Genomic DNA, 56,236 nt, shown 5'->3' with positions numbered 1-56,236 from the left:
GCCCGCGATCAGTTCCTCGTGCTCCAGGTACGTCTCGGGGGTGGCCGGGCCCAGCAGGATCCGTACCGACTCCGGGACCTCGTGCTCCTCGCCCGGCGTGGTCACCTCCGCCGGTACGGTCTGCGACAGCCGCCGCACCTGGAGCAGGTCCGCCAGGTCCGCCGCCCGCGCCGGGGCCACCGGCAGCAGGGCCAGGCCCGCCGTCAGCGGCAGCAGGTCGGGCGCGTCGGCCACCAGCGCCTCGGCCGCGTCCACCACGACCACCTCGCCGTCGACCACCGCGCGCAGCTCGTCGGGCAGGGTGACCTGCTCGGGGTCCAGGTCGGCCAGCGCACCGTACAGCGCGTGCAGCTGACGCCCGGTCACCTCCCGCTCCGGGTCCGCGAGCCGGGCCAGCAGCTCCGCCGCGCCGCCGGGCTCGTCCAGCAGGGCGGCCACCGAGGTCCGTACGCCCAGGGCCCGCAGGACCTGCTCGTCCTCGAAGCCGGTGGCGTCGGCCGCCGTGTACAGGCCCTCCAGCAGCGGATCGCCGCCCGCCGCCCGCAGCCCGGCCGGCCGCCGGCCGTCCAGGACCGGGTGGTCCCGCAGCCACCACGCGGTGTACGGGCGCACGCTCTGCGTCGTGCCGTCCGGCAGCAGCACCCGCACCGGCTGAGTCAGCGCGTCGCGCAGCGGCGGCTGCGCGAGCAGGGCGAGGGCCTGCGGCCAGCAGTCGTCGTCGACCAGGTCCAGGTCCCGTACGGCGACCAGCTCGGTGGCGACCGGCGGCACCGGGCCCTCGGGCAGCTGGTCCAGGACGTCCTCGCACCACACGTCGACCGCGTCCAGCAGACCCGCGTCGTCCGGCTCGGCGAAGTCCCCCTCGCGCGGTTCCAGTTCGTCCGGGTCCAGGACCACGTCGGTGGCCCGCACCAGCTGGAAGCCGGCCAGCACGCCGGCGGCCGTCAGTGTCTGCTCGCTCCAGCGCGCGGCCAGTTCGCCGTCCACGAAGGCGAGCTCGTCCTCGCGGACGACCGCCGCGAACGGGCTCCCGGGCAGCAGGAGTTCACCCGCCGGGGCGAGCTCGCCGTCCTCGTCGGGCAGGGCGAGGGCGCCCAGCCACGGCTCGTCACCGGGTTCCAGGCCGGCGTCCCGGACCAGGCCGAGGACGAGCTCGGCCAGTTCCTCCGGGTCCATGGCCTCCTCGTCCCAGACCTCTCCGGCGTCCAGGGACGCCGCGACGGCGGCCCGTACCTGGGGGGTGGTCAGCACCGCCCGCGGGTTGGCCGCGACCGCGCCGAGCTTCTCCAGCAGCGGGTGCGCGGCGTCCGGGTGCGCGATCTTCAGGCCGATCCGGGTGAGCCCGGCCGGGGTGTCCGGGCCGGGCAGCAGGATGTGCCGGGGCCCGATCGCGACGCGGACCGGGCCGGCGCCGGGCTCGCCCTCGCCGGCGGGATCCGCCGCCAGCGGCACGGGCAGCCCGGTCAGCCGGTCGGGGTCCACCCCGGCCAGCGAGTCGTAGAGCCGGTACCACCACTGCGGCGCCCGGTCGATGCCCGCGATCCGCTCGATCGCGTCGCCCAGCGGCAGCCGGCCCACCCCCAGCGCGCGCAGCTCGGAGCGCCGCTCCAGGCCCGCCGGCAGCAGCGTGGGCAGGACCTCGGCGAGCACCTGCACGGTCTCCGCGCCGGCGCCCTCGACGACCTCGGCCTCGAACGGGCGCAGCGCGACCAGTTCCTCCGACGGCGCCGCCGGCGCGAGGAAGGCCGTCCGCGGCAGCCGCTGGAGGATCGCCTCGCGCAGCGCGCCGTCCAGTGCGCCCCGGCCCAGCGCGCCGGGCACCAGGTCGACCAGGGCGGTGCTGACCGGCCGCCAGGCGCCGAGCAGTTCGGCGTACGCCTCGGCGGCGCGCTCCACCAGGAAGTCGGTCAGCGGCCCCGGCGCCGGGTGCCGGCGGGCGGTGTCCAGCGGCAGGCTGGCGATCAGCAGCGCCGGGACGCCCAGCGGCTCGTCGGTCGGGGTGGGCGCGTGCACCACGGGCGCGGTCTCCGGGCGGACCGGGGCGCCCTCGGCGTCCACCGGCACCGCCCAGGAGACGGTCCAGTACGGGCGCAGTCGCTCCTCCACCGGACGGTCGGCGAGCAGCGCGGGGTCGAGGGTGCCGTGGTGGCGGACGGTGCGCCAGTGACGTACCTGGCCGGCGGCGCTGTCGTCGATGACGGTGAACGCGCCGTCGGTGCGGCGGGTCAGGGTCCGGAGGCCCTCGGGGGTCTCGACCACCAGCTCGGCCAGCCCGGGCAGGGTCAGCAGCAGGGCGTCGTCGATCCCGGTGAGCAGCCGGCGGACCAGGTCCTCGGCAGCGGCGTCGCGCAGCGGCAGCACCACCACGGTGTCGTAGCCCTCGGGCGCCGTCCCCTCGGCGGGCAGCGGCAGCCGCAGCAGCGGCACGTGCCCGTCGCGGCGGCGCAGTTCGTCACCGAGTCCGGGGCTGAACCGGGCGGTCTCGGCGGCCAGTTCGCGGGCCTCGGCCAGGGACCAGCGGACGCCGCCGTGCCGGCCGAGCACGGCGGGCTCGTCGGAGACGGCGAGGACGGCGGCGAAGCCGACGCCGAACCGGCCCACGGCCTGCGCGTCCGCGCCCGCGGCCGGCTCCCGCTTGGCGGAGGCCCGCAGGGTGCTCAAGGACTCCATGCCGGTGGCGTCCAGCGGGGCGCCGGTGTTGGCGGCGGCGAGCACGGGGTGCCCACCCTCGACCGCGTGCACGGTGAGCCGGAGCCGGCCGGGCACCCCGGCGCGGGCGGCGGCGTCGGCGGCGTTCTGCGCCAGCTCGACCACGAGCCGGTCCCGGTAGCCGCCGAGTGCCAGGTCCTCCTCGGCGTTGGCGTCCTCGCGGAACCGGGCGGGCGAGGCCGCCCACGCGTCGAGCACCCCGCGCCGCAACCTGGCCGTGCCGAAGGGGTCGACGCCGCCCGGGGCTGCCGTCACTCGCACGCTCACGTGCTGCCTCCTTGATCTGGGATCCCGAAGGTATCGCGGCCGGTGGCCGCGGGCTCAGCCGGTGGGCCGTACCGCGCCGCGCGCCGCCCGGCGGCCCGCCGGCCCACCGGCCCGCCCGGGAACGGCGCGGCCCCCGGTGGTGAGGACACCACCGGGGGCCGTGGCCGTCACGCGCGGGCCGGCCGGCGGCGGCGGGCGCCGCGGACGCGACGGTCGGCGCCGCGGCCGCGACCGCCGCACACGCGACGGTCGCGACGGTCGCGGACGACCGTCAGAGCTGCTCGATCACGTAGTCGACGCAGGCCGTCAGCGCCTGGACGTCCGCCGGGTCGATCGCCGGGAACATCGCCACGCGCAGCTGGTTGCGGCCGAGCTTGCGGTACGGCTCGGTGTCCACGATGCCGTTGGCGCGCAGCACCTTGGCGACGGCCGCCGCGTCGATGTCGTCCGAGAAGTCGATCGTGCCGATGACCGACGACCGCTTGGCGGGGTCCGCGACGAACGGGCTCGCGTACTTCGACGCCTCCGCCCACCCGTACAGGTGCGCCGCGCTGGCCGCCGTACGGCCGGTCGCGAACTCCAGGCCGCCCTGGCCGTTCAGCCACTCCAGCTGCTGGTTCAGCAGGAAGAGGGTGGCCAGCGCCGGGGTGTTGTACGTCTGGTTCTTCAGCGAGTTGTCGATCGCGGTGGGCAGCGAGAAGAACTCCGGGACGTGCCGGCCGGAGCCGTGCACGCGGGCCGCGCGCTCCAGGGCGGCCGGGGAGAACGCCGCCAGCCACAGGCCGCCGTCCGAGGCGAACGACTTCTGCGGGGCGAAGTAGTAGACGTCGGTCTCGGTGATGTCCACCGGCAGACCGCCGGCCCCCGAGGTCGCGTCCACCAGCACCAGCGCGCCCTCGTCGGCACCCGCGACCCGCTTGAGCGGCGCCGCGACACCCGTGGAGGTCTCGTTGTGCGTGAACGCGTACACGTCCACGCCCGCCTCGGCCTTCGGCTCGGGGTGGGTGCCCGGCTCGGAGGAGATGACGGTCGGCTCGTCCAGCCACGGCGCCAGCTTGGCGGCCTTGGCGAACTTGGACGAGAACTCGCCGAAGGTCAGGTGCTGCGACTTCTGCTCGATGAGCCCGTGCGTCGCGATGTCCCAGAAGGCGGTGGAGCCGCCGTTGCCCAGGATCACCTCGTACCCCTCGGGCAGGGAGAAGAGGTCCCGGATGCCCTGCCGCACCGAGCCGACCAGGTTCTTGACCGGGGCCTGGCGGTGCGAGGTTCCGAGCAGGGAGGTTCCGGTGGCGGCCAGCGCGTCCAGCGCCTCGGTCCGCACCTTGGAGGGGCCCGCGCCGAAGCGTCCGTCGGCGGGCTTGATGTCAGCGGGAATCTGGATCTCAGCCACGTGCGGAGCGTAGCGGGTCCGCACTCGCGTTCCGGCAGCGCGTCCACTCGATGAGACGAGGGGCAGGATGGGATGCGTGACCGGTCTTGAGCGGGCGCTGCGTGCCGAGGTGCGCGGCGAGGTGGATTTCGGTGCGGCGGCGCGGGCGCTGGCGACCATGGACGCGTCCAACTACCGGCGGGTGCCGGTGGGCGTGGTCGCGCCGCGCGACGCGGCGGACGTCGCCGCGACGCTGCGGGTGTGCCGGGAGGCCGGGGTTCCGGTCGTCCCGCGCGGTGGCGGGACCTCGATCGCCGGGCAGGCGACGGGTGTGGGCGTGGTGCTGGACTTCACCCGTCACATGGCGGCCGTCCTGGCGGTGGACGCCGAGGCCCGTACCGCCGTGGTCCAGCCCGGCCTGGTGCTGGACGACCTGCGGGCCGCCGTTCGCCCGTACGGGCTGACCTTCGGCCCCGACCCGTCCACGCACGCGCGCTGCACGCTCGGCGGGATGATCGGCAACAACGCCTGCGGGGCCCACTCGGTGGCCTGGGGCACCACCGCCGACAACGTCGCCGAGCTGGAGGTCCTCGCGTACGGCGGCACCTCGCACCGCCTGGCGACCGGCTGGGACGGCGCTCCGGCCGGCCTCGCGGAGCTGGTCGCGGGGAACCTGGCGACGATCCGGACGGGCATGGCCCGCGCGGGGACGAGCCGGCGCATCTCGGGCTACGCGCTGGACGCGGCCCTGCCCGAGCGCGGGGTGGAACTGGCCCGCGCGTTCTGTGGAAGCGAAGGGACACTCGGGGTGGTGACACAGGCGGTCGTGCGCCTGGTCGAAGCGCCGCGCGCGCCGGTGCTCGCGGTCCTCGGGTACGCCGACGAGTCCGCGGCGGCGGACGCGGCCGCCGGGCTGCTGCCGCACCGGCCGCTGACGGTGGAGGGCATGGCGGCGGACCTGGTGCGGGGGGATCGCGGCGGGCTGCCGCGCGGGGGCGCGTGGCTGTTCGTCGAGATGCGCGACGAGGGGGCGGCGCGGTCCCTGGTCCGGGCCGCCGACGCCCTCGACGCGGCCGTGGTCGCCGACCCGGCGGCCCGGCGCGCGCTGTGGCGGATCCGGGAGGACGCCGCCGGGACCGCGACCCTGCTGCCCGGCGGCGGTGCGGCCTGGCCGGGCTGGGAGGACTGCGCGGTGCCACCGGCGCGGCTGGGGGCGTATCTGAAGGAGTTCCGGGCCCTGCTGGCGGCGCACGGGCTGCACGGGACGCCGTACGGGCACTTCGGCGAGGGGTGCGTGCACGTCCGCATCGACTTCGACCTGGTGACGGAGGAGGGCGTGCGGCGCTTCCGCGTCTTCTCGGAGGAAATCGCGGACCTGGTCGTCGCGCACGGCGGCTCGCTGTCCGGGGAGCACGGGGACGGGCAGGCCCGGGCCGAGCTGCTGCCCCGGATGTACGGGGAGGAGGTCGTCCGGCTCTTCGGCGCGTACAAGGACCTGTGGGACCCGGCGGGCGGCATGAACCCCGGCATGCTCGCCCGGCCGGCCCGGCTGGACGAGAACCTCCGGTTCGAGGTGCTGCGGGGCGAGGGTGCCGAGCGGGCCGAGCGGGCCGGGGGCGGCGGGCTCGCGCGCGAGGTGGTGCGGTGCGTGGGGGTCGCCAAGTGCCGGACGACGGCCACCGGGCCCGGCACGGGGGTGATGTGCCCGTCGTACCGGGTGACGCGGGAGGAACGGCACTCCACCCGGGGGCGGGCGCGGCTGCTGCACGAGATGCTCGCGGGCGAGATCATCACGGACGGCTGGCGGTCGGCGGAGGTCGCCGGGGCGCTGGACCTGTGCCTGGGGTGCAAGGGGTGCCGCAGCGACTGCCCGGTTGGTGTCGACATGGCCGCCTACAAGGCGGAGTTCCTCGACCACCACTGGGCCGGCCGCCTCCGGCCGCTCGCGCACTACTCGATGGGCGGCCTGCCCGGCTGGCTGCGCGTGGTGGCGGCGTTGCGGACGGCCCGTGCGGCCCGTGTGGTCAACGGGTTGGCCCGGCTGCCGGGGGCCGGGCGACTGGCGGGGGTGGCGCGGGAACGGGAACTGCCGCGGCTGGCGGCGGAGACGTTCACGCGGGGGATGCGGGGGATGCGGGGGATGCGGGGCCGGCCCGGTGCTGCCGACGCCGGGGTGCTGCTGTGGCCGGACACCTTCACGGAGTACTTCGCCCCCGAGGCCGGGCGGGCGGCGGTACGGGTCCTCGGTGCGGCCGGGATCGAGGTCGCGCTGCCGGCGGGCCCGGTGTGCTGCGGGCTGACGTACGTCTCGACGGGACGCCTGGACCGGGCCCGCAAGGTGCTGCGGCGGACGCTGGACGTGGTGGCGGGGGAACGGGGGGTGCCGGAAGCGGTCGTCGTCCTCGAACCGAGCTGCGCGGCGGCCCTGCGGACCGACCTGCCCGCGCTGCTCCCCGGTGATCCCCGCGCGGCCCGGCTCGCGGCGGCCGTACGGACCTTCGCCGAGGTCCTGGAGGAGCGCGCACCGCGGTGGCGGCCACCGCGCCTGGACCGCCCGGTCGTCGGCCAGACCCACTGCCACCAGCACGCCGTCCTGGGCGACGCGGCCGAGCGCCGGCTGCGCGAGCGGGCCGGGCTCGTGGGCGAGCTCAGCGGCGGCTGCTGCGGACTGGCGGGGAACTTCGGCTTCGAGCCCGGGCACTACGAGGTGTCGGTCGCCTGCGCGGAGGAACAGCTGCTGCCGTCGCTGCGCGCGGCCCCGCCCGCGGCCGCCGTCCTGGCGGACGGGTTCTCCTGCCGTACCCAGATCGCCCAGCTGGCCGGCCGCCGGGCCCGGCACATGGCGGAACTGCTGGCGGAGGCGCTGGAGGGGGAGCCGGGGACGACGGAGGAGCCGAGGGCGATGTAAGGCGGAACACGGCGAATCATTCCTTACCCACCCCTTAACCTGAAGCAATGAGCACCACCCCCGCCCCCGCCACCGCCTCCTCCGTCGCCCCGCCGCTCCCGCTGCCCGAGCGCGGCCGCGGCCCCTCGCGTCTCGGGCCGGTGGGGCTGGTTCTCGCGGCGGGCGTCTCGGTGCAGTTCGGCGCCGCGCTCGCCGTCCTGATCATGCCGCGCGCGGGCGCGGCGGGCGTGGTGACGCTGCGCCTCGCGGCGGCCGCGGTCGTGCTGCTCCTGGTCTGCCGCCCGAAGGTACGGGGCTACTCGCGCGCCGACTGGGGCACGGTCGTCGCCTTCGGCGTGGCGATGGCCGGGATGAACGGCTTCATCTACCAGGCGATCGACCGCATTCCCATGGGCCCTGCCGTCACGCTGGAGGTGCTGGGTCCGCTCGCGTTGTCGGTGATCGCCTCCCGGAAGCTGGTGAACCTGCTCTGGGCGGGCCTCGCCCTGGCGGGCGTGGTCCTGCTGTCCGGTCACGGCGGGGGGTTCGGCTCCCTGGACCTGGCCGGCGCGGCCTTCGCGGTGGCCGCGGGCGCGATGTGGGCGGCGTACATCGTCTTCAGCGCGCGGACGGGCCGGCGCTTCCCGCAGGCGGACGGGCTGGCGCTGGCGATGGTGGTCGCGGCCGTGCTCAGCCTGCCGCTCGGCGTCGTGGAGGCGGGCCCGGCCCTGCTGGTCCCGAGCACGCTGGCGCTGGGCGTGGGCGTGGCGGTGCTGTCCTCGGTCCTGCCGTACACCCTGGAACTCCTGGCGCTGCGCCGCCTCCCGGCACCGACGTTCGCCATCCTGATGAGCCTCGAACCGGCCATCGCGGCCACGGCGGGCTTCGTGATCCTGCACCAGGCGATGTCACCGACGGACGCCCTGGCGATCGCGCTGGTGATCGCGGCGAGCATGGGCGCGGTGCGCTCGCAGGCGGGGCGCAGGGAGAAGCGGTAGGGGTTCGGCTCCGGCGGGCGTTGAGTCCCCTTGTCCCCTTCCCGTTGGGCGTTGTGGGGGTTCCGGGGGCGTCCCGTCAGTCCTTAACTGTCCTTCCGTGCCGGGACGGCCTGTCAAGAGCGCTCCTTCGTCGCGTCGCTACGCGATTCCGCTTCGCTCCACTCCTGACAGACCGTCCCGTCCCGGAAAGACAAGGACTGTCGGGACGCCCCCGAAAGAACGGAAGGTCGGCACTCCACCAAAGCGCAGGGGTTCCAAGGCCTGCCCAGGGGCCCGGCCAGTCCGGTTCCCGTCCACGGCAGGTGCGGAAGCCACCGGAGCCGAGGGGGCGCGCCGGATCGCTACGCGCTTCGGCCGGTATAGCGGGTGCGGCCCGCCCGTGGCCGGACAAGTCCTCATTGCCCCGCAGGTGCTCGCGCTCGATGGCATGAGGCCCACGGCGAGTTGGTCCGGCCCTTGGGGCGTGCTTCGGGTGTGTCAGCCGAGGCGGCCGACGTGGATGACCACGATGGTGACGGTGGCCTCGGTGATCTCGTACAGGACCCGGTAGCGGCCGACGTGCATCCGGCGCAGGTCCGGGGAGCCGTACGGGGTGGTGCCCTCGGGCCGGGGCTGGTCGGCGAGGAGGTCGACGGCGTCCATCAGCTGCCGCAGGCCGTCGGGGTCGTCCTTGAGGAAGTAGGCGGCCGCGTCGATGGCGGGCTCGTCCCAGACGATCGTGTAGGTCACGGACGCTCCAGGCCGAGCCGGGCGCGGACGTCGTCATGCGGGACGACCGCGGCTGCGCCGGCGGACTGGCGCTCCCGGTACAGGGCCAGGGCGAGCGAGTCCTCGAGGTCAGCCAGTTCCTGGGGGTTGATGAGCACGGCCGCGGGCTGGCCGTGGTCGGTGATGGTGATGCGTTCCCGGGCGTGGGACGCCCGGCGGACCAGCGAGCCGAACTTCGCCCGCGCTTCGGTGATCGGCAGAGTCTCGCTCATGTACAGAACTGTACACTCCACGCCTCTTGTGTGCGATACCCGGCGACACTCCCCAAGGCCGGCCTTGCGATTGATGGCGGCCTCTGTCCGGCCATAGGCGGGCCGGGGCCGCTATGCCGGCAGGAGCGCGTAGCGATCGGGCGCGCCTGCTCGCCAGGGGGCGGCTTCCGCACCTGGCGTGCGGGGGAACGGACTGGCCGGGCCACTGGGCGGGCCTTTGGAACCCCCGGGCGTGGAAAGGCTGCGACCTGCCGTTCTTTCGGGGGCGTCCCGACAGTCCTTGTCTTTCCGGGACGGGACGGCCTGTCAGGAGTGGAGCGAAGCGGAATCGCGTAGCGACGCGACGAAGGAGCGCTCTTGACGGGCCGGTCCGGCACGGAAGGACAGTGAGGACTGACGGGATGACCCCGGAATCCCTCCAACGCCCAACGGGAAGGGGACAAGTCCGGCTCCGTGTACCCCGGTTGACGCCTGGCGGAAACCCGTTGGTCCGCCGAAAAAAACCATGCAAGCACGCTTGCTTGTTTTCTTGGGCGCTGCCAGTCTCTCCTCACGCCGTCGTGTCCCGGGGTCCCCGAGGAGAGCACACCGTGTCCGAACCGTCTGCCGCAGCCGCCGTTCTCGCCGATCTCCGGGCCGAAGGCCACGAGCTCGACCTGCTGGTGCGGGACCTGCCACCCGCCGTGTGGGCCAAGGACACCCCCGCGCCCGGCTGGACCGTCGCCCACCAGATCGCGCACCTCGCGTGGACCGACCGCGCCGCCCTGCTGGCGGTCACCGATGCCGAGGGCTTCGGGGCGATGGTCGCCGAAGCGCTCGCCGCACCCGACTCGTTCGTGGACGACGGCGCCGCCGAAGGGGCGGCCCTGCCGCCGGCCGAGCTGCTGGCGCTGTGGCGGACCGGCCGGGACTCCCTCGCCGCGGCGCTCGCCGCGGCTTCGCCCGACACCCGCTTCCCCTGGTACGGCCCGCCGATGAAGGCCGCCTCCATGGCCAGCGCCCGCCTGATGGAGACCTGGGCGCACGGCCAGGACGTCGCCGACGCCCTCGGTGTGCAGCGGGTCCCGACGGCCCGCCTGCGCCATGTGGCACGGATCGGCGTACGGGCGCGCGACTACGCCTTCGCCGTACGCGGGCTGCCCGCCCCCACCGAGGAGTTCCGCGTCGAGCTCACCTTCGCCGAGGGGGACGACGTACGGCTGTGGGCGTACGGTCCCCCCGACGCGCCCCAGCGGGTCACCGGGCCGGCGCTCGACTTCTGCCTGCTCGTGACCCAGCGGGCGCACCGGGCCGACCTGGGCGTCCGGGCGGCCGGGCCCGACGCCGACCGCTGGCTGGACATCGCGCAGGCCTTCGCCGGTCCGGCGGGGCCGGGGCGGGCGCCCGGGGCGGCGTCGTGACCCGGCGGGCGCTGCGCATCGGCAACGCGTCCGGGTTCTACGGGGACCGGGCCGACGCGGTGCGCGAGATGCTGGCCGGCGGGCCGCTGGACGTCCTCACCGGGGACTACCTGGCCGAGCTGACCATGCTCATCCTGGGCCGCGACCGGCTGAAGAACCCCGGTCTCGGCTACGCCAAGACCTTCCTGGGCCAGCTGGAGGAGGGGCTCGGGCTCGCGCACGAGAAGGACGTGCGGATCGTCACGAACGCGGGCGGCCTCAACCCTGCCGGGCTCGCGGACGCGATCCGGACGCTCGCGCAGAAGCTGGGCCTGCCCACGACCGTCGCGCACGTCGAGGGCGACGACCTCATGCCGTACGCCGACGGCGCGCTGACCGCCAACGCCTACCTGGGCGGCGCCGGGATCACGGCCTGCCTGCGGGCCGGCGCGGACGTGGTCGTCACCGGCCGGGTGACGGACGCCGCGCTGGTGACCGGGCCGGCCGCCTGGTGGTTCGACTGGGCGCCGGACGACCACGACCGGCTCGCGGGGGCGGTGGTGGCCGGGCACGTCCTGGAGTGCGGGACGCAGGCCACCGGCGGCAACTACGCGTTCTTCGGGCGCCACGACGTACGCCGCCCCGGCTTCCCGCTGGCGGAGATCGCGGAGGACGGCTCCTCGGTGATCACCAAGCACCCGGGTACGGGCGGCGCGGTGACCGTCGGCACGGTCACGGCCCAGCTGCTGTACGAGACCCAGGGCGCCCGGTACCTGGGCCCGGACGTCACGGCCCGCCTCGACACGGTCCGCCTGGAAACCGCCGGACCGGACCGGGTCCGGATCCACGGGGTGCGCGGCGAGGCGCCGCCCGGCACCCTCAAGGTGGGCGTCACCCGCATCGGCGGCTACCGCAACGAGGTGACGTTCGTCCTCACCGGCCTGGACATCGAGGCCAAGGCGGACCTGGTCCGTGCGCAGCTCGCGGAGGCGCTGGAGGGGATCGCGGGGGCGCGGTGGACGCTGGCGCGGACCGACCACGCCGACGCCGACACGCAGGAGACGGCCGGCGCGCTGCTGCGGCTGGTGGTCCGGGACCCGTCCCCGGACCGGGTCGGGCGGGCCCTGACGGGCGCGGCGATCGAGCTGGCCCTGGCCAGCTACCCGGGCTTCCACGTCACGGCCCCGCCGTCCGCGGCCCAGCCGTACGGCGTCTTCACGGCCTCGACAATCCCGGCCGAGGCCGTCCCCCACGTGGCGGTCCTCCCGGACGGCACCCGCGTACCGACCCCGGCCACCCACCCGGCCCCGCCCACCGATCCAGCCCCGCCGGCGTTTGAGGCGCGGGGGTCCGGGGGCGGAGCCCCGGTATCGGGAAGGGGCGGGGTGGGGGAGAAGCCGCCCGCAGGGCCCCCGGCCGCCGACGCCCCGACCGCCACCCCCTCGGCCCCCACCACCCGCGCCCCCCTGGGCCACCTGGCCGGTGCCCGCTCCGGAGACAAGGGCGGTGACGCCAACGTCGGCGTCTGGATCGACACCGACCACGCCACCCCCACCGCCGCCTACGCCTGGCTGGAGCAGACCCTCACGGTCGAGACGTTCCAGCGCCTGCTCCCCGAGACCCACGGCCTCACCGTGACCCGCACCGCCCTCCCGAACCTCCACGCCCTGAACTTCACGGTCACCGGCCTCCTCGGCGACGGCGTCGCCTCCGGCCACCGCTTCGACCCGCAGGCCAAAGCCCTCGGCGAATGGCTCCGCGCGCGCCACGTCGACATCCCCACCCACCTCATCAGCTCCCCGCCCCAGCCGGAGGTCGGCCCATGACCCGCCTCACCACCGCCCTCGACCCCCGCGACCCCGATCACCTCGCCCACCGCGAGGCCGCCCTGGAGCGGCTCGCGGCGCTCGACACCGAGCACGCCAAGGCGCTGGCCGGCGGCGGGCCCAAGTACACCGAGCGCCACCGCACCCGCGGCAAGCTGCTGGCCCGTGAGCGCGTCGAGCTGCTGCTGGACCCCGACACGCCGTTCCTGGAGCTGTCCCCGCTCGCCGCCTGGGGCAGCGACTACCCCGTCGGCGCCTCGATGGTCACCGGCATCGGCACCGTGGCAGGGGTCGAGTGCCTGATCACCGCCAACGACCCGACCGTACGCGGCGGCGCCTCCAACCCCTGGACGCTGAAGAAGGCCCTGCGGGCCAACGAGATCGCCTACGCGAACCGGCTGCCGTGCATCAGCCTCGTCGAGTCCGGCGGTGCCGATCTCCCCTCCCAGAAGGAGATCTTCATCCCCGGGGGCGCGATCTTCCGCGACCTCACCCGGCTCTCCGCGGCCGGCATCCCCACCGTCGCCGTCGTCTTCGGCAACTCCACCGCCGGCGGCGCGTACATCCCCGGGATGTCCGACCACACCATCATGATCAAGGACCGTTCCAAGGTGTTCCTCGGCGGCCCGCCCCTGGTGAAGATGGCCACGGGCGAGGAGAGCGACGACGAGTCCCTCGGCGGCGCCGACATGCACGCCCGTACGTCCGGGCTCGCCGACTACTACGCCGTCGACGAGGAGGACGCGATCCGGCAGGCCCGCCGGGTCGTCGCCCGCCTCAACCACCGCAAGGCGCAGCCGGATCCCGGGCCCGCGCCGGAGCCCCTGTACGACCCGGAGGAGCTCCTCGGCATCGTGCCCGCCGACCTGCGCACCCCCTTCGACCCGCGCGAGGTCATCGCCCGCCTCGTCGACGCCTCCGACTTCGACGAGTTCAAGCCGCTGTACGGGACCAGCCTGGTGACGGGCTGGGCGAGCCTGCACGGCTACCCGGTCGGCATCCTCGCCAACGCCCAGGGCGTGCTGTTCAGCGCCGAGTCGCAGAAGGCGGCCCAGTTCATCCAGCTCGCCAACCAGCAGGACGTCCCGCTGCTCTTCCTCCACAACACCACCGGCTACATGGTCGGCAAGGAGTACGAGCAGGGCGGCATCATCAAGCACGGCGCGATGATGATCAACGCGGTGTCCAACTCCCGCGTCCCGCACCTGTCCGTGCTGATCGGAGCCTCCTACGGCGCCGGCCACTACGGCATGTGCGGCCGGGCCTACGACCCCCGCTTCCTGTTCGCCTGGCCCAGTGCCAAATCCGCCGTCATGGGCCCGCAGCAGCTCGCCGGCGTGCTGTCGATCGTGGCCCGGCAGTCCGCCGCCGCCAAGGGGCAGCCGTACGACGAGGAACAGGACGCCGGGATGCGCGCGTTCGTCGAGGCGCAGATCGAGTCCGAGTCGCTGCCGATGTTCCTGTCCGGGCGGCTCTACGACGACGGGGTCATCGACCCGCGTGACACGCGCACCATCCTCGGCCTGTGCCTGTCGGCCGTCCACAACGCCCCCGTCGAGGGCGCCCGTGGCGGCTTCGGCGTCTTCCGGATGTGAGCCCGCCCATGACCCAGACCCCCCTGCCCCAGAACCCCCTGACCTCCCTCCTCGTCGCCAACCGGGGCGAGATCGCCGTCCGGGTCTTCCGGACCGCCCGCGCCCTGGGCCTGGACACCGTCGCCGTCCACTCCGACCCCGACGCCGACGCCCTGCACGTGCGCGAGGCCGACGCGGCCGTCCGGCTGCCCGGGGCGGCGCCCGCCGAGACGTACCTGCGCGGTGACCTGGTCATCAAGGCGGCCCTCGCCGCCGGCGCCGACGCCGTGCACCCCGGGTACGGATTCCTCTCCGAGAACGCCGATTTCGCCCGCGAGGTGGTGGCCGCCGGGCTCACGTGGGTCGGCCCGCCGCCCGGGGCGATCGAGGCGATGGCGTCCAAGACCCGCGCCAAGGAACTGATGCGCGCCGCCGGCGTGCCGCTGCTCGACCCCGTCGACCCGGCCACCGCCACCGCCGCCGACCTGCCCCTGCTGCTCAAGGCCGCCGCGGGCGGCGGTGGCCGCGGCATGCGCGTCGTACGGGACCTGGACGCCCTCGGGGACGAGCTGGCCGCGGCCGCCGCCGAGGCCCGCTCGGCCTTCGGCGACGGCGAGGTGTTCGCGGAGCCGTACGTCGAACGCGGCCGGCACGTCGAGGTGCAGATCCTCGCCGACGCCCACGGGACCGTCTGGGCGCTGGGCACCCGCGACTGCTCCCTGCAACGGCGCCACCAGAAGGTCATCGAGGAGGCACCTGCCCCCGGCCTGTCCGAGGAACTGCGCGCCACCCTCCACGAGGCGGCCGTGGCCGCCGCCCGCGCCGTGTCCTACCGGGGTGCCGGCACCGTCGAGTTCCTCGTCACCGCCGACGGCCGTCCGTACTTCCTGGAGATGAACACCCGTCTCCAGGTGGAACACCCCGTCACCGAAGCCGTGTTCGGCCTGGACCTGGTCGCCCTCCAGCTGCGCATCGCCCAGGGCGAGCCGCTTCCCCCGGCCCCGCCCGCACCCGGCGGCCACGCCGTCGAGGCCCGCCTGTACGCCGAGGACCCCGCCCAGGACTGGCGCCCGCAGACCGGCGTCCTGCACACCCTCGACATCCCCGGAGCCGGCACCGGCACCCCCGGAGCCGGCACCGGCACGGGCAGCGGCACCGGCAGCGTCCGCGTCGACACCGGCTTCGCCGACGGTGACACCGTCGGCGTGCACTACGACCCGATGCTCGCCAAGGTCATCGCGCACGCGCCCACCCGTGCCGAGGCCGTCCGGGCCCTGGCCCGCGCCCTGTCCCGGGCCCGGATCCACGGCCTGACCACCAACCGCGAGCTCCTCGTGGCGTCCCTGCGCCACCCGGAGTTCGCCGCCGCCCGCCTCGACACCGGCTTCTACGACCGCCACCTCGCCACGCTCACCGCCACCCCCGGCGGTGACGCCGACGGCCGCTCCGGTGCGCGCCTCGCCGCCCTCGCGGCCGCCCTCGCCGACACCGTCCCGCCCCCCGGCGCCCAGCTCACCGCCCGCCTCGGCGGCTGGCGCAACGTGCCCTCCCAGCCACAGACCACGTCCTACCGGGCCGGTGGTACGACGTACGAGATCCGCTACCGCCACACCCGCGCCGGGCTGGAGCCCGAGGGGCACGACGGCGTCCGGGTCCGCACCGTCACCGCCGACCACGTGGTCCTCGAACTGGACGGGGTCCAGCGCGTGTTCCACGTGAAACGAAATTCGAACAAGCCCGAGCTGTACGTCGATTCGGCGCTCGGCTCGTACACCCTGACCCGGTTGCCGCGGTTCGCCGACCCCCAGGACCGCACCGAGCCCGGCTCGCTGCTCGCCCCCATGCCCGGCACGGTCGTCCGCATCGCCGAGGGCCTCGCCCCCGGCGCCGCCGTCACCGCCGGCCAGCCCCTGCTCTGGCTGGAGGCCATGAAGATGGAGCACCGCATCCTCGCCCCCGCCTCCGGCACGCTCACCGCGCTCCACGCCGCCCCCGGCCACCAGGTCGAGGTCGGCGCCCTGCTCGCCGTAGTCCAGGAGGAACCGCACGCATGAGCCCCGTCCTCGAAACCGAAGAGCACACCGCCCTGCGCTCCGCCGTCGCCGCCCTCGGGCAGCGCTACGGGCGCGACTACCTGGCCCGGGTCGCCCGCGAGGGCCGCCACCCCGACGAACTGTGGGCCGACGCCGCCAAGCTCGGCTACCTCGGCGTCAACCTGCCCGAGGAGTACGGCGGCGGAGGCGGTGGCATCGCCGAACTGTCCATCGTCCTCGAAGAGCTGGGCGCCGCCGGCTGCCCGCTGCTGATGCTGGTCGTCTCGCCCGCCATCTGCGGCACGGTCATCGCCCGCTTCGGCACCGAGGCGCAGAAGCGCGCCTGGCTGCCGGGTCTGGCCGACGGCAGCCGGACGATGGCCTTCGGCATCACCGAGCCCGACGCCGGATCCAACTCCCACCGCATCACCACCACCGCCCGCCGCGACGGCGAGGAGTGGGTGCTCAGCGGCCGCAAGGTCTTCATCTCCGGCGTCGACATCGCCGACGCCACGCTGATCGTGGGCCGTGCCGAAGACGCCCGCACGGGACGCCTCAAGCCCTGCCTGTTCATCGTCCCGCGCGATGCCCCCGGCTTCTCGCGCTCGGTCATCGACATGGAGCTCCAGGCCGCCGAGAAGCAGTTCGAACTGGTCCTGGACGACGTACGGCTGCCCGCCGACGCCCTGGTGGGTGGGGGTCCCTCCCACGCCGGAGGCGTAGGGGGAGAGGACGCCGGACTGCTCCAGCTGTTCGCCGGGCTCAACCCCGAGCGCATCATGACCGCCGCCTTCGCCATCGGCATGGGCCGCTACGCACTCGCCCGGGCCGTCGAGTACGCCACGTCCCGCCAGGTGTGGAAGGAGCCCATCGGCGCCCACCAGGCCATCGCCCACCCGCTCGCGCAGGCCCACATCGAGCTGGAACTGGCCCGCCTGATGATGCAGAAGGCCGCCCATCTCTACGACAGCGGCGACGACATGGGCGCGGGCGAGGCCGCGAACATGGCCAAGTACGCTGCCGGCGAGGCCTGTGTGAAGGCGGTGGACCAGGCCGTCCACACGCTGGGGGGCAACGGCCTCACCCGCGAGTACGGGCTGGGGGCCCTGATCACGGCCTCCCGCGTGGCGCGGATCGCCCCCGTCAGCCGCGAGATGATCCTCAACTTCGTCTCGCACCAGACCCTGGGCCTCCCCAAGTCCTACTGAGCACCAGCAAGAAGGGACGGCATGAACCCGATCGTCGGATCCGCGCACGCGCGCGGCATCACCACGCTCACGCTCGACTCGCCGGCCAACCGCAACGCACTCTCCGAGGCCCTCGTCGGCGAGCTGCGCGCGGCCTTGGCCGCGGCCGGCGCGGACCCGGCGGTACGGGCGCTCGTCCTGACCCACGCCGGGTCCACGTTCTGCGCGGGCGCCGACCTGAAGTCGCCGTGTGCCCCGGCGGACTTCCTGGCCCTGCTCCATGAGATCGCCGAGCTGCCCAAGCCGGTCGTCGCCCGCGTCACCGGCCACGTCCGCGCCGGCGGCCTGGGACTGCTCGGCGTCTGCGACATCGCGGCCGCCGGCCCCGCCTCCACGTACGCGTTCACCGAGACCCACCTGGGGCTGGCCCCGGCCGTCATCTCCGCCCCGCTGCTGCCCCGCCTCGACCCCCGGGCCGCCGCCCGCTACTTCCTGACCGCGGAGGCCTTCGGGGCCGCCGAGGCCGCCCGCATCGGCCTGCTCACCCTGCACGCCGAGGACGTCGACCAGGCCCTCGGCGGTGTCCTCGACGGCCTGCGCAGGGCCGCACCGCAGGCCCTGGCCGCGACCAAGCGGCTGGTCACGGCACCCGTACGGGAGGCCCTCGCCCGCGACGGCGCGGAGTTGACGGAACTGTCCGCGCGCCTGTTCGCCTCCGAGGAGGCCCGCGAGGGCATCACGGCCCGCTTCGAGCGCCGGGACCCGTCATGGGCGCGGTGACCGGACCCAAGCAGGCCCGCAGCCGCGTCACCCGCCGCCACCTGCTGGAGGCCGCCGTCTCCTGCCTGGCCGAACAGGGCTGGGCCGGCTCCACGGTCTCCGTCGTCGCCGAACGCGCCGGGGTCTCGCGCGGCGCCGCCCAGTACCACTTCCCGACCCGCGAGGACCTCTTCACCGCCGCCGTCGAGTACGTCGCCGAGGAACGCTCGGCCGCCCTGCGCGACCTCTTCCACGCCGCCCCGGCCACCGCCCGCTCGGATGCCGTCGAGGCCCTCGTCGACCTCTACACCGGCTCCCTCTTCCGAGCCGCCCTCCAGCTGTGGGTGGCCGCCTCCAACGAGGAGCAGCTACGGCCCCGGGTCACCGAACTGGAGGCTCGCGTCGGCCGCGAGACCCACCGGATCGCCGTCGAACTCCTCGGCGCCGACGAATCCGTCCCCGGCGTCCGCGAGACCGTCCAGGGCCTCCTCGACATGGCCCGCGGCCTGGGCCTGGCCAACGTCCTCACCGACGACACCGCCCGCCGCGCCCGGGTCGTCGCCCAGTGGTCCCGGATCATCGACGCCACGCTCGGCCCCTGAGGCGCCACCCCGGCCCCCGAGGCAGCACCCCGGCCCCCCGGGGCCGCACCGCGCCGGGACAGCCGAACGGGCGCCGCACCCCCGGGAAGGGGGCGCGGCGCCCGTGGTGGTGTGCCGTGGCGCGGGGCGTGCTCAGCGCGCGATGTCGGCGTAGCCCTCGATGTCCTGCGGGTTCCGCTTGCCCGGGCCGATGTAGCGGGCCGAGGGGCGCACCAGGCGACCGGTGCGCTTCTGCTCCAGGATGTGCGCCGACCAGCCGGCGGTACGGGCGCAGGTGAACATGGAGGTGAACATGTGCGCCGGGACCTCCGCGAAGTCCAGCATGATCGCCGCCCAGAACTCCACGTTCGTCGCCAGCACCCGGTCGGGACGGCGTGCGTGCAGCTCCTCCAGCGCGGCCTTCTCCAGCGCCGCCGCCACCTCGTAGCGCGGCGCGTCCAGCTCCTTGGCCGTACGGCGCAGCACCCGGGCGCGCGGGTCCTCGGCGCGGTAGACGCGGTGGCCGAAGCCCATCAGCCGCTCGCCCTTGTCCAGGGCCTTCTTCACGTACGCGACGGCGTCGCCGGTGCGCTCGATCTCCTCGATCATGCCGAGGACGCGCGAGGGCGCACCGCCGTGCAGCGGGCCCGACATGGCACCCACGGCGCCGGACAGCGCCGCCGCGACGTCCGCGCCGGTGGAGGCGATCACGCGCGCGGTGAAGGTGGAGGCGTTCATGCCGTGCTCGGCGGCCGAGGTCCAGTACGCGTCGACGGCCTTGACGTGGCGCGGGTCCGGCTCGCCCCGCCAGCGGATCATGAACCGCTCGACGACGGAGTCGGCCTTGTCGATCTCCCGCTGGGGCACCATGGGCAGACCCTGGCCGCGCGCGGACTGGGCGACGTACGACAGGGCCATGACCGCGGCCCGCGCCAGGTCGTCGCGGGCGGTCCGCTCGTCGATGTCCAGCAGCGGTTTCAGGCCCCACACCGGGGCGAGCATCGCGAGCGCCGACTGCACGTCGACGCGGATGTCACCGGAGTGCACGGGGATGGGGAAGGGTTCGGCGGCGGGCAGGCCCGGATTGAAGGCACCGTCGACCAGCAGGCCCCAGACGTTGCCGAAGGAGACGTTGCCGACGAGGTCTTCGATGTCGACCCCCCGGTAGCGGAGGGCTCCGCCCTCCTTGTCCGGTTCGGCGATCTCGGTCTCGAACGCGACGACCCCTTCGAGCCCGGGTACGAAGTCGGACATCAGGCGGCTCCTCAGATAGTGCGAACACGCGCGGCTCCCGGCGTGATTCGCGGTCCGGCGCGGTCATCCCCGTTGATGCCCGGCACGGCCGGTGGTCACCCGCACGGGGACCAGCGGACCGGCCCCAAGATTTTGTCCGTTCCGCTTGATGTGCGGAAGCGTGACATACGGCACACCCCCAGCGGCACTCCGGGGGTGGTGCTGGGGCAGGATGGCCGGGTGACCGCCCACGACCTTGATCCCGCCATCATGCGCAAGCAGTACCGTTCGGAGATCGTCACCGAGGACAGCCTCGCCGCGGACCCCATGACGCAGTTCGCCTCCTGGTTCCGGCAGGCCTCCCTCTCGCACATCTTCGAGCCGAACGCCATGGTCGTCTCGACGGCGACCCCAGACGGCCGCCCCAGCTCCCGTACCGTGCTGCTCAAGCAGTTCGACGAGCGCGGTTTCGTCTTCTACACCAACTACGCCTCGCGCAAGGGCCGGGAGATCGCGGCGAACCCGTACGTCGCCCTGCTCTTCCCCTGGCACCCCATCGCCCGCCAGGTCATCGTGACCGGCACCGCCGAGCGGGTCGGCCGGGACGAGACCGCGGCCTACTTCCGCTCCCGCCCGCACGGCTCCCAGCTGGGCGCCTGGGCCAGCGACCAGTCGCAGGTCATCGCCTCGCGCGCGGAGCTGGACCGGCGCTACGCCGAGCTCGCCGAGCGCTACCCGGAGGATGAGAAGGTCCCGGTCCCGCCGGAGTGGGGCGGGCTGCGCGTCGTACCGGAGGAGGTCGAGTTCTGGCAGGGCCACGAGAACCGGCTGCACGACCGGCTGAAGTACGTCCGCGAGGGCGGCCTGTGGCGCGTCGAGCGGCTCTGCCCCTGACGGAAGGCCCCGGGAACGCAGGCGACCCGCGGGCTCGGGTTCCTCTCCTGCAGTGAGAGGAGCCGGCCGGACGTACCGGCGAGCCCGCGGGTCGGGTGACTGCTTGGGATTGGCCGGCGAAACGGAGCCGACCGCACTGGGTGCGTGCGACAGCGAGCGCTAGCCCGCAGTCACCTCACGCGTCCGGTAGTCATACATTTCCGGAACCACCTCCCTTCTGTGTACACCCCACACTAGGAGCCGCTCACGGGACCCTCAAGCGATTTATTCTGGGGGAATCGGGGGAATGCGGTGTGGGCTGCGTCACGTTCCAGTTCAATGATCTGACGTGCCGCACACGCGAACACCTGCAGGGGGTGCCAGGTGAGTGCTTCCGGACGTAGTGAGACCACCGAGGATCTGCTGGCCGCGCTTCTGGACGGCATGGACGCGGCGCTGTGCGCGTTCGACGCCGACGGCGTGATCACGCACTGGAACCGTGAGGCGGAGCGGATCCTGGGCTGGTCGGCCGCCGAGGCCGTCGGGCGGCGCGGGTTCGCGGGCTGGGCCGCGCGGGCCGCCGACGCCCAGGACGTGGCCGACCGGCTGATGGCCGCCCAGGACGTACCGGGCCGCCAGGTCCACGAGTTCGCCCTGGTCACCAAGGACGGCGGGCGCGTCCTCGTCCGCACCCAGTCGGCCGGGGTGCCGGGGGCCGGCGGGAAGCCCGCCGGGGTCTACTGCGCCTTCAGCGAGGTGCACGCCCAGATCGACCTGGAGCGCTCCATCGCGCTCAGCGAGGCCCTCATGGACGACGCGTCCTGGGGGGTCGTCCTCGTGGACGTGGACCTGCGCCCGGCCGTGGTGAACCAGCACGCCGCACGGGCCTTCGGAGCCGGGCGCACCGCGCTGCTCGGACGGCCGCTGGGGGACCTGCTGGCCCAGGGCGCGGAGGAGCTGGAGGGCGCGCTGACGCACGTCCTGGCCGAGGGCGCGCCACCCGCGCCGATGGAGCTGTGGGTGTCGGTGCGCACCCCGGAGGGGGCGGCGCCGGAAGGGGCGGGCCCGGAGGGGGTGAGCCCGGGAGGGGCGAGCTCAGCAGGGGTGAGCCCAGCAGGGGCGGGCCCGGAGAAAGTGCGGCGGCGGTGCTGGCGGTGCGGGTTCCTGCGGCTGGCCTCGCCGCTGGCGGAGGAACCGGTGCCGCTCGGGGTGGGCTGGCTGTTCCAGGACATCACCGAGGCTCGCCAGGCCGAGCTGGACACCGCGCAGCTGCGGTTCCGGTCGAACCAGCTCTACCGGGCCGGGCGGGCGGCCGCCGAGTGCGAGGACCCGGCGGAGGCGGCGGCGGTCCGGCTGGACTTCGCGCTGGCCGGCTTCGCCGACCATGCGCTGATCGACGTGGTGGTGGGCGAGGGCCGGCTGGTGCGGTCGGCGGTGTCGCCGTCCGGGTCGGCGGGACCGGTGCCGCTGCTGCCCGGGCCGGGCGCGATCCCGGTGCGGTACGCGCCCGCGCACCCGGCGCTCCAGGCGCTGGACCGGATCGGCTCCGTACGGGCCGGCGCGCCGCGCGGCGAGGCGGCCGACGGATGGGCGAGGGCCCGCCAGTGGCCCGAGGGCGCGGTGCACGCGCTGTGCACGGTGCTGCGCAGCCGGGGCCGGACGCTGGGCGTGCTGACCTTCGTCCGCGGCCCGTCCCGCCCGGCCTTCGACCGGGCGGACGCGGCGTACGCGGAGGAGGTGGCCGCACGCGTCGCGGAGGACGTGGACCTGGCCGCCACGATGGCGGGCCGGAAGCCGCAGGACGGCCCGCCGGGCTGACCCTGACCCGGAGCCCGCCGGGCCGGCCGGATGCCGCGGGACGCCCGCCGGGCCGGCCGGAAGGCGGCCGCGCGGTCAGTGGCGGAAGAAGATCCGGTCGCCGTACTCCTTCATGACGCGGCCGTTCCACTCGTGGCCGCCGTCCACGTTGCCCGAGCGCAGCAGCGGCGGCTCCACGCCGCGCGCGACCAGCTCGCCGGCCGCCGCGGCCATCACCGCCTGCATGATCGCGCTGGTCACGACGGTGGAGGCGGGGGCGAACGGCGCGTCGATGCCGTCCAGGCTCAGCTCCGCGTCGCCGACCGCGATCTTGCTGTCCAGCACGATGTCGCAGTGGTCCTTGAGGAAGGTCCCCGACACGTGCCGGGACCTGGTCTCCGTCGCGTACGCGACGGAGGTGACGCCGATGACCTTCAGGCCCAGCGCGCGGGCGTTCATGGCCATCTCCACCGGCAGCGCGTTGCGCCCCGACAGCGAGATGACCACCAGGACGTCGCCCGCGGCGGCCGGGCTGGAGTCCAGGACCGCGCCCGCCAGACCGTCCACCCGCTCCAGCGCGCTGCCCAGGGTCGCGGGCATGACGTCGATGCCGGCGGTGCCGGGCACGGCGAGGAAGTTCATCAGCGCGAGCCCGCCGGCCCGGTAGACCACGTCCTGGGCGGGCAGCGAGGAGTGTCCGGCGCCGAAGGCGAAGAGCCGGTTCCCGGCGGCGACGGCGTCCGCGATGACCGTGCCGGCCTCGGCGATGTCCGAGGCCTCCTCGTCACGGACGCGCTGCAGCAGACCGATGGCGGCGTCGAAGAACTGACCGGCCAGCTTGCTCTCGCTCATACGCCGAGGGCCCTTCCAGTGATGGGGTGCGTCCGTGTCCGCCGCTCACCGTGCGGTCTGGACCAAGGACGTGTCAATACGGGCGTCAATCCGCGTCGCGACGGCCCGCTGACGCCAGGGACGGGACGGTTGTCGGCCCGATGCGTCAGAATTGGGGCAGGGCCAGCGCACGATATCCGAGGGGCACGAATGTCCGGACTGATCGATACCACGGAGATGTATCTCCGCACCATCCTTGAGCTGGAGGAGGAAGGTGTGGTCCCCATGCGCGCCCGGATCGCCGAACGGCTCGACCAGAGCGGTCCGACGGTGAGCCAGACGGTGGCGCGCATGGAGCGGGACGGCCTGGTGGCCGTCGCCAGCGACCGTCACCTCGAGCTCACCGAGGAGGGCCGGCGGCTGGCCACGCGCGTGATGCGCAAGCACCGCCTGGCGGAGTGTCTCCTGGTGGACGTCATCGGGCTCGAGTGGGAGCAGGTGCACGCAGAGGCCTGCCGCTGGGAGCACGTGATGAGCGAGGCGGTGGAGCGGCGCGTCCTGGAGCTGCTGCGCCACCCGACGGAATCGCCGTACGGGAACCCGATCCCGGGGCTGGAGGAGCTGGGCGAGAAGGCGGAGGCCGACCCGTTCCTCGACGACAGCATGGTGAGCCTCTCGGAGCTGGACCCGGGCACCGAGGGCAAGACCGTGGTCGTACGCCGGATCGGCGAGCCGATCCAGACGGACGCGCAGCTGATGTACACGCTGCGGCGGGCGGGCGTGCAGCCCGGCGCCGTGGTGAGCGTGACGGAGTCGCCGGGCGGTGTCCTGGTCGGCAGCGGCGGCGAGGCCGCCGAGCTGGAGGCGGAGATCGCCTCGCACGTCTTCGTCGCCAAGGGCTGAGCGTCGGATTCCTGTTCCTGGGTAGGGATGGTCCCGGCGCCTCACGGCGCCGGGACCGGTCCTCCCCTTGCTGACCCGGAGCCCCGAGCTCCCAGGGTCAATCCCCTCGGACCGTCTTCCCCGAGCGGCCCGCCTCCCGTGGGGAATCTCCCCTCGGCAGCGGCGGCCAATCCTTGAGCAAGGTCACTCGAAAGAGCGGTGTTGGCGGCGGGAAGGCCGTTTTCGAATACGGGTTCGATAGTCTGGCCGGGAGCGAAGGGGGTGCATCTGCGGTGGTACAGCGCTTCGATGTGACAGGGACCGACGGCGTGCGCCTGGCCGCGTGGGAGTTCCGCGAACCTGCCGCCACCGAGCGGGACACGGACGCTCCCGGCCGGGATCCGTCCGCCGCCCCCGGCCCGTCCTCCGTCCCCGGCCCGGCTTCCGCTCCCGAACCGGACCGCCCCGCGGTGCTGTTACTCCACGGGCTGATGGGACGCGCCTTCCACTGGGCCGGCACCGCCCGCTGGCTCGCCGGCCGCCACCGCGTCGTCGCCCTCGACCAGCGCGGCCACGGCCAGAGCGAGGCGCCCGAGCACGGCCCGTACACCCGCGAGGCCTTCGTCGCCGACGCCGAGGCCGCCATCGAGCAGCTGGGCCTGGCGCCCGTCACGGTCGTCGGCCACTCCATGGGCGCGCTCACCGCCTGGCAGCTCGCCGCCCGCCGACCCGACCTCGTCCAGGCCCTCGTCATCTGCGACATGCGCGCCTCCGCCCTCGGCGCCGCCTCGCAGCGCCAGTGGGAGGACTGGTTCCGCCGCTGGCCCCTGCCCTTCCCCACCCAGGACGCCGCCCGCCGCTGGTTCGGCGAGGACGATCCGTGGGTCGAACGCCCCGACCCCGGCCGCGGCGAGTTCTTCGCCGAGGTCATGCACCGGGCCCACGACGGCTGGCGGCCCCTCTTCTCCCGCTCCCAGATGCTCACCGCCCGCGAGACCTGGGTCCACGACGCGCACTGGGAGGAGCTCGCCCAGGTCCGCTGCCCCACGCTGGTCGTCCGCGGCCTCGACGGTGAACTCGGCCGCGCGGAGGCCCAGGAGATGGTCCGTGTCCTCCCGGCCGGCCAGTACGCGGAGATCCCCGACGCCGGCCACTACCTCCACTACGACCAGCCGGCCGCGTGGCGGGCGGCCCTGGAACCCTTCCTGGACGGAGTCCTGGCGGGGCCCTGACCGTCCCCCGCCCGACCTCCCCGGCCGCCGGCGCGCGGTGAGCCCACCCGCGGGCTCACCGCGCCCCGCCCGGGCCCGTGTTCACCGCCCCGGCGCCCGCAGGACCTCGATCACGCCCGCGTAGCTGCTCGCGCCGTGCCCGGCCGCCTTCGCCCGCTGCATGGTCGCCTTCAGCAGCTCGGGCAGCGCGTTGTCCAGGCCGCGCGCCCCGGCCGCGTGCAGCAGGTGGTCGATCGCGGCGATCTGCACGTCGACGGTGGCGTCGTCCCCCGGGTAGTGCCCGGCGTCCACCTGGCCCGCGTAGGTCGTCATGAACCCCGACACCGCACCCAGCCAGCGCACCGCGATCGCCGTGAAGTCGGCCGCCGTCGCCTTCTCGGACCCGACCAGGGCGGTGCCGTGCAGCCATCCGGTCAGGGCGGCCCACATCAGGCCCAGCAGCGCCGCGTCGTAGAGGGAGGCCATGCCCTGGTCGGCGCCGAGGTACAGCGGGTCGCCGAGGACCCGCAGGACGGGCGCCCAGGTCTCGAACACCTCCCGGGACCCGCTGTAGAGGAACATCATCTCCGCGTTCCCGACGCCCGGCGGCGTCGTCATGATCGCCCCGTCGAGGTACGCCGCCCCGCGCGCCGCCGCCCAGCCGGCCGCCTCGCGCGCCTGCTCCGGCGAGCCGGAGCAGAGGTTGACCAGGGTCCGCCCGGTCAGGTCGTCGTCGCCGAACAGCGCGTACATCACCTCGTAGTCGAGCACGCAGACGACCGTCAGCGGGCTCGCCGCGACGGCCTGGGCCGGCGAGGGCGCGAGCCGGGCGCCCCGCCCGACCAGGTCGCGCGCCTTGCCGGCGGACCGGTTCCAGACGGTCACCGCGTGTCCGGCGCCCAGCAGCGCGGCGGCCAGCGCCGACCCCATCGAGCCCAGCCCGATGACGGTCACGGGCGCGGGGCCGGCCGTGGGGTCGGCAGTGGCGGGGGTGGCGGCGGGGGTGGGAAGGGTGGTCATGCTCAGCTCCTCGGACGGTCTCCTGCGACGGGACCACGCTCGCAGCGGGAGCCGGGCCCGGACAGTGACGGCAGTGCCGCGAGCCGCCCAATTCCTGCCACGGCCACGGGTGATGGCACCGGGGTAGCCTCGGGAGGATGAGTGCTGCTGGTTCCGCCGGCCCGGCCGGTTCCGTCGCCGTGGTGATCCCGAACGACATGCCGTTCCCGTCGTGGGACCTGTACGAGGCGAGCATCCCGCTGACCGTCTTCGGCAAGCCCCAGCCCGACCTGGCCGATCCCTGGTACGACCTGCGGCTGTGCGGCACGGACGAGGGCGCGGGCCCGGCCGGGGCGTCCGGGCTCGCGGTGCGCACCCCCTACGGCCTCGACGACCTGGCCGGCGCGGACACCGTCATCGTCCCGTCCGTCCCCGACGCCTGCGTCGAGGACGGCGTACCGCTGCCGCCGAAGCTGATCGCGGCCCTGCGGGACGCGCGGGACGCCGGGGCGCGCATGGTCTCCCTCTGCACGGGCGCCTTCGCGCTCGCCGAGGCCGGCGTCCTCGACGGCCGCCGGGCCACCGCGCACTGGATGCACACGGCCCAACTGGCCGCCCGCTACCCGAAGGTGGAGGTCGACGACTCCGTCCTGTACGTCGACGACGGCGACGTCCTCACCAGCGCCGGCCTGACGGCCGGCCTGGACCTGTGCCTGCACCTGGTCCGGCGCGACCTCGGCGCGCACGTGGCCAACCAGCTCGCCCGCCGGATGGTCGTCCCGGCCCACCGCAAGGGCGGGCAGGCGCAGTTCATCGACCTCTCCGTCCCGGCGACGGACGACGAAGGGCTGGGCCCGGTCCTGGAGTGGGCCCGCGCGCGGCTGGACGAACCGCTCTCGGTCGACGACCTGGCCCGCCGGGCCTCGATGAGCCCGCGCACCTTCTACCGCCGCCTCCAGGCGGCCACGGGCACGACACCGCTGCAGTGGCTGCTGAACCAGCGGCTGGCCCGGGCGCAGGCGCTGCTGGAGTCGACCGGTCTGCCGGTGGAGAAGGTGGGCGAACTCAGCGGCCTGGGCACGGCGAACAACCTCCGCCACCACTTCCTGAAGCAGGTGGGCGTCTCACCGACGGACTACCGCCGGTCGTTCCCGGCCCGCAACGGCGGCGAGGGCTGACGGGACACCCCGTACAGCCCTCGCCCACCACGCACGAGACGCGCGACCCGCCACACAGGAGACGCGCGACCCCGCCTACCCCTTGCTCACCGCCTGCAGGATCTCCGGCAGCTTCCGCGCCACCACCGGCGCCGACAGCCGCAGGCCCGCCCAGGTCGCCAGCGCGCCCCAGGCCACGCCCGCCGGCAGCAGCAGCCACAGCAGGGACTCGTGGCCCGCCACGTGGAGCCAGATCGTCACCCCGATCAGGGGGGCGCACAGCAGGGCCGCCGCGACCATGCCGCCGAAGATGCCGGCCCAGGCGAGGCCCGCCTGGCCCGGGACGACGTTCTTGAAGGCGCCCTCCGACGGGATCGAGTACGGGTAGAGGGCCGACGCCAGCGCGCCCGTGCACAGCATCGCGCCCAGCAGCGCCAGCGTGAGCCCCAGCGCCTGCGGCAGGGCCGCCCAGTTGCCCACCAGCCAGGCCGTGACCACCGTGACGACCACCGAGTACGGGACCGTCACCAGGGCCAGCGCGGCCGCCCGCGCCCGGAGTTCGACGTACGCGTCCCGCGGTGTCGAGATGGTCTGCGCGATCATCCAGAACGCCGAGTAGTCCTGGCCGAACTGGTTGTACATCTGCACGCCGAGCATGCCCGCGCCGAAGCACGCCAGGTAGATCGACCCGGTGCCCTGCAGGGCGTTGAAGACCGGCACGATCACCCCGATGGCGAGCGCCGTGACCCACGCGGACTTGGTCTTCGGGTCGCGCACCACGTACCGCAGGCTGCGCTGCATCGCGGTGCCCGTGCGGCCCCCCGGCAGCAGCCGCCACAGTCCGCCGCCCGGGGCGTGCTCCTTGGCGGGGCCGGCCGCGGCGATCGTGGAGCCGTCCGGGCTGACCATGAGCCGGGTCAGGCTGCGCTCCCACGCCCACACCAGTCCCGCCAGCGCGGCCAGCGTCAGCAGCAGCTGCGCCGCCGCCCGCCCGTATGCGCCGGCGGCCACCGAGTCGACCATGCCGACCGCGGTCGCGGGCGGCAGCCACCGTACGACGGCCTCGACCGGTTCCAGCGAGGTCAGGCCGCCGACCTGGGTCAGGCGCTGGGCGCCGAAGTTGACCAGCTGGGCGCCCACCGCGATCAGCAGACCGCTGAGCAGCGCCAGGTCGCGCCCCTTACGGCTGGTCAGCAGCCGCACGTTGGCCGTGGCCACCGCCCGCGCCAGCGCCACGCACACCAGCAGCACCAGCGGGACGGCGACCAGGCCGGCCGCCCAGGCCGCCGGGCCCTGAGCCACCGCCACCACCGAGCCGATGGCCAGACAGACGGTGAACAGGGGCCCGATGCCCACCAGCGAGGACACCAGCAGCGCCCGCACCAGCGGCCGCGGCCGCAGCGGCAGCATCACCAGCCGCGAGGGGTCGAGCGTCTCGTCCCCGGCCGCGAAGAACAGCGGCATGAACGCCCAGGCCAGCGCCAGGATCCCGGTCAGGAGCACGGTCACCGTGCCGGCGTGCACGCGCCCGCGCAGCAGGGTGAGCAGCAGCAACAGCGCCGCCGCGCAGAGCATCGCGAAGACGAAGGAGCCGATGAACGCGGCCTTGCGCTTGGAGGACCCGCGCAGTCCGTTGCGCAGCAGCGCCAGCTTCAGGCCGACGAAGGTCGACGTCAGCGACGGGGCGGCCGCCGCCGTCGCCGCGGAGCCCGGGGTGACGGCCGTGACCGCGCTCATCGCCCGCCGCCCAGCCAGTCCAGGGCGGCGCCCGCGTCGCGGCCGTTCGCGCCGACCAGTTCGAGGAAGGCGCTCTGCAGCGAGCCCGCCTCGCCCCGTACGTCGGCCAGCGGGCCCGCGGCCCGGATCCGGCCGGCGGCCATCACGGCCACCCAGTCGCACACCGACTCGACGAGTTCCATCACGTGGGAGGAGAAGACGACCGTCGCGCCGGAGGCGGTGTAGCGCTCCAGCACCCCGCGGATCGTCTGCGCCGAGACCGGGTCCACGCCCTCGAACGGCTCGTCCAGGAACAGCACCTCGGGGTTGTGCAGCAGCGCGGCCGCCAGGCCGATCTTCTTGCGCATGCCCGTGGAGTAGTCGACGACCAGCTTGTGCTGCGAGCCCGCCAGGTCCAGGACGTCCAGCAGCTGGGTGGCCCGCTTGTCGACCTCGTCGCCCGGCAGCCCCCGCAGCCGGCCCATGTAGCCGAGCAGTTCCCGCCCGGACAGCCGCTCGAACAGGCGCAGGCCCTCGGGCAGCACGCCGATCCGGGACTTCACCTCGGCCGGGTCGCGCCACACGTCGTGCCCGGCGACCTCCACCCGGCCCTGGTCCGGACGCAGCAGCCCGGTGATCATCGACAGCGTCGTCGTCTTACCGGCCCCGTTCGGGCCGACCAGGCCGATGAACCGGCCCGCCGGGATCTCCAGGTCGATGCCCGCGACGGCGATCTGCTCGCCGAAGCGCTTCCACAGACCTTCTATCCGTACGGCGGGCGCGGCGGACGCGTCCCCGTCGCCTGCCCTGTGTGCCTGGTCGGCCATGGGTGCTGCCTTTCACTTCGTCCCCGTCGGTCGTTCTCACCCTAGGAGCGAAGGCGCAGGCGGCGTCAGTTACGAATGTCATGCATTTCGGCCGGGCGCCGCCTCACGCCCGGCCGCGGGCGCGCGCCGCCGCCGCCTCGCGGCCGCAGGCGTACGCCAGCGCGTCGATCAGCTCCTCGGTGTCCGGCAGCCAGCGGTTGGCGGGCGTGGGGCGGCGGGCCCACTGCACCGAGCCGCTGACCCCGTACCGGGTCGGCGGCGCCGCGACGTACTCGCCCTCGCCGCGGGCGACCAGGTCCAGCGAGGCCGGCGGCCAGCCCAGCTTGCGCACCAGGTCCGGCATCTTGGCGCCGGCGCCCGGCAGGACGAAGAAGAGCATCCGCCGGTGCGGGGTCAGGGTCACCGGACCGAGGGTGACCGCCATGCGCTCCAGCCGGGCCAGCGCGAGGAAGCCGGCGGACTCCGGGACGTCGATCGCGTCGAAGGTCCGCCCGGTGGGCAGCAGGATCGAGGCGCCGGGGTTCTTGGACCACATCCGCCGGACCTGGACGGCGCTGCCGGTGGCCTGCGCCGCCCAGTCCTTCACCGCCGGGTGCGCGCCGGGCGTCACGCAGGCCTCGCCGCCGCCGCAGGAGCACAGCTCCCGGCCGTCCGCGGGCTCCAGCGAGGTGCCGGGGAACACGTCCCAGTGCCGCTCTTCCGCGTACCTCACGGCATGGTCCAGCAGCTGCTCGCCGCGCTGCTTGGGGATGGGCGCGGTCTCCATGACTCCGATGGTCTCTTCCACGTCCTTCACAACTCCCGCCGTCACCACGGGTTACGGGCGTAAACCGGCCGGTGGGCGGAGCATCGATCCTGCACGCGGGGCGCATCGGTGCACGGGCGGGGGCGCGCGGGAGGACGGGGAGCCGGGTCTGGGTAGCGACAAGTCGCAGAGCGGAAGATTCTCCGCCAATCAGCCGGGAAGTGATCATTCGAACGATCACCCGCGGCCACAGGGGGTTTTCATGGCAGCCAGGCCTCTCGTCGCCCGTCAGCCGAACGAACGGTTGCAGGCGCTCATCCAGGAAGCCGGGTGCTCCAACGCCGGGCTCGCCCGCCGTGTGAACGTGACCGGCGCCGAGCACGGTCTCGATCTCCGCTACGACAAGACGTCCGTGGCCCGCTGGCTGCGCGGTCAGCAGCCGCGCGGGCGGGCCCCCGGGATCATCGCCGAGGCCCTGGGCCGCAAACTGGGCCGTACCGTCACCATCGACGAGATCGGCATGGCCAACGGCAAGAACCTCGCCTCGGGCGTGGGCCTGCAGTTCTCCCCGACCGTCATCGGCGCCATCGAGCAGGTCTGCGAGCTGTGGCGCAGCGACGTGGGCCGCCGCGACTTCCTGTCCGGCTCCAGCGTGGCCGCGTCCGCGCTGGTCGAGCCCAGCCGCGACTGGCTGATCACCGGGGCGGACGCGGCGGTGGCCCGCTCGGGGGGCTCGCGCGTGGGCATGTCCGACGTGGACGCGGTACGGGCGACGACGGAGGCGCTGGTCGACCTCGACCACCGGTTCGGCAGCGGGCACGTACGGCCCGTGGTCGTCCACTACCTCAACAGCGTGGTGTCGGGCCTGATCGGCGGGTCCTACCGGGAGCCGGTGGGGCGGGCGCTGTTCGCGGCGGTGGCGCGGCTGACCGAACTCGCCGGCTACATGGCCGTGGACACCGGGCAGCCGGGGCTGGCCCAGCGCTACTACATCCAGGCGCTGCGCCTGGCCCAGGCGGCGGGCGACCGCGCGTACGGCGGGTACGTGCTGGCCGCGTCGATGAGCCACCTGGCGGCCGAGCTCGGCAACCCGCGGGAGATCGCGCAGCTGGCGCGGGCCGCGCAGGAGGGCACCCGCGGGCAGGTCACGCCGCGCGCGGAGGCCATGTTCTACGCCGCCGAGGCCCGCGGCCACGCGCTGCTGGGGGACGCCCGGGCGACGGCCGTGCTGTCCGCCCGGGCGGTGACCGCGCTGGAGCGGGCCGAGCCGGAGTCCGGCGACGACCCGGCGTGGATCCGGCACTTCGACGAGGCGTACCTGGCCGACGAGCTCGCCCACTGCCACCGTGACCTCGGCCAGGCGGACGCGGCCGGGCGGCGGGCGCAGGAGGCGCTGCGGGCGCTGCCCGAGACCAAGGCCCGCAGACGAGCGATCGGGATGCTGCTGCTCGCGGCCGCGCAGGTGCAGCAGCGCGAGGTCGAGCAGGCCTGCCAGACGGCGACGAAGGCGGCTGAGCTGCTGGGTTCGCTGCGCTCGAACCGGGGCGCGGAGTACCTCGACGACTTCCGCCAGCGGGTCGCGCCGTACCGGGAGGAAGCCGCCGTACGGGAATTCACGGCCCGGGTGGAGGCACGCGTGGCATAAATCGCATCTGGCCCCGCGGGCTGTGGACGACCTGCCGCGAACGGTGAGTGACCGGGTAGCGTGACCCGACGGTCCCGTAGGTTCGGGTGCAGTCGGAGAAGGAGTCCCGGTGACGCAGAGCGGACAAGGCGGACAAGGGGGCGATCAGCGCCACGCGGTGGAGCCCCCCGCGTACGCGGACGCCCCGCCGGCCGCGGACCCGTGGGGCCCGCCGCCCGGCGTGGCGCCGGCCCCGGGGCACGCGCTCGGGCCGGGGCACGTGCTCGGGCCGGGGTACGAGGAGCCGGGCGCGCCGGACTGGGGGCACCTCCCGGCGGCAGCCGGGGGAGTCCATCCGCCGGTGCACGAGGCGGCGACGCAGTACATCCCCCCGGTGCAGCCCGACCCGGCCGCGCCGGTGCCGCTCGAGGCAGCCACGCAGTACATCCCGCCCGTGCCGGCCGCGCCCGGTCCGGGGGAGGCCGCGACGCAGTACATCCCGCCGGTCCCGGCGGCGGCCGGTCCGGGTGAGGCGGCCACCCAGTACATCCCGCCCGTCCCGGCGGCGCCCGGTCCGGGGGAGGCGGCGACGCAGTACATCCCGCCCGTCCCGGCGGGTCCGGCGGCCGACGAGGCGGCCACCCAGTTCATCCCGCCGGTCACGGACGGCGTGTTCCACTCCGAGGAGCAGGGGCACACCCAGGTGCTGCCGCCCATCCAGGAGCCGATCCGGCCGCACGCGCCGCGGGGCGGGCCGCCGCGCCCGTACCCGGGGCAGCACCAGGGGCCCCCTCAGCACCCGCACCAGCAGTACGCGCCCGCCGCCGGACCGCGCCGTCAGGCCCCGCCGCCCTTCGAGGAGCCCGCCCGCCGGGTGTCGCCCGCGATCATCGCGGCCGCCGTGTTCGGCCTGGCGCTGACCGGGCTCGGCGTCGGCGCGCTGCTCGGCGACGACGTCAAGCCCAAGAGCAACGACCCGGTGGCGGTCGCCTCCGTGCCGAGTCCGACCGGGTCCCAGCCGCCGTCGGCCGCCGCCGAGGCGCCGGTGGACCCGGCGCGCGCCCAGGCCGTGCAGCTGGACAAGCTGCTCGCCGACAGCAACGACAACCGGGCCACGGTGATCGACGCCGTCGACGACATCAAGGGCTGCGACAACCTCGACACCGCGGCCAAGGACCTGCGCGACGCCGCCCGCCAGCGCGAGGAGCTGGTCACCCGGCTCCAGGAGCTGAAGATCGACAAGCTGCCCGACCACGCCAGGCTGGCCGCCTCCCTCACCAAGGCCTGGCAGTCCTCGGCGGCCGCGGACAAGCACTACGCGGCGTGGGCGGACGAGCTCGCCGGCGACAAGAAGGACTGCAAGGACGGCCGTGCCAGGTCCTCGTCGCACGCGAACGACGGCAACAAGTCCAGCGCCGAGGCGACCCGCGCGAAGGAGGTGGCGGCGACCCTGTGGAACCGCATCGCGAGCCAGTACGGCCTGACGAAACGGGACAAGTCGCAACTCTGACCCGGCGGGCCACAACCCTGACCCACCGGGCCGCGGCCGGTGCGCGCGGCGTCAGTTCGAGCCGGGCGCGCCCTCCAGCGTCTGGGTCATGTCCATCGCGCCCTCGCCCGCCTGCGCGACCAGCCGGCCCGACTGCACCACCTGGAAGCTGACCCGCCCGTTGACGATCCGCGGGTAGCCGCTGACCGCGCGCAGGTCCTGGAAGCGCCACTTCAGGTCCGGGGTGAGGCCGCCGGTCGGGACGCCCTCCGACCGGTTCAGCGCGCGGGCGACGTCGCGCGCGGCGATGGTGTCCGCGTCGCCGAGCTTCTTCACGACCTCCGTGAACACGGAGTACGCGATCCACGTGGTCTGCGTCCCGGCGTCGGTCGGGTCCACCTCGTCGTCGCCGAAGGCGTGCTCGGCGATCACCTGGCGCATCGGGGCCCACAGCGGGTCGCTGGCCACCGGGTACCAGCCGGTGACGTACGCGCCCTCGAAGGGGCTCTCCTTGCCGCCGGTGCGGTCGATCAGGGCCTGGCTGACACTGCCGAGGACCGAGGCGAGCTGCGGCTTCTTCTGCTTGGTCTCCACGCGGCGGTAGGAGTCGAAGAAGGTCTCGGTGCGGGCGCCGAGCACGGCCGTGACGCAGCCCTTGGCGGTGTCCTTGCCGCGGGCGGCGTCGACGAGCGCCTCGCGGGCCTGCGGGCCGTAGTCGCTCGCGTCCTCGGCGGCCCGGATGTCGGAGGCCTCCTGCTGCTTGCCGGCCCGCAGGCCGGCGTTGAGCAGGCTCGGCATCGCGTCGCCCGCGAGGGTGTCGGGGCGGACCAGGGCCACCTGCTCGCAGGCGCGGGCGAGCTGGTGGCCGGCGCCGGCCAGCAGGACGGGCTGGCCGCCGTTGACGGGGAAGGACAGGGTGGACTGGAACTCCTCGGAGGAGATGCCGTAGCCGCCGATGAACGGGATGCCCGCGGCCTCCAGGGGGGACATGAAGGCGCGGCCGTGCTGGCTGTAGGAGCCGATCACGGCGACCGCCTTCTCGGCGACGGCCTTGCGGGCGCAGTCGCCGGCACCGCTGGGGGTGTTGTGCTCGTTGCAGGTCAGGACGCGCAGCTTGCGGCCGTTGATGCCGCCCTTGCCGTTGATCCACCGCTCGTAGGCCTTGGCCATGGCGGGCATTCCGGCCATATTGGTGGCTTTGGTGTCCTGCGGGGCGAACGTCATGACCGTGAGCGTTTCGGCCGAACCCCCACCGTCACCTGGGAGCGCGCCGCATCCGGTGGCGAGACACACACCGAGCGCCGAAGCCAGGAGGGAGCGGTATTTCGCCATGCGTCGCATGTCCGTCATGGCTATGCACACTTCCTCCCCACGGGTAACGGGGCAGTGAGCAGTGGGCAACGACGAGTGACGGGAGGGTGAACTCCGGGCGCATCAAGATCCCGCATGGGCGGAACGTACGATCGAAAGCGTGACATTCGTCCAAGCTTCCAAGAACTCTTCCCGACCCGGCCGCCGCTCCTCCACCATGGGCGGCATGCCGCTCAACGACATGCCGTGGTGGCGCTGGCGCAGCAACGTGCGCTCGGCCCTGCACATGCTTTCCGATCCCGCCTTCCAGGAGGAGACCTGGCTGGCCGGTCTCGAGGGCTACGGTGACGTGACCGACGCCGTCTACCGGCTGGTCGAGGACACCTGGCTCGACAGCTGGTCCGCCGAGAAGTACGTCGGGACGATCTTCCGGGACTCGCAGGAGGCCGCGCTGGTCGACGTCGCCGTCCTGCGCGTGCTGCGCATCCTGCACCAGGTGGGCCCCGACGCGCCCGTCGCCGCGTACCTGGAACACCACGGCTGGCCCGAGGCGGTCCGCGCGGCGCGCGAGGCGCACGTACGGCTGGCCGCGGCGGACGGGGACGACCCGGACGCGTACCCGCGGTCGCTGGAAGTACTGCGAATCCTGACCCGCACGGTGTGAAAAGGTGTGGTGTCATGAGCGATGACCCGCACCAGCCGCACCACCAGCGCCCCCCGCAGTCCGAGCAGTACGTCCTGACCCTGTCGTGCCCCGACAAGCAGGGCATCGTGCACGCCGTGTCGAGCTACCTGTTCATGACCGGCTGCAACATCGAGGACAGCCGCCAGTTCGGCGACCACGACACCGGACTCTTCTTCATGCGGGTCCACTTCTCGGCCGAGGCGCCGGTGACGGTGGAGAAGCTGCGGGCGAGCTTCGCGGCGATCGGCGACTCGTTCCGGATGGACTGGGAGATCCACCGCTCCGACGAGCGGATGCGGATCGTCCTGATGGTCTCCAAGTTCGGGCACTGCCTCAACGACCTGCTCTTCCGCTCGCGCATCGGCGCGCTGCCGGTGGAGATCGCGGCCGTCGTCTCCAACCACACCGACTTCGCCGAGCTGGTCGGCTCCTACGACATCCCCTTCCACCACATTCCGGTGACGCGGGAGAACAAGGCCGAGGCCGAGGCGCAGCTGCTGGAGCTGGTCCGCTCCGAGAACGTCGAGCTCGTCGTCCTGGCCCGCTACATGCAGGTCCTCTCGGACGCACTGTGCAAGGAGCTGAGCGGGCGGATCATCAACATCCACCACTCGTTCCTGCCGAGCTTCAAGGGTGCCAAGCCGTACCACCAGGCGCACGCGCGCGGTGTGAAGCTGATCGGCGCGACCGCCCACTACGTGACCGCCGACCTCGACGAGGGCCCGATCATCGAGCAGGAGGTCGAGCGCGTGGGCCACGAGGTCACGCCCGACCAGCTGGTCGCCATCGGCCGTGACGTCGAGTGCCAGGCGCTGGCGCGCGCGGTGAAGTGGCACAGCGAGCACCGCGTCCTGCTGAACGGCTCCCGCACGGTCGTCTTCGCCTGAGCACACCTCGCCTGAGCACACCTCGGGCGGGGGCGCCACGCGCGTGGCGCCCCCGCCCGAGGTGGTGCTACAGCCGGCTCAGGGAAGCCGCCGCGAAGAGGACGTCGCGGATCGCCTCGCGGTCACCGTGCTGGCCGGCCGCCGCCTCCTCCGGGGCGATGTGCCCGGCCGCGAGCTGGCAGAACTCGATGGTGTCCATCGCGATCTCCGCGACCGTGCGGTCCGCCGAGGTCGCCGCCGCCGGCGAGTCCAGCGCGATGTCCCAGGACCCGCCGCCCGCGCCCTCGATCTCCAGGTGCAGCGTCCGGCCCGGCTTGCCCGCCGCCACCAGGTCCTGGGGCGGGCCGGCCAGCCCGCCCCGGCGGCGGTCGGCCAGCGCACCGGGCAGCAGCCGGGCCGCCAGGTCGATCATCCCGTGCAGGTGCGGGCCGGCCGGCGGCTCGTACGGGTAGTCCACCGCCTCCGCGATGTCGGAGGCGTGCACCCAGCACTCGAAGGCCCGTTCCAGGAACGCGTCCCCCAGCGGCAGCGAGAAGTCCCCGTAGTCCACCGCGAGGTCGGCGACGCCGCGGCCCGCGAAGGAGACCGTACGCACCAGGGTGTGCCCCTGTTCTCGCCAGGGTTCCCGGACCTGGCGGGTGGCCGGGTACGGCGAGGAGGACCAGAACTCCTCCGTGCGGGCCGTGGGATCGGCCGGTGCCTGCGCGCCCAGCGGATCGGTCAGCCCCAGCGCGGTCGCGACCAGCGCGTCCACCGTCAGCAGATGCCCGATGACCCCGGCCACCGTCGTCCGCCGCGAGGTCCGTCGCTCCTCCTGGAACCACTTCAGCCGGACCGGCGTGTGCCACTCCGAGTCCCCGAAGTCCCGCAGCAGCGCGTCCAGCCGAGCCGTCTCGGTGTCGTACGGCGTCGCCCAGACCGGCACCGGGATCCGCGCCGGACGCTTGCCCAGGCAGTCCTCCAGCACCCGTGAACGCAGCAGGGGCTTGAGGTCCAGGCTCTCCTCGGGGTGCAGCAGGCCCACCGCGTCGCGCAGCCGCAGCGCCTCCTCCGCGCAGGGCGCGCACTCGGTGAGGTGCTCCTCCACCGCGTGCGTCTCCTCCGGCGAGCACGCCGACAGCGCCCACGCGCCCAGCAGCGACTTCAGCACGTCGTGCGAGGGCGGCCCGATCGGCGTCACCGCGGGCAGGACGGCGAAGTCGTCCGCCGCGGCCCGTGGACCCGGTATCCGGGCGGGGCCCGGCAGCTGGTGTCCGTCGTCGGCAGACTCGGCGGGGCCGTTCATCGGGAACTTCCGTATCCGGGCGGGGCGATGTCCTCCGGGAGGACGTTGGCGGTCGACAGCAGCTGGAGTCCCAGGCGCAGCCGCCGGCGCGCCTCGTCCTCGCTGATCTGGAGGTCGGCGGCGGCCTGCCGGTAGTCGCGGCGCTTGAAGTACGCCAGTTCCAGCGCGGCCCGCAGCGGCGCCGGCATGGACGTGACGATGAAGTCCGCGCGGGCGGCGGCGTTGGCGCTGGCCACCTTCCGCTCCAGCTCCTCGCGCGAACCGCGGCCCAGCTCGGCCTGGCGCAGCCGGGCCACGGCCTGGCCCTGGGTGATCCGGGCCACCCAGGAACGCATCGAGCCCTGCTTGGGGTCGTACGCGTCCGGGTTCTCCCAGATGTAGCCGAACACTTCACGGGTGATCCGGTCCGCCGCTTTCTCGTCACCGAGCACGCGGTGCGCCAGGCTGTGCACGAGCGATGCGAAACGGTCGTACAGCTCCCCGAGCGCGGCGGCCTCGCCGCGTGCCAGACGTTGCTGCATGCGGCGGTCCCAGCGCGGTGGTACGTCCTTCGGCATAATGCCCCCAGCCGTGTGTCGACCCTCCGAATGTAGTGGGCACCGTGCGGTTCGCGCCCGTTTTGGGAGAAGGTCCCCCTGGAAGGAGGACCTGCGTGCTATCTGTGACTTGGCCAGTGCCGGGCTTCAGCCCAGTGGTGAAGGCCATCCTTGGCCCGGAGGTGCGGAGCGCCGGAGTTCACCGCGCCTGCGGGACCTCAGCTCAGGCCGGGCGGTTCCGCCTCGCCGTTGAACTCCTTCAGCTCGACCTCGACGTCCTCGGACACCGATCGCGTGATCTCTTCCATGCGCATCAGGTGCTGGTCGGCGAAGGCCTCGTGGCGGTACTTCGTCACGAAAACCAAGTGAGCGTTAAGGACGAAAACGCACTGCCTGCCTGTACAGACGCGCTGCGCGTCCGTGAGACCGCCCGTGCCGCCGGGCTGCCGTTCGTCTCCTGTGCCGAGCTGGGCAAGCGGCTCACCGCCGCGAAGAAGACCGAGGAACGGGCCTGGCTCGGCGAGGTTTCCGCCGTCGTCCTGCAACAGTCCCTTCGGGACCTGGACACCGCCTACCGGAACTTCTTCGACGGCCTGAAGGGCAAACGCCCGAAGACGGGGCCGCCCCGGTTCAAGTCCCGCAAGGACAACCGGCAGGCCGTACGGTTCACCGCGAACGCCCGATGGAAGATCACTCCCGGCGGGGACCTGTCGCTGCCGAAGATCGGCGATGTGCGGGTGAAGTGGTCCCGCGCCCTGCCGTCCACGCCGTCCACGGTGACGGTGGTGAAGGACGCGGCCGGGCGGTACTTCGCTTCGTTCGTCGTCGAGACCGGCACCGGCGAGGTGCTGCCCGGGACCGCCGGTCAGGTCGGTATCGACCTGGGCCTGTCGCACTTCGCGGTCCTCTCCGACGGCACGAAGATCGACAGCCCGCGCTTCCTGCGCCGGGCCGAGAAGAAGCTCAAGCGGGAACAGCAGCGCCTGTCCCGCAAGGCCAAAGGCAGCAGCAACAGGGCGAAGGCCCGCCTCAAGGCCGCCCGTGCACACGCACGGGTGGCCGACGCACGGCGCGAATTCCACCACCAGCTCTCAACGAAGATCATCCGTGAGAACCAAGCGGTTGCCGTTGAGGACCTGGCGGTCAAGGGCCTCGCCCGAACGCGCCTGGCCAAGTCCGTGCACGACGCCGGATGGTCGCAGTTCGTGACCATGCTGGAGTACAAAGCCACCCGGTACGGGCGCACCCTCGTCAAGATCGGCCGGTTCGAGCCGACCTCACAGGTGTGCTCGCAGTGCGGCGTCAAGGACGGCCCCAAGCCCCTGCACATCCGTGTGTGGGAGTGCGGGGCGTGCGGGGCCGTCCTCGACCGGGACATCAACGCGGCGGTCAACGTCGCCAAGGCGGCCGGACTGGCCGTGTCAGCCTGCGGAGCGCGGGTAAGACCGGGACCCGTCCCGGCACAGCGCGGAGAAACAGGAACCCGCCGAGACGGTCAGACGACCGTGGCAGGAATCCCCGCCCTTTAGGGCAGGGAGCGGAAGTCAAGGCTCGTGCGCCGCACCGCGCTCCTCGTGCGCGGGTTCGATGCGGCCACCTCCTTGCCGGCTTTCCTTAACGCACAGGCCACCGAGGCCTTACGCTTCCGCCTGTCTTGAACTGAACCCACCGCACATGTGAAGGCGGAACGCCGAATATGGACAGCGCAGAGTACGAGCGCAAGATCGCCGCCCGATTCGCCACCTTCGACCAGGACGGCAACGGATATATCGACCGGGAGGACTTCAGCGCGGCCGCCAGGGCGGTGCTGGCCGAATTCGGTACCACCGCACGCTCCGACCAGGGGCAGGCCGTCTTCAACGGGGCCGAGGCCTTCTGGCAGGGCATGGCCGGCATCGCCGACGTGGACGGCGACCAGCGGGTGACCCGCGACGAGTTCATCACGGGCGCCGCCAAGCGGCTGCGTGACAGCCCTGCCCGGTTCGCCGAGATCGCGCGGCCGTTCCTGCACGCGGTCATCGCGGTCGCGTCGGGCGGCAGCCCCGAGGGCTCCACGCCGGAGGCGGTGGCCCGGGTGCTGCGGGTGCTGGGCACCTCCGCCGAGGGCGCCGAGCAGATCGCGCGGGCCCTGGACGCCGACGGGGACGGCCGGATCTCGGAGGAGGAGATCCTGGCCGCGTTCGCCGGCTACTGCGGGGTCGAGGCGCCGGACGCGCCGTAGGTCCCGTCCGCTCCGACGCAGGACGGTCCCCGGGACCGCGTCCTCACCGCTTGGCCGCGGGCGGCGGCGCGAAGGGGTGCTGCGGGGTCACGATCTCGGTGACCGTCCTGCCGATCAGTGAACTCAGGCTGCCCGTGCCCTTGTCGATGTCGGAGTTGATGAGCACGACGAGGGTGGTCCGCTCGGCGGGCAGGCGGATCGCCAGGGTCTCGTAGCCGGGGATGTCGCCGTTGTGCCCGACCCAGCCGTTCAGGGAGAGGATCCCCAGGCCGTAGGCCAGGCCGGGATGGCCGGTGGGCGCCATCCGCATGCGCTGGGCCTGGGTGGCGGGTTCCAGGAGCCTGCCGTCGGCGAGCGCCGGCACCCAGGCGCGCAGGTCGTCGAGGTCGGAGATCACCGCGCCGGCCGCCCACGCCCAGGAGGGGTTCCACAGCGAGGAGTCGACCGGCTTGCCGCTGGGGCTGAAGTCCGTGTAGCCGTGGGCGTACGGGGTGGGCAGGGCGCCGTCCTTGGGCAGGGACGTGTCGTTCAGGTGCAGCGGGTCGAAGACGTGCTCGCGCAGGAACGCGGCCAGCGGCTGCCCGCCCACCTTCTCGATCATCAGGCCGAGCAGCACCGTATTGGTGTTGCTGTACATCCACTTGCTGCCCGGCGGGAACTGCGCGGGGTGCGCGAAGGCGATGTCCAGCAGCTGCCGCGGGGTGTAGACGCGCTGCGGGTCCGCGCGGACCTCGGCCATCCACGTGGGGTCGAGGGTGTAGTCGAACAGCCCGCTGCGCATGCCGGCGAGCTGCCGTACGGTGATCCGCTCCCCGCCCGGCACGCCGTCGACGTACCGCGCGATCGGGTCGTCGAGGCCGATCCGGCCCTCGTCGACGAGTTGCAGGACCGCGGTGATGGTGAAGGTCTTGGTGACGCTGCCGATCCGGTGGAACATGTCGGCCTTCATGGGGGCGCCGGTGGCCTGGTCGGAGACGCCGAGCGAGCGCTGGTAGGAGCCGCCGCCGTCGATCCACAGGCCGACGTTCATGCCGGGGAAGCCGCCCCGCTCCATGGCCGCGGCGAGCGCGTCGTCGAGGCGCTGCACGGTGGCCGGGTCGAGGTCCGCCCGCCCCGGCGGCGCGGCGGCCGGGGCCGGCCCGGCGCACAGCGCGGCCAGCAGCAGGGAGGCGGCCGCCGCCGCGGAGATCCCCCGGAACCTGCCCCGAGCGCCCATGGCGGACCACCTCCGCACCTCATGTCCCCGAGGCCGCTCCTCCCAGCGTAGGAAGGGACGCGGGAGGCGGCGACCGGGCCGGTGGCGGCGACCGGGGCCGGTGGTGGCGGCGGTCGGGGTCAGGGGCGGGCGTAGCGCTCGCGCAGCTTGTACTTGAGCACCTTGCGCAGGGCGTCGTTGCGGGGCAGGGCCTCCACCAGCTCCAGCTGCTCGGGCAGCTTGTGCGTGGCCAGGCCCGCCCCGCGCAGGTACGCCGTGATCCCGGCCAGGTCCAGGGGCGCGGCCCCCGGCGGCTGCTCGACGACCGCGCAGACGCGTTCGCCGCGCTCGGGGTCGGGCAGGCCGATGACGGCGGCGTCGCCGACGCCGGGCAGCTGGTGCAGGAGGTCCTCGATCTCCTTGGCGGAGATGTTCTCGCCCTTGCGGATGATCACGTCCTTGCTGCGGCCGGTGAGGACCAGGTGGCCGCTCGCGGTGAGGTGCCCGAGGTCGCCGGTGATCAGGTAGCCGTCGGCGTCGAACACCTCCGCCGTCTGCGCGGGGTCGAGGTAGCCCCGGCAGACGGCCTCGCCGCGCAGCCGGACCTCGCCGTCGGTGCCCGCGGGCAGTACCGAGCCGTCGGGCCCGGTGATCCGTATGGACATCCCGGCGGGCGGCCGGCCCTCGGTGGTGGCGAGGTCGTCGTCGGTGTCGTCGGGCGAACCCATGGTGATCATGGGGACTTCGGTCATGCCGTAGCCGTGGGTGAGCTTGCAGCCCAGCTCGCGCACCACCGCGTGGTAGATCTCCGGCGGTTTGGGGGCGCCGCCGCCCGCCAGCAGCCGCAGGGTGGGGATCAGCGGCTCGCCGGGGTCCTTGCGCTGCTCGGTCAGGAAGAGCGAGTAGAAGGCGGTCGAGCCGCCGGCGACGGTGACCCCGTGGCGGCGGTAGCCGGCCACCGCGCCGGGCATCGCGAACTTCTCGAACAGGACCGCCGGGAAGCCGTACAGCAGCAGCATCACCAGGTAGTCGGGCCCGCCGATGTGCGCGTACGGGAAGGCGATCGAGCCGACGTCGGCGGGGGTCAGGCGCAGGGCGTGCGCGAGGCACGAGCCGCCCGCCAGGAGCGAGCGGTCGGTGTGCAGGACGCCCTTGGGGTCGGAGGTGGTGCCGGAGGTCCAGTAGATCCACCGTACGTCGGTGCCGGAGGCGGGCGGCGGGGGCAGCAGCCCGGGATCGGCTTCCGGCAGGTCCGTGTCCGCGTACGCCTCGAAGACGCCGCGGGCGCCGAGCCGCTCGGCCATCGCGCGGTGGTCGAAGCCGCGCCACTGCCCGGGCACGGCGAAGAACTCGGCCTTGGACTCGCGCAGCGCGAAGCCGACCTCGCGGTCGCGGTAGAACGGGATGACGGGGGACTGGACGGCGCCGAGGCGGGCGAGGGCGAGCGAGAGCAGCACCGTCTCGATGCGGGTGGGCAGCTGCCAGGCGACGACCGTGCCGGGCCGCACGCCCCGGGCGAAGAGGCCGGCCGCGACGGCCTCGGCGCGCTCGCGAAGCCGGCCGAAGGTGATCGAGCGGTCGGTCTCCGCCTCGATGAGGGCGGGGGTGTGCGGGGTGAGGGCTGCCCGGCGGGCGACCAGTTCCCACAGGGTGGGGGCCTGGGCCAGCTCGTGTGCGGTGTCCGTCATGGCCTGACCTCCGGAACGCGGGGACGCGGGGACGCGGGGACGCGGGCAAGGCAGTGTCTGACGTTGCGTCAGATCGACTGGGAAGCGTAGGGCGCTGCCGCTTGTCGGTCCAGGGGTGACGGGGCTAGCTTATTTCTGACGATCCATCAGATTGCCGGTGCGCGGACGGCAGCGCCCGGACACGGTGAGGGGACCCCATGGAACTGCCTCGGATCATCAGCGTCGACGACCACGTGATCGAGCCCGCCCATCTCTTCTCGACCTGGCTCCCCGCCAAGTACCGCGACCGGGGCCCCCAGCCGCTGACCGCCGGCATCGGCGAGCTCGCGTACACCGGCGGCAAGTACGTGATCACCATGGACCCCGACGGCCCGCCCACCGACTGGTGGATCTACGAGGACCTGAAGTTCCCGTACAAGCGCAACATCGCCGCCGTCGGCTTCGACCGCGACGACATGACCCTGGAGGGCATCACCCGCGCCGAGATGCGCCGCGGCTGCTGGGACCCCGCCGAACGCCTCAAGGACATGGACCTCAACCACGTCGAGGCCTCCCTGTGCTTCCCGACCTTCCCGCGCTTCTGCGGCCAGACCTTCGCCGAGGCCCACGACAAGGAGGTCGCGCTCGCCTGCGTGCGCGCGTACAACGACTGGATGGTCGAGGAGTGGTGCGGCGACAGCGGCGGCCGGCTGATCCCGCTGTGCATCATCCCGCTGTGGGACATCGACCTCGCGGTCGCCGAGATCCGCCGCAACGCGGCCCGCGGGGTCAGGGCCGTCACCTTCTCCGAGATCCCCACCTACCTCGGGCTGCCGTCCATCCACTCCGGCTACTGGGACCCGTTCTTCGCCGTCTGCCAGGAGACCGGCACGGTCGTCAACATGCACATCGGGTCCAGCTCCCAGATGCCCGCCGCCTCCCCCGACGCCCCGCCCGCCGTCCAGGCCTCGCTCAGCTTCAACAACGCGATGGCCTCGATGATGGACTTCCTCTTCAGCGGGGTGCTGGTGAAGTTCCCGACGCTGAAGCTGGCCTACAGCGAGGGCCAGATGGGCTGGATCCCGTACGCGCTGGAGCGCGCCGACGACGTGTGGGAGGAGCACCGCGCCTGGGGCGGGGTCCGCGACCTGATCCCCGAGCCGCCCTCCACGTACTACTACCGGCAGATGTACTGCTGCTTCTTCCGCGACAAGCACGGCATCGCCTCGCTCGACGTCGTCGGCCGCGACAACGCCACCTTCGAGACCGACTACCCGCACGTCGACTCGACCTTCCCGCACACCAAGGAGGTCGCCCTCGACCACGTCCTGGGCCTCGACGAGGAGACGGTCTACAAGCTGATGCGCGGCAACGCCATCCGCATGCTGGGCCTGGACCTTGACCGCGACCGCCGCCGGGCGGGCCAGTGGACCTGACCTGCACCGAGGAGGAGCGGGAGTTCCGGGCGAGGCTGCGCGCCTGGCTCGCGAGGACACTGCCCGCGCTGCCCGCCCCGCCCTCCCCGGACGACTGGCCGGGCCGGCGCGCCTACGACCTCGGCTGGCAGCGGCGGCTGTACGACGCCGGGTACGCCGGCCTGGACTGGCCCGTGGACGCGGGCGGCCGCGGCGCCACGCCCACGCAGGCCCTGATCTTCCTGGAGGAGACCGAACGGGCGGGCGCCCCGTACGTCGGCGCGAACTTCGTGGGCCTGCTGCACGCCGGCCCGACCATCGCCGCCGAGGGCACGGCCGAGCAGCGCGCCCGCTGGCTGCCGCCCGTCCTGCGCGGCGACGAGGTGTGGTGCCAGGGCTTCAGCGAGCCGGACGCGGGCTCGGACCTGGCCGCCCTGCGCACGCGGGCGGTGCGCGACGGGGACGCGTACGTCGTGACCGGCTCCAAGATCTGGACCTCGCACGCGGAGGTCGCAGACTGGTGCGAACTGCTGGTCCGCACCGACCCCGACGCTCCCAAGCACCGGGGCATCACCTGGCTGGCCATGCCGATGGACGCGCCCGGGGTCACGGTGCGCCCGCTGCGCACGCTGGCGGGCTCGACCGAATTCGCCGAGATGTTCCTCGACGAGGTGCGGGTGCCGGTCGCCAACCGGGTGGGCGCGGAGAACGACGGCTGGCGGGTCACCATGGTGACCCTGTCCTTCGAGCGCGGCACCGCCTTCGTCGGCGAGGTCGTGGCGTGCCGGCGGGTCCTGGGCGCCCTGGCCCGCCGGGCGCGGGAGAACGGCCGCTGGGACGACCCCGTACTGCGCCGCAGGCTCGGCCGCCTGGCGGCGGAGTTCGGCGCGCTGTGGCGGCTCACCCAGTGGAACGTCAGCGAGGCGCAGGCGGCCGGCGGAGTCCCCGGCATCGGCGGTTCCGTCTTCAAGCTGCGCTACTCGCACGCGCGGCAGGAGCTGTTCGACGCGGCCGCCGAGGTGCTGGGGCCGTGGTCGTTGTCGTTGGGCGAGGAATGGACCCTGGACCGGCTCTCCTCCCTCTCCTACACGATCGCGGCCGGCACCTCGCAGATCCAGCAGAACATCGTGGCCGAGCGCATCCTCGGCCTCCCGAAGGGCAGGTGAGGGCGGCCGTGGACTTCCGGCTGAGCGAGGACCAGCGGGCCCTGCGCGCGGGCGTACGGGAACTGCTGGCCGGGCGGTACGGGCGCGAGGCGCTGCGCAAGGCCGTGGACACCGGCGCGGCCGTCGACCGGGCCCTGTGGCGGGAGCTGGGCGAGGCGGGCCTTTTCGCCCTGCGGCTGCCGGAGTCCGCCGGGGGCGTGGGGCTCGGCCTGCCCGAGGCCGTCCTCGTCTTCGAGGAGGCCGGGCGGGCCCTGCTGCCCGGCCCCCTGGTGGCGACCCACCTGGCGGCCGGCACGGTCCCGGGGGCGGCGGAGGGGACGGCCGTGGTGACGGCCTTCGACCTCGGCGGCCCGCTGGTGGCGTACCTGGGCGAGGCGGACGCGGTCCTGGGCGCCGAAGCCGTACCGGCGGGCGACCCGGTCCGCCCGGTGGACCCGCTGACACCACTGCACAAGGTGGACGCGTCGGCGTACGCCTCCCCGGCGCCGTACCGCGACACGGGGGCGCTGCTGACGGCGGCGCTCCAGCTCGGCAGCGCGCTGCGGACGGTGGAGCTGGCGGTCGACCACGCGCGCGGGCGCGAGCAGTTCGGGCAGCCGATCGGTGCCTTCCAGGCGGTCAAGCACCTGTGCGCGCAGATGCTGGTCCGGGCGGAGGTGGCCCGTACGGCGCTGTACGCGGCGGCGGTGACCGGCGACCCGGGCGAGGTGGCGGCGGCGAAGCTGCTGGCCGACGAGGCCGCCGTACGCAACGCGCGGGACTGTCTCCAGGTCCATGGCGGGATGGGGTTCACCTGGGAGGCGGACGTGCACCTGCACCTGAAACGGGCCTGGGTGCGGGCCGGTCAGTGGCTGGGGGCGGCGGAGGCGGAGGAACTGCTGGCCGCTGGGCTCATCGCTTCGTCGGAGGAGTCATGGGTGTGACGGCTGGGAAACGGAGGGGTGCATGTCCGATTACGGAGAGTTGATATCGGTTCGTGTCCTTCGCCCGCTTGCTCACGGACCGGAGTCGGGGGCGGGTCACGGTACGCTCCACCGATGCGAGCGGTTGAGCGGCGAGTGCGTCGCACAGTATGCACCACGCCTACTCCTTCGCGCTGGAATATGCCCGAAGCGCTTGTTGTCGTGACTGTATGTCAACCATGCTGCTCCGCAAGGGGATCACGGTCCGTGATTCCGTCCTGTCGCGAGGCGAAGTGTCAGCCGGTTCGGATGGTGTGAGCGGTGCAGGTGCTTCAGGTTCAGCTGGAGGTAGGTCCCGACCCCGCGGAGGTCGGCCGGGCCCGCCGGTGGGCGCGCTCCCGGCTGGCGGGGTCGGGCATAGGGGATGACGAACCACTCGCCGAGACGCTGGTCCTGCTGATCTCGGAACTGGTCACGAACGCCGTGGTGCACACCGGCTGCCCGGCGGTCCTGCGGATGCTGTTCGGCGGCCCCGGGGTCCGGGTCGAGGTCGCCGACGCGAGCGACCGCCCGCCGGCCCCGCGGCACGCGGACGGCGAGGACACGGGCGGGCGCGGACTGGAACTGGTGGTCGGCCTCGCGGACCGCTGGGGCTGGCAGCGCGAGGGTGCGGGCAAGCGGATCTGGTGCGAGGTCGACCGCGCGCACAAGGCCGCCGACGAGGTCCGCGAAAAAAGTGGCCCGGGCCGGGAACCGCGCGTGTACCTCTAACGAGGTGTTGACGGACCGTCATGCGTTGATCACCCTGGAATGGACGATTCGTCGCGAGGGGACGCCAAGGGTTCGGCCTTGACGAGTGCGGGTCGTGGGGTGGCGGCTGCCGTGCCGCGCTCGGGGCGTGCACGAACGTACGCCGCCACCCACTGAACGGGGTCGGGGGACCCGTTATGGGGCATGGTCCCCGTTACGGGGCGGGGCGGCTCGTTAGGCGGCGCCAGGCGCGGCGGAGAGGCCGGGGCGCGCTGTGCTGCTGGGCAGCCTGCTGGGCACTGACGAGGTTGTTGCGGCTGTTCAGGGTGTCGGGGTGGTCGGGGCCGAGAATCCGGGTGCGGTCCGTGAGGGTCTGCTGGTGGAGGTCGGCGGCCTCCTGGTACCGCTCCAGCTCATAGAACGCGACGGCGAGGTTGTTGCGGCTGTTCAGCGTGTCGGGGTGGTTGGGGCCGAGGGCGCGGGTGCGGTCGGCGAGGGTCTGCTGGTGGAGGTCGGCAGCTTCCTGGTGCTGCCCCAGTTCGTAGAGCGCGTTGGCGAGGTTGTTGCGGCTGCTCAGTGTGTGGGGGTGGTTGGGGCCGAGAGTGCGGGTGCGGTCGGTGAGGGTCTGCTGGTGGAGGTCGGCGGCCTCCTGGTGCTGCCCCAGCCTGTGGAACACGTTGGCGAGGTTGTTGCGGCTGCTGAGGGTGTCGGGGTGGTTGGGGCCGAGGGTGCGGGTGCGGTCGGTGAGGGTCTGCTGGTGGAGGTCGGCGGCCTCCTGGTACTGCTCCAGCTCATAGAGCGCGATGGCGAGGTTGTTGCGGCTGCTGAGGGTGTCGGGGTGGTCGGGGCCGATGATGCGGGTGCGGTCGGTAAGGGTCTGCTGGTGGAGGTCGACAGCTTCCTGGTACTGCCCCAATTCAAAGAGCACGTTGGCTACGTTGTTGCGGCTGGTCAGGGTGTGGGGGTGGTCGGGGCCGAGGATGTGGACGATGTCGGTGAGGGTCTGCTGGTGGAGGTCGGCGGCCTCCTGGTACCGGCCCAGCTCGTAGAGCGCGTTGGCGAGGTTGTTGCGGCTGTCCAGGGTGTCGAGGTGGTCCGGGCCGAGAACGCGGGTGCGAATGGACTCCGCCTGCTGAGCCAGGGCGTGCTGCCCGGCGTGTTGCCCGGCATCGTCCAGGCCGTCGGCGAGGGTGCTCAGCGTGTTCGCGAGTGCCGGGTCGTCGCAGCAGCCGTCGAGTCCGGCGACGGCAAGTGCGTGCGGGGCGAGTACGCGAGCGGTCGCCCAGCCCGCGCGTCCGGCAGCTGTGACGTCCTGGACGGTCCGGCCCAGCTGGCCGGAGAGTGCCGCATGCCATTGCTCCGGGTGTGTGACCTCCCCGGACAGGGCCAGAGCGGAGATCTCCCGGACCAGGGGGTGCAGCACCACCAGCCCGGCCGGGCCGCCCGATTCGCCGGTGACGGAGTCGACCAGACCGTACGTGTGCAGCCCATTGACCGCGGCCTCCACCGCGACCTCGCTTGCCGCCAACCCCGTCGCCGCGGTTACCAGGTCAGGGGTGACGAACGACAGCGGAACCGGCGCCGCTCCCAGCAGGGACAGCAGCCGCAGGACCGGCCGGGCCAGGGTGTTCCCGGCGTCGGTGAGCTGGTCGAGGGACAGTTCCCAGGTGTGGCGTACGACGGCGCGCGCGACCTCGGGATCGGCGGCCCGGGGGTGTTCGGCGCCCAGGAGGCTGGACAGTTCGCGGTCCAGGGCCTCGGTGTAGCTGGCGTACGTCCGGTACCGGCTGCCCGCGGCGGCCAGGTAGCGGCCGGCGGCGTGCAGGGCCAGGGGCAGTCCGCCGAGTCGCTCGGCCAGCGCCCGGGCCTCTTCGGCGGTACCCGCGTCAGGGGCCCCGTCCCTCAGGACCTCCGAGCCCGCCTGCCCTTCCAGGGGCGTCAGGCGGCGCAGGACCGCCGCGCCGCCCCACGTACCGCTGTCGGTGTTCCGGCTGGTCACCAGCAGCAGCCCGCTGCCGGCCGGGCGGATCCACCCGCGATACGTGCCCACCGGGTCCCGGCCAGATCCGAGTGCCTCCGGCTCGTCCACGTTGTCCAGCACGATCAGCCAGCGGCCCGCCAAGGCCAGTTGCTCCCACACCGCGTCGGGCAGGCTCAGCCGCCCGGCCCGCGCGGCCTCCAGCTGTTCCTCCGGCATGCCGCAGGCGACCGCGATCCGCACCATGTGCTCGGCCAGCTGCTGCTCGTCGCGCCACCGGATCCAGAACACGGCCGTGCCGTCCGCCCGGGCCTGCTCCGCCAGTGACGCGGCCACGGTCGTCTTGCCGAGCCCGCCCGCCCCGCACAGCACCGCGAACCGCCCCTGCGGGCGGCGCAGCAGGCGCCGTAGCTCGGCCAGGTCCGCCTCCCGCCCCCGGACCGGGCCACCCGTGTGCGGGGCCGCGAGTGACTCCATGACCCCCGCCACGACCCGGCTGACCGGCACCAGGCGCGCCGAAGCGGCGCCCCCGCCGCCGTCCAGTCGGCGGCTCCACACCTGGAGCCCGGCCGAGGCCAGCACCATCACGCCGAAGACCGTCCACACCAGCCACGGGTTCTCCGCCCAGGCCGGCACCTTCGCCGTGACGTAGTTCGTGAACACCCCCGTGCCCCCGGCCACCAGCGCCGCCACCGCCGCCGCCACCGATCCAGCCCGTGCGCTCTTGCCCTGCACCGCGCCCCCTCCAGCAGTCGTCCGCCTCTCAGAATGCGCCATCGGCGAGGGGCTGTTGGCCCCGAACCGGAATTCCCGGCCGCCGTGCTCTCCGGCCGTCCCAGCCTTTCGGGCACACGTCAGTGCCCCCGCGCGCCCCCGCGCGGATCTGGCCACCGAGCAAGGCAGTCGGCAGGATCGGCGCGGGCGGCGCGGGAGGGGCGGCATGCACGGACACGAGCAGGACGAGGACGCCCGCCGGCGGTCCCGCGGGGCGCTCCATCCGCGACGGGCCGCCGAGGCCGTGCCGGACCCCGGGGCGCCGGCCGATCGGGCACGGCTGCTCGCCCTCCAGTCCCGCGTCGGCAACCGCGCCGTGGGCCGGCTGCTGGTGCAGCGGCAGAGTCTGGAGCCCGCCGTCGCCGGGGCGGGGGCCGCCGGAGCCCTGGCGCTGTCCCAGGTCGAGGTGGTCTCGGTGATCGGCTCGGCCGGTATCGCGGGCCGCGCCGCCGCGCTGGTGCTCGCCGTGGTCGGCGGCGAGATCGTCGTCGGGGCCGTCGTCGCGGTGGCGGTGGCGGGGGCGGTGGCCGGAGCGGGGTACCTGCTGTACCTGAACTGGCAGCAGCTGAGCGGCGCCGCCGGCGCGCCCCGCATGCCGTACCACCCGACCCCGGGCCGGATCGGCGAGGCGAACCTCCCGCCACCCCCCGTGGCGGTGCCCCAGCCGGTGCCGCAGGGCCTCGACGGGGCGACCACCGGTACCGGGCCCTGGGTGGGGCCGATCTCCATCACCCTGACCCCGCCCATCCAGCGGGCGGTCATCCGGCAGATCGCCATCGAGCGCCCCCGTACGCAGGGGCAGGAGTGCGTGGTGCCCGACTACCAGGGCTACGCGAACATCGCGCACCTGATGGCCCTGGAGGGCGTGGGGGAGAACGTCAACTGGTGGATCGCGCACGCGCACCGCACGCCCCACGGGGAGGCGCTGCGCCGGGACCGCTCCCAGATGATCACTCAGGTCTGCCGGCAGGGCATGTACAACGTCATGGTGGCGTTCTCCTGCCAGGGCGATCTGCTCGCGATGGCCCTGGGCGCGAAGCACTACGACGACGAGGAGCATGCCGAGGAGAAGGCGGCGCCCGTCATGCGGGCCGAACTGCGGGCCCGCCGGGCCGCCGGCCAGCAGGCCCTGCTGGCCGGCGGGACCCTGGTCAGCATGTGCCAGCAGGAACCGTGCCGCGGTCAGTACAAGGGGCACCACTGCCTGCGGCTCTTGAACCGGATCGCCCGCGAGTACCTGCCGGGAGGGCAGGTGGAGGGGGTGGCCGTTCACTGGCCGCCGGGCTACCGGCGGCTGCTGTTCGACGCGTACAACTCCCGGATGGCGGCGCGCAAGGGACGGGCGCTGACCGCCGCGGAGCTCGCCCCGCGTCGCGGGGACCGGGTGTGACCGGACGGCGGCCGTTTCGACGGCCGCCGTCCGGGCGCCGGACGTTTACACGTCGGCGGCGCAGATCACGTCGTACGGGCGGCCGATCTGGATGGTGAGCCTCATAGGCTCGGTGGTGCCCTTCGGGCACTCTTCCTTGGTCTTGACGAGGTCGAGGACCTTGTACGAGCCCTTGCCGGCCGAGGCGCAGGCGACTTCCTTCGCGGTCTCGGTGATGCAGTCGCCCTTGACGAGCTGACCGCCGCCCGCGCCCGCGTCACCGGGGTGGTCGTTGCCGAGGTTCCGTCCGCACACGGTGTTGGTGGGCAGGCCGGTGCCCTTGCCGCCGTAGGAGACGCTGACCTTGATGATCAGGTCGGTGCCGGCCGGGCACTGGATGGCGTTGTCCAGGATGCTGGCCTCCTTGATCTCCAGGGCCTTGAAGGTGGCCGTGGAGTCGGAGCAGCTGATCTTGCGGTAGCCGTCGGGCTGGTCCTTGGGGTCGGGACCGCCGCACTCGCCGACCTTCCAGGGGCTGTTCTTCTCGGCGCCGGCGGCGGAGCTGGACTTGTCCGAGGAGGGGGCCTTCGACGGAGCCTTCGACGGGGAGGAGGACGCCGAGGACGACGTCGACGCGTTCGAGGACTTCTTGTCCTTGTTCATCCACTGGGAGAGGCCGAAGATGCCGCCGATCACCAGGAGGAGGACCAGGACGCTGGCTATGGCGCTGCCCGTACGGCGCCGGGGCGCGGGCGGCTGCGGCATCATGGGCGGCTGATGCATGGGCGGGGGCGGCGGGGCGGCACCGTACTGGGACATGTTGCTGGTTCCTCCGAGGGTTCTGGGGACGTGCGCGTGACGCGCAGCGTTCGCAACGACGCGTCATGCACACCTCATAGTTCCATGGGGGACCGACACGCCGGTGCGGCAATTTCGACGTACGTGACGGGCACCACGCGCCACTCGGGACGGAGCCCGTCGCGCAGGACGACGCTGAACCCGACGGGCTCCCCCCGGTGCAGGGCGGCGAGCGCGGCGACGCGGCCCCCGGCGGCGGCCCAGGCGAGGGCGCGCTCGATCTCGGCGGCGGTGAGCGGGACGGGGCGGGTGGCGGATCTGGTTCCCGACCAGCCGAACGGCCTGCTCGGGGGTGTCCAGCATGGCCCGGTGGAGCAGCCGCGGCCGGTCGTCATAGACGTCGCGATAACAGACGGCCTCGAACCAGTACCCGGTGCGGAGGGTGGCGATCGTGCGCATGGGTCTGCCTCCGAAGCCCGTGGGGCGGCCAGGTGCTCCTCTCAACCAGCGTAGGAACCAGGTGAGTTGCACTGCCGGTGAAGGGGTGGCGCACGCCGAAGTTAGCGTTAGCTACAGATCTGTATCAAGCGTTTGACGTCTAACGGGTGATACGGGGTGTGCGGCCCGGCACGGCTCGGCCCCCTGGCCGGTAGCCAGGGGGCCGGGGGTGCCGCGTGCCGGTCAGGCGAGGTCGTCAAACTCGCCCGCAGCCGCCCCGTCGATGAACGCCCGGAGCTTGGCTCGGGAGGTGCGGATGACGATGTCGGGGTCGTCGCTCTCGCGGATCAGGATCTCGCCGTCCTTCATCGCGACTTCAAGGCAGTTGCCGGCGTCCGCCGACCTGGAGGACTTACGCCAGTTGATGTCCACTGTTCTCACGCCTTCATAGTTGTTGCGCCGCCTCGCGAATGAAGTCGCGAGACCGTTCGGGGTCGTACGACCGCGCCTCGGTCCGATCAAGCACTGCTCGGTAGTTGGCCAGTCGCGTCGTGGCGTCAAGCAGTGCGGAACCGGACGCGATGTCCGTCTGGACTGTGTCCAGCTGAGGCACCGGCCCGTACGCGTAGAGGGTCGGGCCTCCAGCGTTCGGAATGCCGCCCGCCTCGAACGGGATCACCCTGACCGTCACGTTGTCCCGCTCGGACTGCTTGAGGAGGTAGTCGAGCTGATTCAATGCGACCTTCCGCCCACCGAACCTCATGCGCAGGGCCGCTTCATGGATCAGGAAGCTGCAACTGATCGTTTCCTTGCGGTCGAGGATGTCCCGGCGTCGCATCCGGAGCGACAGGAGGCGACGCAGGTCGACGGGGCGCAGTGGTGGAACTGCTTCTTCGAATACGGCGCGGGCGTAGTCCTCGGTCTGCAGCAGTCCGGGCATGTGCATGATCTGCACGCTACGGAGGGCCACGGCATGGTGCTCGAGTTCGCAGATGTCGAGCAGGGCTGCGGGTACTTCGTCCCGATAGTCGTCCCACCAACCCCGCCCGCGTTCCTCCGCCATGGCCGCCAGCGCGTCCACGTAGGCCGGCTCTGGGCAGCCGTAGTGCCTCGTCCATCTGCGGACACGGTCGCTGCTGACACCGAAGCGACCGTTCTCGATGTTGCTCATGTTGGTCCGGTCCGTGCTCAACTGCGCTGCGGCATCGGTCAACGAGATCCCGGCTTGCTCCCGGATCTTGCGAAGCTCGGCACCCAGGCGGCGCTGACGTGCGGTCGGAGCCTTCCTCGGCGGCATCGGCCTCCCCTCCTGTCGGGTCTCAGTGTCGCGCGCGGCTTGGGGTCGGGTCCAACGACCATACGGATTCTACGGAATCAGTAACAACCGTATTACCGTCTCGCTATAGTCGGTTGCAGCACAGCGTCACGCGTCCACAAGACCGAAGTGCAGCCGCTTCCCCATGCCTTGAGGTATGCGGCCAACGCCACGGCATGGCGCGCAGCGCGACCTCGTACCGCGTTGGGAGAACGAGACCGATGAAGACGTGCGCGTTAACCCCACCCCTGACGTACCGACTCGTGGCCCCCAGCCGGGCCGACACCCCCAGGCTGGCCCGGGACTGGGTGACCCTGGTCCTGCGGACGGCGGGACAGGAGCGACTGGCCGAGCGGGCGCGCCTGTGCACCTCGGAGGTGGTGACCAACGCCCACCAGCACACCGCCACACCCGAAATCGGGGTCGAGGTCCTGCTCCAGGGCGCCGTGGTGACGGTCTACGTCTACGACAGCGCCCCTGACCGGTGGCCGGCCGGCGGGGGTGGACTGTTCGACACCTGCGGGCGCGGCCTGGACCTCGTGCGGGCGTACGCGGACGACTGGTCCGTGGTGATGCTCGACGACGGGACGGCCAAGGCGGTGTGGTTCAGCCTCGTGTCCCGTGAGTGACCGCGGTGGGCCTGGAGCAGGCAGCCGGCGGTGGCTCCGCGCCCATGCGCAGGTTCCTGCGTCAGTGGGCGCTGCACGTCGCGATCGAGCGGCATCCCGAGCTGGCCGCGCGCCTGCATCGCCATGAAGCGCGGGCCGCGCACGTCACCGATCTCGAGGGCGGATGGTCGCGGCCGAGATCGGGCGGATCCTCGACAAGGCCGCCGCCGAGGCCAGCCTGGCGCACGGCGGAGCTGGCGGGGAGCGATTCCCGAGGTGCGGTATTCCTCCAGCGGAAACCGACCTCAGGGCTTACGGTTCAAGCCCTTCCAACCATGCAGCCACGTCCAGGGACCGCTGCAGGGCCGGTCCAAAGAGGTCGGGGTTGGCTTGGGCCAGGACGCGGCGGATTGTGACGGCCTCCTGGACGGCAGCCAGGCCCTCCTCGCGTCGCCCCACCGCACCCAGGCGGATCGAGAGATTGTTGAGAGCCATGGCGAGGTCGGGCAGGTGGGCGTCGGGGTTGGCCTCGGCCAGGACGCGGCGGATTGTGACGGCCTCCTGGACGGCAGCCAGGCCCTCCTCGCGTCGCCCCACCTCACCCAGGCAAACGGAGAGATTGTTGAGGGCGCTGGCGAGGTCGGGCAGGTGGGCGTCGGGGTTGGCCTCGGCCAGGGTGCGGTAGTGACCGGCGGACTCCTGGATGGCAGCCAGGCCCTCCTCGCGTCGCCCCACCGCACCCAGGCAAACGGAGAGATTGCTGAGAGCCATGGCGAGGTCGGGCAGGTGGGCGTCGGGGTTGGCCTCGGCCAGGGTGCGGTAGTGACCGGCGGACTCCTGGATGGCAGCCAGGCCCTCCTTGCGTCGCCCCACCTCACCCAGGCGGACGGAGAGATTGTTGAGGGCGCTGGCGAGGTCGGGCAGGTGGGCGTCGGGGTTGGCCTCGGCCAGGGTGCGGTAGTGACCGGCGGACTCCTGGATGGCAGCCAGGCCCTCCTTGCGT

The 56,236-nt window shown here is 73.5% G+C and carries 48 protein-coding genes (1 of these 48 cut by a window edge); 26 read left to right on the top strand and 22 right to left on the bottom strand.

The genetic code is table 11. From position 1 onward, the window contains the following. Positions 1–2,976, bottom strand: the 5' portion of a protein-coding gene (locus tag ACZ6KO_RS33235) for a sacsin N-terminal ATP-binding-like domain-containing protein (protein WP_469307693.1). It extends 180 nt beyond the left edge of the window; only the first 2,976 of its 3,156 coding nucleotides appear in the window; the start codon lies at positions 2,974–2,976; its stop codon lies beyond the left edge, outside the window. A gap of 271 nt (positions 2,977–3,247) precedes the next feature. After that, complete coding sequence (gene serC, locus ACZ6KO_RS33230; RefSeq protein WP_469307692.1) at positions 3,248–4,366, bottom strand: phosphoserine transaminase; 1,119 nt, start codon at positions 4,364–4,366, stop codon at positions 3,248–3,250. A gap of 76 nt (positions 4,367–4,442) precedes the next feature. Here serC and ACZ6KO_RS33225 point away from each other — a divergent pair, with 76 nt between their 5' ends. Further along, positions 4,443–7,253: an FAD-binding and (Fe-S)-binding domain-containing protein gene (locus ACZ6KO_RS33225; protein ID WP_469307691.1), complete on the top strand. Its 2,811-nt coding sequence runs from the start codon at positions 4,443–4,445 to the stop codon at positions 7,251–7,253. A gap of 47 nt (positions 7,254–7,300) precedes the next feature. Continuing rightward, positions 7,301–8,230 (top strand): EamA family transporter, encoded by a 930-nt coding sequence (locus ACZ6KO_RS33220; RefSeq protein WP_469307690.1) that lies wholly within the window; start codon positions 7,301–7,303, stop codon positions 8,228–8,230. Positions 8,231–8,707: 477 nt separating this feature from the next. On the opposite strand, the gene ACZ6KO_RS33215 is transcribed toward ACZ6KO_RS33220, so the two are convergent. Next, the gene (locus tag ACZ6KO_RS33215) at positions 8,708–8,959 is read right to left on the bottom strand and encodes a type II toxin-antitoxin system RelE family toxin (protein WP_469307689.1); all 252 of its coding nucleotides are present in this window, start codon (positions 8,957–8,959) and stop codon (positions 8,708–8,710) included. Beyond that, positions 8,956–9,210 carry a type II toxin-antitoxin system Phd/YefM family antitoxin gene (locus ACZ6KO_RS33210; protein WP_469307688.1) on the bottom strand — a complete coding sequence of 85 codons (255 nt, stop codon included), beginning with the start codon at positions 9,208–9,210 and terminating at the stop codon, positions 8,956–8,958. Before ACZ6KO_RS33210 ends, ACZ6KO_RS33215 begins: the two co-directional genes overlap by 4 nt. A gap of 590 nt (positions 9,211–9,800) precedes the next feature. On the opposite strand from ACZ6KO_RS33210, the gene ACZ6KO_RS33205 reads away from it, so the two are divergent. From ACZ6KO_RS33205 to ACZ6KO_RS33175, 7 genes are all read left to right on the top strand, one after another. Further along, positions 9,801–10,610 (top strand): TIGR03084 family metal-binding protein, encoded by an 810-nt coding sequence (locus ACZ6KO_RS33205; protein WP_469307687.1) that lies wholly within the window; start codon positions 9,801–9,803, stop codon positions 10,608–10,610. 68 nt (positions 10,611–10,678) lie between these two features. Beyond that, a complete protein-coding gene (locus tag ACZ6KO_RS33200; RefSeq protein ID WP_469307716.1) occupies positions 10,679–12,415 on the top strand; it encodes an acyclic terpene utilization AtuA family protein in 1,737 nt (578 codons plus the stop codon). Continuing rightward, on the top strand, positions 12,412–14,010 hold the full coding sequence (locus tag ACZ6KO_RS33195; RefSeq protein ID WP_469307686.1) for an acyl-CoA carboxylase subunit beta: 1,599 nt from the start codon (positions 12,412–12,414) through the stop codon (positions 14,008–14,010). The genes ACZ6KO_RS33200 and ACZ6KO_RS33195 overlap by 4 nt, the downstream gene beginning before the upstream one ends. Positions 14,011–14,018: 8 nt before the next feature. Next, complete coding sequence (locus tag ACZ6KO_RS33190) at positions 14,019–16,043, top strand: acetyl/propionyl/methylcrotonyl-CoA carboxylase subunit alpha (protein ID WP_469307685.1); 2,025 nt, start codon at positions 14,019–14,021, stop codon at positions 16,041–16,043. Continuing rightward, positions 16,040–17,230, top strand: a complete 1,191-nt coding sequence (locus ACZ6KO_RS33185) for an acyl-CoA dehydrogenase family protein (protein WP_469307684.1) — start codon at positions 16,040–16,042, stop codon at positions 17,228–17,230. The genes ACZ6KO_RS33190 and ACZ6KO_RS33185 overlap by 4 nt, the downstream gene beginning before the upstream one ends. Before the next feature lie 21 nt (positions 17,231–17,251). Further along, the gene (locus ACZ6KO_RS33180) at positions 17,252–17,989 is read left to right on the top strand and encodes an enoyl-CoA hydratase family protein (protein ID WP_469307683.1); all 738 of its coding nucleotides are present in this window, start codon (positions 17,252–17,254) and stop codon (positions 17,987–17,989) included. Further along, positions 17,977–18,570: a TetR/AcrR family transcriptional regulator gene (locus ACZ6KO_RS33175; protein WP_469307682.1), complete on the top strand. Its 594-nt coding sequence runs from the start codon at positions 17,977–17,979 to the stop codon at positions 18,568–18,570. Before ACZ6KO_RS33180 ends, ACZ6KO_RS33175 begins: the two co-directional genes overlap by 13 nt. A 132-nt stretch (positions 18,571–18,702) precedes the next feature. On the opposite strand, the gene ACZ6KO_RS33170 is transcribed toward ACZ6KO_RS33175, so the two are convergent. Beyond that, a complete protein-coding gene (locus ACZ6KO_RS33170) occupies positions 18,703–19,803 on the bottom strand; it encodes a citrate synthase 2 (RefSeq protein ID WP_401453376.1) in 1,101 nt (366 codons plus the stop codon). A gap of 249 nt (positions 19,804–20,052) precedes the next feature. On the opposite strand from ACZ6KO_RS33170, the gene pdxH reads away from it, so the two are divergent. Together pdxH and ACZ6KO_RS33160 are read left to right on the top strand one after the other, a co-directional pair. Further along, positions 20,053–20,676, top strand: a complete 624-nt coding sequence (gene pdxH / locus ACZ6KO_RS33165) for a pyridoxamine 5'-phosphate oxidase (protein WP_469307715.1) — start codon at positions 20,053–20,055, stop codon at positions 20,674–20,676. Positions 20,677–21,039: 363 nt separating this feature from the next. Continuing rightward, entirely contained in the window at positions 21,040–22,473 is a 1,434-nt protein-coding gene (locus tag ACZ6KO_RS33160) for a PAS domain-containing protein (protein ID WP_469307681.1), read from the top strand. Positions 22,474–22,548: 75 nt separating this feature from the next. On the opposite strand, the gene ACZ6KO_RS33155 is transcribed toward ACZ6KO_RS33160, so the two are convergent. Next, positions 22,549–23,304, bottom strand: coding sequence for an SIS domain-containing protein (locus ACZ6KO_RS33155; protein WP_469307680.1), 756 nt, complete (start codon positions 23,302–23,304; stop codon positions 22,549–22,551). Positions 23,305–23,493: 189 nt separating this feature from the next. On the opposite strand from ACZ6KO_RS33155, the gene ACZ6KO_RS33150 reads away from it, so the two are divergent. Together ACZ6KO_RS33150 and ACZ6KO_RS33145 are read left to right on the top strand one after the other, a co-directional pair. After that, the gene (locus ACZ6KO_RS33150) at positions 23,494–24,186 is read left to right on the top strand and encodes a metal-dependent transcriptional regulator (RefSeq protein ID WP_401453370.1); all 693 of its coding nucleotides are present in this window, start codon (positions 23,494–23,496) and stop codon (positions 24,184–24,186) included. 272 nt (positions 24,187–24,458) lie between these two features. Then, positions 24,459–25,397, top strand: a complete 939-nt coding sequence (locus ACZ6KO_RS33145; protein WP_469307679.1) for an alpha/beta fold hydrolase — start codon at positions 24,459–24,461, stop codon at positions 25,395–25,397. A gap of 81 nt (positions 25,398–25,478) precedes the next feature. Here ACZ6KO_RS33145 and ACZ6KO_RS33140 read toward each other — a convergent pair whose 3' ends face one another. Further along, complete coding sequence (locus ACZ6KO_RS33140) at positions 25,479–26,396, bottom strand: NAD(P)-dependent oxidoreductase (RefSeq protein ID WP_469307678.1); 918 nt, start codon at positions 26,394–26,396, stop codon at positions 25,479–25,481. Positions 26,397–26,593: 197 nt separating this feature from the next. Here ACZ6KO_RS33140 and ACZ6KO_RS33135 point away from each other — a divergent pair, with 197 nt between their 5' ends. Continuing rightward, entirely contained in the window at positions 26,594–27,553 is a 960-nt protein-coding gene (locus ACZ6KO_RS33135; RefSeq protein WP_469307714.1) for a GlxA family transcriptional regulator, read from the top strand. A gap of 75 nt (positions 27,554–27,628) precedes the next feature. On the opposite strand, the gene ACZ6KO_RS33130 is transcribed toward ACZ6KO_RS33135, so the two are convergent. From ACZ6KO_RS33130 to ACZ6KO_RS33120, 3 genes are all read right to left on the bottom strand, one after another. Further along, positions 27,629–29,269 carry a transporter gene (locus ACZ6KO_RS33130; protein ID WP_469307677.1) on the bottom strand — a complete coding sequence of 547 codons (1,641 nt, stop codon included), beginning with the start codon at positions 29,267–29,269 and terminating at the stop codon, positions 27,629–27,631. Beyond that, a complete protein-coding gene (locus ACZ6KO_RS33125) occupies positions 29,266–30,075 on the bottom strand; it encodes an ABC transporter ATP-binding protein (RefSeq protein WP_469307676.1) in 810 nt (269 codons plus the stop codon). The genes ACZ6KO_RS33130 and ACZ6KO_RS33125 overlap by 4 nt, the downstream gene beginning before the upstream one ends. A 103-nt stretch (positions 30,076–30,178) precedes the next feature. Beyond that, on the bottom strand, positions 30,179–30,841 hold the full coding sequence (locus tag ACZ6KO_RS33120) for a bifunctional DNA primase/polymerase (RefSeq protein ID WP_469307675.1): 663 nt from the start codon (positions 30,839–30,841) through the stop codon (positions 30,179–30,181). A 241-nt stretch (positions 30,842–31,082) separates the two neighbouring features. On the opposite strand from ACZ6KO_RS33120, the gene ACZ6KO_RS33115 reads away from it, so the two are divergent. Both ACZ6KO_RS33115 and ACZ6KO_RS33110 read left to right on the top strand, forming a co-directional pair. Continuing rightward, positions 31,083–32,465 carry a transcriptional regulator gene (locus ACZ6KO_RS33115; protein ID WP_469307674.1) on the top strand — a complete coding sequence of 461 codons (1,383 nt, stop codon included), beginning with the start codon at positions 31,083–31,085 and terminating at the stop codon, positions 32,463–32,465. 109 nt (positions 32,466–32,574) lie between these two features. Then, positions 32,575–33,954: a hypothetical protein gene (locus ACZ6KO_RS33110; RefSeq protein WP_469307673.1), complete on the top strand. Its 1,380-nt coding sequence runs from the start codon at positions 32,575–32,577 to the stop codon at positions 33,952–33,954. A gap of 51 nt (positions 33,955–34,005) precedes the next feature. Here ACZ6KO_RS33110 and ACZ6KO_RS33105 read toward each other — a convergent pair whose 3' ends face one another. Next, positions 34,006–35,283, bottom strand: coding sequence for an ABC transporter substrate-binding protein (locus ACZ6KO_RS33105; RefSeq protein ID WP_469307672.1), 1,278 nt, complete (start codon positions 35,281–35,283; stop codon positions 34,006–34,008). 178 nt (positions 35,284–35,461) lie between these two features. Between ACZ6KO_RS33105 and ACZ6KO_RS33100 the strand changes: the two genes are divergently transcribed. Both ACZ6KO_RS33100 and purU read left to right on the top strand, forming a co-directional pair. Beyond that, complete coding sequence (locus tag ACZ6KO_RS33100; protein WP_401453418.1) at positions 35,462–35,908, top strand: SCO4402 family protein; 447 nt, start codon at positions 35,462–35,464, stop codon at positions 35,906–35,908. A 14-nt stretch (positions 35,909–35,922) separates the two neighbouring features. Next, positions 35,923–36,816, top strand: coding sequence for a formyltetrahydrofolate deformylase (gene purU, locus ACZ6KO_RS33095; protein WP_469307671.1), 894 nt, complete (start codon positions 35,923–35,925; stop codon positions 36,814–36,816). 67 nt (positions 36,817–36,883) lie between these two features. Here purU and ACZ6KO_RS33090 read toward each other — a convergent pair whose 3' ends face one another. The 3 genes from ACZ6KO_RS33090 to ACZ6KO_RS33080 all read right to left on the bottom strand — a co-directional run bounded on the left by ACZ6KO_RS33090 (position 36,884) and on the right by ACZ6KO_RS33080 (position 38,993). Further along, complete coding sequence (locus ACZ6KO_RS33090) at positions 36,884–38,101, bottom strand: zf-HC2 domain-containing protein (RefSeq protein WP_469307670.1); 1,218 nt, start codon at positions 38,099–38,101, stop codon at positions 36,884–36,886. Next, positions 38,098–38,658 carry a sigma factor gene (locus tag ACZ6KO_RS33085; RefSeq protein WP_469307669.1) on the bottom strand — a complete coding sequence of 187 codons (561 nt, stop codon included), beginning with the start codon at positions 38,656–38,658 and terminating at the stop codon, positions 38,098–38,100. The genes ACZ6KO_RS33090 and ACZ6KO_RS33085 overlap by 4 nt, the downstream gene beginning before the upstream one ends. A gap of 197 nt (positions 38,659–38,855) precedes the next feature. Next, positions 38,856–38,993, bottom strand: coding sequence for a hypothetical protein (locus tag ACZ6KO_RS33080; RefSeq protein WP_469307668.1), 138 nt, complete (start codon positions 38,991–38,993; stop codon positions 38,856–38,858). 9 nt (positions 38,994–39,002) lie between these two features. On the opposite strand from ACZ6KO_RS33080, the gene ACZ6KO_RS33075 reads away from it, so the two are divergent. Both ACZ6KO_RS33075 and ACZ6KO_RS33070 read left to right on the top strand, forming a co-directional pair. Then, positions 39,003–40,166, top strand: a complete 1,164-nt coding sequence (locus ACZ6KO_RS33075; protein WP_469307667.1) for an RNA-guided endonuclease InsQ/TnpB family protein — start codon at positions 39,003–39,005, stop codon at positions 40,164–40,166. Between the two features lie 167 nt (positions 40,167–40,333). Continuing rightward, positions 40,334–40,858 (top strand): EF-hand domain-containing protein, encoded by a 525-nt coding sequence (locus tag ACZ6KO_RS33070; RefSeq protein ID WP_469307666.1) that lies wholly within the window; start codon positions 40,334–40,336, stop codon positions 40,856–40,858. A gap of 43 nt (positions 40,859–40,901) precedes the next feature. Here ACZ6KO_RS33070 and ACZ6KO_RS33065 read toward each other — a convergent pair whose 3' ends face one another. After that, complete coding sequence (locus ACZ6KO_RS33065) at positions 40,902–42,074, bottom strand: serine hydrolase domain-containing protein (RefSeq protein WP_469307665.1); 1,173 nt, start codon at positions 42,072–42,074, stop codon at positions 40,902–40,904. Between the two features lie 119 nt (positions 42,075–42,193). Beyond that, the gene (locus ACZ6KO_RS33060; protein WP_469307664.1) at positions 42,194–43,741 is read right to left on the bottom strand and encodes a class I adenylate-forming enzyme family protein; all 1,548 of its coding nucleotides are present in this window, start codon (positions 43,739–43,741) and stop codon (positions 42,194–42,196) included. 197 nt (positions 43,742–43,938) lie between these two features. Here ACZ6KO_RS33060 and ACZ6KO_RS33055 point away from each other — a divergent pair, with 197 nt between their 5' ends. From ACZ6KO_RS33055 to ACZ6KO_RS33040, 4 genes are all read left to right on the top strand, one after another. Further along, on the top strand, positions 43,939–45,156 hold the full coding sequence (locus ACZ6KO_RS33055) for an amidohydrolase family protein (RefSeq protein WP_469307663.1): 1,218 nt from the start codon (positions 43,939–43,941) through the stop codon (positions 45,154–45,156). Then, positions 45,147–46,301 (top strand): acyl-CoA dehydrogenase family protein, encoded by a 1,155-nt coding sequence (locus tag ACZ6KO_RS33050; RefSeq protein WP_469307662.1) that lies wholly within the window; start codon positions 45,147–45,149, stop codon positions 46,299–46,301. The genes ACZ6KO_RS33055 and ACZ6KO_RS33050 overlap by 10 nt, the downstream gene beginning before the upstream one ends. A gap of 8 nt (positions 46,302–46,309) precedes the next feature. Beyond that, complete coding sequence (locus ACZ6KO_RS33045; RefSeq protein ID WP_469307661.1) at positions 46,310–47,224, top strand: acyl-CoA dehydrogenase family protein; 915 nt, start codon at positions 46,310–46,312, stop codon at positions 47,222–47,224. Positions 47,225–47,524: 300 nt separating this feature from the next. Beyond that, entirely contained in the window at positions 47,525–47,974 is a 450-nt protein-coding gene (locus ACZ6KO_RS33040; protein ID WP_469307660.1) for an ATP-binding protein, read from the top strand. A gap of 193 nt (positions 47,975–48,167) precedes the next feature. On the opposite strand, the gene fxsT is transcribed toward ACZ6KO_RS33040, so the two are convergent. After that, entirely contained in the window at positions 48,168–50,666 is a 2,499-nt protein-coding gene (gene fxsT / locus ACZ6KO_RS33035; protein ID WP_469307659.1) for an FxSxx-COOH system tetratricopeptide repeat protein, read from the bottom strand. 205 nt (positions 50,667–50,871) lie between these two features. Here fxsT and ACZ6KO_RS33030 point away from each other — a divergent pair, with 205 nt between their 5' ends. Then, complete coding sequence (locus tag ACZ6KO_RS33030) at positions 50,872–52,095, top strand: hypothetical protein (RefSeq protein ID WP_469307658.1); 1,224 nt, start codon at positions 50,872–50,874, stop codon at positions 52,093–52,095. Positions 52,096–52,140: 45 nt separating this feature from the next. On the opposite strand, the gene ACZ6KO_RS33025 is transcribed toward ACZ6KO_RS33030, so the two are convergent. The 4 genes from ACZ6KO_RS33025 to ACZ6KO_RS33010 all read right to left on the bottom strand — a co-directional run bounded on the left by ACZ6KO_RS33025 (position 52,141) and on the right by ACZ6KO_RS33010 (position 54,607). Continuing rightward, positions 52,141–52,857, bottom strand: a complete 717-nt coding sequence (locus ACZ6KO_RS33025) for a hypothetical protein (protein WP_469307713.1) — start codon at positions 52,855–52,857, stop codon at positions 52,141–52,143. 110 nt (positions 52,858–52,967) lie between these two features. Further along, entirely contained in the window at positions 52,968–53,267 is a 300-nt protein-coding gene (locus ACZ6KO_RS33020; RefSeq protein WP_469307657.1) for a GNAT family protein, read from the bottom strand. Between the two features lie 286 nt (positions 53,268–53,553). Next, positions 53,554–53,751, bottom strand: a complete 198-nt coding sequence (locus ACZ6KO_RS33015; RefSeq protein WP_469307656.1) for a DUF397 domain-containing protein — start codon at positions 53,749–53,751, stop codon at positions 53,554–53,556. Positions 53,752–53,755: 4 nt separating this feature from the next. Beyond that, complete coding sequence (locus ACZ6KO_RS33010) at positions 53,756–54,607, bottom strand: Scr1 family TA system antitoxin-like transcriptional regulator (RefSeq protein ID WP_469307655.1); 852 nt, start codon at positions 54,605–54,607, stop codon at positions 53,756–53,758. Between the two features lie 281 nt (positions 54,608–54,888). On the opposite strand from ACZ6KO_RS33010, the gene ACZ6KO_RS33005 reads away from it, so the two are divergent. After that, a complete protein-coding gene (locus ACZ6KO_RS33005; RefSeq protein WP_469307654.1) occupies positions 54,889–55,254 on the top strand; it encodes an ATP-binding protein in 366 nt (121 codons plus the stop codon). 291 nt (positions 55,255–55,545) lie between these two features. On the opposite strand, the gene ACZ6KO_RS33000 is transcribed toward ACZ6KO_RS33005, so the two are convergent. Beyond that, positions 55,546–56,236, bottom strand: a 691-nt coding sequence (locus ACZ6KO_RS33000) for a tetratricopeptide repeat protein (RefSeq protein ID WP_469307653.1), incomplete at its 5' end; no start/stop codon positions are given.

Source organism: Streptomyces sp. NPDC042102 (assembly GCF_055582305.1).
Note: the sequence above shows the minus strand (reverse complement) of the source record. Positions and strands in the feature narration are given on the sequence as shown.

What these genes read in the sequence shown, in the direction of transcription:
- purU (WP_469307671.1), top strand. Translation starts at nt 35,923, where the DNA reads ATGAGCGATGACCCGCACCAGCCGCACCACCAGCGCCCCCCGCAGTCC.
- ACZ6KO_RS33055 (WP_469307663.1), top strand. Translation starts at nt 43,939, where the DNA reads ATGGAACTGCCTCGGATCATCAGCGTCGACGACCACGTGATCGAGCCC.
- ACZ6KO_RS33100 (WP_401453418.1), top strand. Translation starts at nt 35,462, where the DNA reads ATGGGCGGCATGCCGCTCAACGACATGCCGTGGTGGCGCTGGCGCAGC.
- ACZ6KO_RS33125 (WP_469307676.1), bottom strand. Translation starts at nt 30,075, where the DNA reads ATGGCCGACCAGGCACACAGGGCAGGCGACGGGGACGCGTCCGCCGCG.
- ACZ6KO_RS33115 (WP_469307674.1), top strand. Translation starts at nt 31,083, where the DNA reads ATGGCAGCCAGGCCTCTCGTCGCCCGTCAGCCGAACGAACGGTTGCAG.
- ACZ6KO_RS33135 (WP_469307714.1), top strand. Translation starts at nt 26,594, where the DNA reads ATGCCGTTCCCGTCGTGGGACCTGTACGAGGCGAGCATCCCGCTGACC.
- ACZ6KO_RS33170 (WP_401453376.1), bottom strand. Translation starts at nt 19,803, where the DNA reads ATGTCCGACTTCGTACCCGGGCTCGAAGGGGTCGTCGCGTTCGAGACC.
- ACZ6KO_RS33175 (WP_469307682.1), top strand. Translation starts at nt 17,977, where the DNA reads ATGGGCGCGGTGACCGGACCCAAGCAGGCCCGCAGCCGCGTCACCCGC.
- ACZ6KO_RS33120 (WP_469307675.1), bottom strand. Translation starts at nt 30,841, where the DNA reads ATGGAGACCGCGCCCATCCCCAAGCAGCGCGGCGAGCAGCTGCTGGAC.
- ACZ6KO_RS33210 (WP_469307688.1), bottom strand. Translation starts at nt 9,210, where the DNA reads ATGAGCGAGACTCTGCCGATCACCGAAGCGCGGGCGAAGTTCGGCTCG.
- pdxH (WP_469307715.1), top strand. Translation starts at nt 20,053, where the DNA reads ATGCGCAAGCAGTACCGTTCGGAGATCGTCACCGAGGACAGCCTCGCC.
- ACZ6KO_RS33195 (WP_469307686.1), top strand. Translation starts at nt 12,412, where the DNA reads ATGACCCGCCTCACCACCGCCCTCGACCCCCGCGACCCCGATCACCTC.
- ACZ6KO_RS33150 (WP_401453370.1), top strand. Translation starts at nt 23,494, where the DNA reads ATGTCCGGACTGATCGATACCACGGAGATGTATCTCCGCACCATCCTT.
- ACZ6KO_RS33065 (WP_469307665.1), bottom strand. Translation starts at nt 42,074, where the DNA reads ATGGGCGCTCGGGGCAGGTTCCGGGGGATCTCCGCGGCGGCGGCCGCC.
- ACZ6KO_RS33090 (WP_469307670.1), bottom strand. Translation starts at nt 38,101, where the DNA reads ATGAACGGCCCCGCCGAGTCTGCCGACGACGGACACCAGCTGCCGGGC.
- ACZ6KO_RS33085 (WP_469307669.1), bottom strand. Translation starts at nt 38,658, where the DNA reads ATGCCGAAGGACGTACCACCGCGCTGGGACCGCCGCATGCAGCAACGT.
- ACZ6KO_RS33190 (WP_469307685.1), top strand. Translation starts at nt 14,019, where the DNA reads ATGACCCAGACCCCCCTGCCCCAGAACCCCCTGACCTCCCTCCTCGTC.
- ACZ6KO_RS33140 (WP_469307678.1), bottom strand. Translation starts at nt 26,396, where the DNA reads ATGACCACCCTTCCCACCCCCGCCGCCACCCCCGCCACTGCCGACCCC.
- ACZ6KO_RS33010 (WP_469307655.1), bottom strand. Translation starts at nt 54,607, where the DNA reads ATGCCGCCGAGGAAGGCTCCGACCGCACGTCAGCGCCGCCTGGGTGCC.
- ACZ6KO_RS33060 (WP_469307664.1), bottom strand. Translation starts at nt 43,741, where the DNA reads ATGACGGACACCGCACACGAGCTGGCCCAGGCCCCCACCCTGTGGGAA.
- ACZ6KO_RS33220 (WP_469307690.1), top strand. Translation starts at nt 7,301, where the DNA reads ATGAGCACCACCCCCGCCCCCGCCACCGCCTCCTCCGTCGCCCCGCCG.
- ACZ6KO_RS33030 (WP_469307658.1), top strand. Translation starts at nt 50,872, where the DNA reads ATGCACGGACACGAGCAGGACGAGGACGCCCGCCGGCGGTCCCGCGGG.
- ACZ6KO_RS33155 (WP_469307680.1), bottom strand. Translation starts at nt 23,304, where the DNA reads ATGAGCGAGAGCAAGCTGGCCGGTCAGTTCTTCGACGCCGCCATCGGT.
- ACZ6KO_RS33070 (WP_469307666.1), top strand. Translation starts at nt 40,334, where the DNA reads ATGGACAGCGCAGAGTACGAGCGCAAGATCGCCGCCCGATTCGCCACC.
- ACZ6KO_RS33180 (WP_469307683.1), top strand. Translation starts at nt 17,252, where the DNA reads ATGAACCCGATCGTCGGATCCGCGCACGCGCGCGGCATCACCACGCTC.
- ACZ6KO_RS33025 (WP_469307713.1), bottom strand. Translation starts at nt 52,857, where the DNA reads ATGCATCAGCCGCCCATGATGCCGCAGCCGCCCGCGCCCCGGCGCCGT.
- ACZ6KO_RS33020 (WP_469307657.1), bottom strand. Translation starts at nt 53,267, where the DNA reads ATGACGACCGGCCGCGGCTGCTCCACCGGGCCATGCTGGACACCCCCG.
- ACZ6KO_RS33200 (WP_469307716.1), top strand. Translation starts at nt 10,679, where the DNA reads ATGCTGGCCGGCGGGCCGCTGGACGTCCTCACCGGGGACTACCTGGCC.
- ACZ6KO_RS33105 (WP_469307672.1), bottom strand. Translation starts at nt 35,283, where the DNA reads ATGACGGACATGCGACGCATGGCGAAATACCGCTCCCTCCTGGCTTCG.
- ACZ6KO_RS33185 (WP_469307684.1), top strand. Translation starts at nt 16,040, where the DNA reads ATGAGCCCCGTCCTCGAAACCGAAGAGCACACCGCCCTGCGCTCCGCC.
- ACZ6KO_RS33130 (WP_469307677.1), bottom strand. Translation starts at nt 29,269, where the DNA reads ATGAGCGCGGTCACGGCCGTCACCCCGGGCTCCGCGGCGACGGCGGCG.